The sequence below is a fragment of the Marinomonas phycocola genome, assembly GCF_047525455.1.
In the GTDB taxonomy this organism is placed as follows: Bacteria; Pseudomonadota; Gammaproteobacteria; order Pseudomonadales; family Marinomonadaceae; genus Marinomonas.
Genome location: NZ_JBLIXL010000004.1, coordinates 114,276 through 171,946, shown reverse-complemented (window position 1 = coordinate 171,946; position 57,671 = coordinate 114,276). Strand labels below are relative to the sequence as shown.

The 57,671-nt window shown below is 42.2% G+C and carries 58 protein-coding genes and 1 pseudogene (2 of these 59 cut by a window edge); 37 read left to right on the top strand and 22 right to left on the bottom strand.

The window, feature by feature from the left end; genetic code table 11:
- The 5 genes in view from ACMUMJ_RS05030 to ACMUMJ_RS05010 are tightly spaced (at most 44 nt apart) and all read right to left on the bottom strand, a layout consistent with a single transcriptional unit that may run on beyond the window.
- Positions 1-1,017: the 5' portion of an MDR family MFS transporter gene (locus ACMUMJ_RS05030; protein WP_414677697.1), read on the bottom strand. It extends 228 nt beyond the left edge of the window; the window shows 1,017 of its 1,245 coding nt (coding positions 1-1,017); its start codon is at positions 1,015-1,017; the stop codon falls past the left edge of the window.
- Positions 1,018-1,052: 35 nt separating this feature from the next.
- Positions 1,053-1,490, bottom strand: a complete 438-nt coding sequence (locus ACMUMJ_RS05025; protein ID WP_414677696.1) for a pseudoazurin — start codon at positions 1,488-1,490, stop codon at positions 1,053-1,055.
- Positions 1,483-2,313 carry an ABC transporter ATP-binding protein gene (locus tag ACMUMJ_RS05020; RefSeq protein ID WP_414677695.1) on the bottom strand — a complete coding sequence of 277 codons (831 nt, stop codon included), beginning with the start codon at positions 2,311-2,313 and terminating at the stop codon, positions 1,483-1,485. Before ACMUMJ_RS05020 ends, ACMUMJ_RS05025 begins: the two co-directional genes overlap by 8 nt.
- A gap of 2 nt (positions 2,314-2,315) precedes the next feature.
- Complete coding sequence (locus ACMUMJ_RS05015; protein ID WP_414677694.1) at positions 2,316-3,368, bottom strand: FecCD family ABC transporter permease; 1,053 nt, start codon at positions 3,366-3,368, stop codon at positions 2,316-2,318.
- A gap of 44 nt (positions 3,369-3,412) precedes the next feature.
- Positions 3,413-4,510 carry an ABC transporter substrate-binding protein gene (locus tag ACMUMJ_RS05010; protein ID WP_414677693.1) on the bottom strand — a complete coding sequence of 366 codons (1,098 nt, stop codon included), beginning with the start codon at positions 4,508-4,510 and terminating at the stop codon, positions 3,413-3,415.
- 286 nt (positions 4,511-4,796) lie between these two features.
- Here ACMUMJ_RS05010 and ACMUMJ_RS05005 point away from each other — a divergent pair.
- Positions 4,797-5,567 (top strand): annotated as a pseudogene (locus ACMUMJ_RS05005) (PAS domain-containing protein); the annotation flags it as partial.
- The gene (locus ACMUMJ_RS05000) at positions 5,565-6,095 is read left to right on the top strand and encodes a methyl-accepting chemotaxis protein (RefSeq protein ID WP_414677717.1); all 531 of its coding nucleotides are present in this window, start codon (positions 5,565-5,567) and stop codon (positions 6,093-6,095) included. The pseudogene ACMUMJ_RS05005 and the gene ACMUMJ_RS05000, both read left to right, overlap by 3 nt.
- An 869-nt stretch (positions 6,096-6,964) precedes the next feature.
- Here the strand turns inward: ACMUMJ_RS05000 and ACMUMJ_RS04995 are convergent.
- The gene (locus ACMUMJ_RS04995; protein WP_414677692.1) at positions 6,965-8,317 is read right to left on the bottom strand and encodes an MATE family efflux transporter; all 1,353 of its coding nucleotides are present in this window, start codon (positions 8,315-8,317) and stop codon (positions 6,965-6,967) included.
- 311 nt (positions 8,318-8,628) lie between these two features.
- Between ACMUMJ_RS04995 and ACMUMJ_RS04990 the strand changes: the two genes are divergently transcribed.
- Both ACMUMJ_RS04990 and ACMUMJ_RS04985 read left to right on the top strand, forming a co-directional pair.
- Positions 8,629-8,799, top strand: a complete 171-nt coding sequence (locus ACMUMJ_RS04990; protein ID WP_414677691.1) for a hypothetical protein — start codon at positions 8,629-8,631, stop codon at positions 8,797-8,799.
- A 40-nt stretch (positions 8,800-8,839) separates the two neighbouring features.
- Complete coding sequence (locus tag ACMUMJ_RS04985; protein WP_414677690.1) at positions 8,840-9,283, top strand: group II truncated hemoglobin; 444 nt, start codon at positions 8,840-8,842, stop codon at positions 9,281-9,283.
- 81 nt (positions 9,284-9,364) lie between these two features.
- Here ACMUMJ_RS04985 and ACMUMJ_RS04980 read toward each other — a convergent pair whose 3' ends face one another.
- The 6 genes from ACMUMJ_RS04980 to cysQ all read right to left on the bottom strand — a co-directional run bounded on the left by ACMUMJ_RS04980 (position 9,365) and on the right by cysQ (position 15,183).
- Positions 9,365-10,240, bottom strand: coding sequence for a DMT family transporter (locus ACMUMJ_RS04980; protein ID WP_414677689.1), 876 nt, complete (start codon positions 10,238-10,240; stop codon positions 9,365-9,367).
- Between the two features lie 100 nt (positions 10,241-10,340).
- Positions 10,341-11,495 carry a GNAT family N-acetyltransferase gene (locus ACMUMJ_RS04975; protein WP_414677688.1) on the bottom strand — a complete coding sequence of 385 codons (1,155 nt, stop codon included), beginning with the start codon at positions 11,493-11,495 and terminating at the stop codon, positions 10,341-10,343.
- A 53-nt stretch (positions 11,496-11,548) separates the two neighbouring features.
- A complete protein-coding gene (gene aroE, locus ACMUMJ_RS04970) occupies positions 11,549-12,388 on the bottom strand; it encodes a shikimate dehydrogenase (protein ID WP_414677687.1) in 840 nt (279 codons plus the stop codon).
- 1 nt (position 12,389) lies between these two features.
- Entirely contained in the window at positions 12,390-13,337 is a 948-nt protein-coding gene (gene hemF / locus ACMUMJ_RS04965) for an oxygen-dependent coproporphyrinogen oxidase (protein WP_414677686.1), read from the bottom strand.
- A 290-nt stretch (positions 13,338-13,627) separates the two neighbouring features.
- Positions 13,628-14,242 carry a glutathione S-transferase family protein gene (locus ACMUMJ_RS04960; protein ID WP_414677685.1) on the bottom strand — a complete coding sequence of 205 codons (615 nt, stop codon included), beginning with the start codon at positions 14,240-14,242 and terminating at the stop codon, positions 13,628-13,630.
- Positions 14,243-14,325: 83 nt separating this feature from the next.
- Positions 14,326-15,183 (bottom strand): 3'(2'),5'-bisphosphate nucleotidase CysQ, encoded by an 858-nt coding sequence (cysQ, locus tag ACMUMJ_RS04955; RefSeq protein WP_414677684.1) that lies wholly within the window; start codon positions 15,181-15,183, stop codon positions 14,326-14,328.
- 64 nt (positions 15,184-15,247) lie between these two features.
- Between cysQ and hslR the strand changes: the two genes are divergently transcribed.
- Positions 15,248-15,661 (top strand): ribosome-associated heat shock protein Hsp15, encoded by a 414-nt coding sequence (gene hslR, locus ACMUMJ_RS04950; RefSeq protein ID WP_414677683.1) that lies wholly within the window; start codon positions 15,248-15,250, stop codon positions 15,659-15,661.
- 93 nt (positions 15,662-15,754) lie between these two features.
- Here the strand turns inward: hslR and dprA are convergent, their stop codons facing one another.
- Positions 15,755-17,131 (bottom strand): DNA-processing protein DprA, encoded by a 1,377-nt coding sequence (gene dprA, locus ACMUMJ_RS04945; protein WP_414677682.1) that lies wholly within the window; start codon positions 17,129-17,131, stop codon positions 15,755-15,757.
- 299 nt (positions 17,132-17,430) lie between these two features.
- Between dprA and def the strand changes: the two genes are divergently transcribed.
- From def to ybaK, 6 genes are all read left to right on the top strand, one after another.
- Positions 17,431-17,946: a peptide deformylase gene (gene def, locus ACMUMJ_RS04940; protein ID WP_414677681.1), complete on the top strand. Its 516-nt coding sequence runs from the start codon at positions 17,431-17,433 to the stop codon at positions 17,944-17,946.
- Between the two features lie 130 nt (positions 17,947-18,076).
- Positions 18,077-19,090 (top strand): methionyl-tRNA formyltransferase, encoded by a 1,014-nt coding sequence (fmt, locus tag ACMUMJ_RS04935; RefSeq protein WP_414677680.1) that lies wholly within the window; start codon positions 18,077-18,079, stop codon positions 19,088-19,090.
- Positions 19,080-20,423, top strand: coding sequence for a 16S rRNA (cytosine(967)-C(5))-methyltransferase RsmB (gene rsmB / locus ACMUMJ_RS04930; protein WP_414677679.1), 1,344 nt, complete (start codon positions 19,080-19,082; stop codon positions 20,421-20,423). The genes fmt and rsmB overlap by 11 nt, the downstream gene beginning before the upstream one ends.
- Before the next feature lie 226 nt (positions 20,424-20,649).
- Positions 20,650-22,023 (top strand): Trk system potassium transporter TrkA, encoded by a 1,374-nt coding sequence (gene trkA / locus ACMUMJ_RS04925; protein ID WP_414677678.1) that lies wholly within the window; start codon positions 20,650-20,652, stop codon positions 22,021-22,023.
- 63 nt (positions 22,024-22,086) lie between these two features.
- Positions 22,087-23,535 carry a TrkH family potassium uptake protein gene (locus tag ACMUMJ_RS04920; RefSeq protein WP_414677677.1) on the top strand — a complete coding sequence of 483 codons (1,449 nt, stop codon included), beginning with the start codon at positions 22,087-22,089 and terminating at the stop codon, positions 23,533-23,535.
- Positions 23,536-23,586: 51 nt separating this feature from the next.
- Entirely contained in the window at positions 23,587-24,057 is a 471-nt protein-coding gene (ybaK, locus tag ACMUMJ_RS04915; protein WP_414677676.1) for a Cys-tRNA(Pro) deacylase, read from the top strand.
- A 25-nt stretch (positions 24,058-24,082) separates the two neighbouring features.
- Here ybaK and ACMUMJ_RS04910 read toward each other — a convergent pair whose 3' ends face one another.
- Positions 24,083-24,976 (bottom strand): lysophospholipid acyltransferase family protein, encoded by an 894-nt coding sequence (locus tag ACMUMJ_RS04910; RefSeq protein ID WP_414677675.1) that lies wholly within the window; start codon positions 24,974-24,976, stop codon positions 24,083-24,085.
- A 114-nt stretch (positions 24,977-25,090) separates the two neighbouring features.
- Between ACMUMJ_RS04910 and gmhB the strand changes: the two genes are divergently transcribed.
- Positions 25,091-25,648, top strand: a complete 558-nt coding sequence (gene gmhB / locus ACMUMJ_RS04905; protein WP_414677674.1) for a D-glycero-beta-D-manno-heptose 1,7-bisphosphate 7-phosphatase — start codon at positions 25,091-25,093, stop codon at positions 25,646-25,648.
- A gap of 105 nt (positions 25,649-25,753) precedes the next feature.
- On the opposite strand, the gene ACMUMJ_RS04900 is transcribed toward gmhB, so the two are convergent.
- Positions 25,754-26,890: an MFS transporter gene (locus tag ACMUMJ_RS04900; protein ID WP_414677673.1), complete on the bottom strand. Its 1,137-nt coding sequence runs from the start codon at positions 26,888-26,890 to the stop codon at positions 25,754-25,756.
- Between the two features lie 363 nt (positions 26,891-27,253).
- Here ACMUMJ_RS04900 and ACMUMJ_RS04895 point away from each other — a divergent pair, with 363 nt between their 5' ends.
- A complete protein-coding gene (locus tag ACMUMJ_RS04895; protein ID WP_414677672.1) occupies positions 27,254-27,415 on the top strand; it encodes a hypothetical protein in 162 nt (53 codons plus the stop codon).
- Positions 27,416-27,755: 340 nt separating this feature from the next.
- Here the strand turns inward: ACMUMJ_RS04895 and polA are convergent, their stop codons facing one another.
- Positions 27,756-30,515 (bottom strand): DNA polymerase I, encoded by a 2,760-nt coding sequence (gene polA / locus ACMUMJ_RS04890; RefSeq protein ID WP_414677671.1) that lies wholly within the window; start codon positions 30,513-30,515, stop codon positions 27,756-27,758.
- Between the two features lie 66 nt (positions 30,516-30,581).
- Here polA and ACMUMJ_RS04885 point away from each other — a divergent pair, with 66 nt between their 5' ends.
- The 7 genes from ACMUMJ_RS04885 to znuB all read left to right on the top strand — a co-directional run bounded on the left by ACMUMJ_RS04885 (position 30,582) and on the right by znuB (position 36,350).
- Positions 30,582-31,643: a homoserine kinase gene (locus ACMUMJ_RS04885; protein ID WP_414677670.1), complete on the top strand. Its 1,062-nt coding sequence runs from the start codon at positions 30,582-30,584 to the stop codon at positions 31,641-31,643.
- Between the two features lie 71 nt (positions 31,644-31,714).
- Positions 31,715-32,281 (top strand): DUF1007 family protein, encoded by a 567-nt coding sequence (locus tag ACMUMJ_RS04880; RefSeq protein WP_414677669.1) that lies wholly within the window; start codon positions 31,715-31,717, stop codon positions 32,279-32,281.
- Positions 32,282-32,318: 37 nt separating this feature from the next.
- The gene (locus ACMUMJ_RS04875; RefSeq protein WP_414677668.1) at positions 32,319-32,966 is read left to right on the top strand and encodes a LysE family translocator; all 648 of its coding nucleotides are present in this window, start codon (positions 32,319-32,321) and stop codon (positions 32,964-32,966) included.
- A 322-nt stretch (positions 32,967-33,288) separates the two neighbouring features.
- The gene (locus ACMUMJ_RS04870; RefSeq protein WP_414677667.1) at positions 33,289-34,215 is read left to right on the top strand and encodes a nickel/cobalt transporter; all 927 of its coding nucleotides are present in this window, start codon (positions 33,289-33,291) and stop codon (positions 34,213-34,215) included.
- A complete protein-coding gene (locus ACMUMJ_RS04865; RefSeq protein WP_414677666.1) occupies positions 34,215-34,730 on the top strand; it encodes a Fur family transcriptional regulator in 516 nt (171 codons plus the stop codon). Before ACMUMJ_RS04870 ends, ACMUMJ_RS04865 begins: the two co-directional genes overlap by 1 nt.
- Positions 34,727-35,500, top strand: a complete 774-nt coding sequence (znuC, locus tag ACMUMJ_RS04860; RefSeq protein WP_414677665.1) for a zinc ABC transporter ATP-binding protein ZnuC — start codon at positions 34,727-34,729, stop codon at positions 35,498-35,500. Before ACMUMJ_RS04865 ends, znuC begins: the two co-directional genes overlap by 4 nt.
- A gap of 58 nt (positions 35,501-35,558) precedes the next feature.
- Positions 35,559-36,350, top strand: coding sequence for a zinc ABC transporter permease subunit ZnuB (gene znuB, locus ACMUMJ_RS04855; RefSeq protein ID WP_414677664.1), 792 nt, complete (start codon positions 35,559-35,561; stop codon positions 36,348-36,350).
- Between the two features lie 84 nt (positions 36,351-36,434).
- Here znuB and ACMUMJ_RS04850 read toward each other — a convergent pair whose 3' ends face one another.
- A complete protein-coding gene (locus ACMUMJ_RS04850; protein ID WP_414677663.1) occupies positions 36,435-36,977 on the bottom strand; it encodes a gamma carbonic anhydrase family protein in 543 nt (180 codons plus the stop codon).
- Between the two features lie 110 nt (positions 36,978-37,087).
- Between ACMUMJ_RS04850 and prlC the strand changes: the two genes are divergently transcribed.
- Positions 37,088-39,121 (top strand): oligopeptidase A, encoded by a 2,034-nt coding sequence (gene prlC / locus ACMUMJ_RS04845; protein WP_414677662.1) that lies wholly within the window; start codon positions 37,088-37,090, stop codon positions 39,119-39,121.
- A 112-nt stretch (positions 39,122-39,233) separates the two neighbouring features.
- Complete coding sequence (locus tag ACMUMJ_RS04840; protein WP_414677661.1) at positions 39,234-39,491, top strand: YheV family putative zinc ribbon protein; 258 nt, start codon at positions 39,234-39,236, stop codon at positions 39,489-39,491.
- 113 nt (positions 39,492-39,604) lie between these two features.
- On the opposite strand, the gene ACMUMJ_RS04835 is transcribed toward ACMUMJ_RS04840, so the two are convergent.
- On the bottom strand, positions 39,605-40,672 hold the full coding sequence (locus ACMUMJ_RS04835; RefSeq protein WP_414677660.1) for a hypothetical protein: 1,068 nt from the start codon (positions 40,670-40,672) through the stop codon (positions 39,605-39,607).
- A gap of 289 nt (positions 40,673-40,961) precedes the next feature.
- Here ACMUMJ_RS04835 and ACMUMJ_RS04830 point away from each other — a divergent pair, with 289 nt between their 5' ends.
- The 3 genes from ACMUMJ_RS04830 (at position 40,962) to ACMUMJ_RS04820 (ending at position 43,230) form a co-directional block, all read left to right on the top strand.
- Positions 40,962-41,234, top strand: a complete 273-nt coding sequence (locus ACMUMJ_RS04830; protein ID WP_414677659.1) for a hypothetical protein — start codon at positions 40,962-40,964, stop codon at positions 41,232-41,234.
- Between the two features lie 152 nt (positions 41,235-41,386).
- Positions 41,387-41,932: a TRAP transporter small permease gene (locus ACMUMJ_RS04825; RefSeq protein ID WP_414677658.1), complete on the top strand. Its 546-nt coding sequence runs from the start codon at positions 41,387-41,389 to the stop codon at positions 41,930-41,932.
- Between the two features lie 14 nt (positions 41,933-41,946).
- Positions 41,947-43,230, top strand: coding sequence for a TRAP transporter large permease (locus tag ACMUMJ_RS04820; RefSeq protein WP_414677657.1), 1,284 nt, complete (start codon positions 41,947-41,949; stop codon positions 43,228-43,230).
- Between the two features lie 132 nt (positions 43,231-43,362).
- Here ACMUMJ_RS04820 and ACMUMJ_RS04815 read toward each other — a convergent pair whose 3' ends face one another.
- Entirely contained in the window at positions 43,363-44,097 is a 735-nt protein-coding gene (locus tag ACMUMJ_RS04815) for a GntR family transcriptional regulator (protein ID WP_414677656.1), read from the bottom strand.
- Between the two features lie 415 nt (positions 44,098-44,512).
- Here ACMUMJ_RS04815 and ACMUMJ_RS04810 point away from each other — a divergent pair, with 415 nt between their 5' ends.
- Complete coding sequence (locus ACMUMJ_RS04810; RefSeq protein WP_414677655.1) at positions 44,513-45,586, top strand: TRAP transporter substrate-binding protein; 1,074 nt, start codon at positions 44,513-44,515, stop codon at positions 45,584-45,586.
- Between the two features lie 90 nt (positions 45,587-45,676).
- On the opposite strand, the gene ACMUMJ_RS04805 is transcribed toward ACMUMJ_RS04810, so the two are convergent.
- Positions 45,677-46,573 (bottom strand): LysR family transcriptional regulator, encoded by an 897-nt coding sequence (locus ACMUMJ_RS04805; RefSeq protein ID WP_414677654.1) that lies wholly within the window; start codon positions 46,571-46,573, stop codon positions 45,677-45,679.
- 125 nt (positions 46,574-46,698) lie between these two features.
- Between ACMUMJ_RS04805 and ACMUMJ_RS04800 the strand changes: the two genes are divergently transcribed.
- The gene (locus ACMUMJ_RS04800) at positions 46,699-47,910 is read left to right on the top strand and encodes a Gfo/Idh/MocA family protein (RefSeq protein WP_414677653.1); all 1,212 of its coding nucleotides are present in this window, start codon (positions 46,699-46,701) and stop codon (positions 47,908-47,910) included.
- Positions 47,911-47,976: 66 nt separating this feature from the next.
- Here the strand turns inward: ACMUMJ_RS04800 and ACMUMJ_RS04795 are convergent, their stop codons facing one another.
- Positions 47,977-48,816, bottom strand: a complete 840-nt coding sequence (locus ACMUMJ_RS04795; protein ID WP_414677652.1) for a 2OG-Fe(II) oxygenase family protein — start codon at positions 48,814-48,816, stop codon at positions 47,977-47,979.
- Positions 48,817-48,914: 98 nt separating this feature from the next.
- Positions 48,915-49,070 carry a hypothetical protein gene (locus ACMUMJ_RS04790; RefSeq protein WP_414677651.1) on the bottom strand — a complete coding sequence of 52 codons (156 nt, stop codon included), beginning with the start codon at positions 49,068-49,070 and terminating at the stop codon, positions 48,915-48,917.
- 387 nt (positions 49,071-49,457) lie between these two features.
- Between ACMUMJ_RS04790 and ACMUMJ_RS04785 the strand changes: the two genes are divergently transcribed.
- From ACMUMJ_RS04785 to coaD, 10 genes are all read left to right on the top strand, one after another.
- Positions 49,458-50,024 carry a YqgE/AlgH family protein gene (locus ACMUMJ_RS04785; protein WP_414677650.1) on the top strand — a complete coding sequence of 189 codons (567 nt, stop codon included), beginning with the start codon at positions 49,458-49,460 and terminating at the stop codon, positions 50,022-50,024.
- A complete protein-coding gene (gene ruvX / locus ACMUMJ_RS04780) occupies positions 50,024-50,488 on the top strand; it encodes a Holliday junction resolvase RuvX (protein WP_414677649.1) in 465 nt (154 codons plus the stop codon). The genes ACMUMJ_RS04785 and ruvX overlap by 1 nt, the downstream gene beginning before the upstream one ends.
- Positions 50,489-50,565: 77 nt before the next feature.
- Positions 50,566-51,066: a bifunctional pyr operon transcriptional regulator/uracil phosphoribosyltransferase PyrR gene (gene pyrR, locus ACMUMJ_RS04775; protein WP_414677648.1), complete on the top strand. Its 501-nt coding sequence runs from the start codon at positions 50,566-50,568 to the stop codon at positions 51,064-51,066.
- 225 nt (positions 51,067-51,291) lie between these two features.
- Positions 51,292-52,317, top strand: a complete 1,026-nt coding sequence (locus ACMUMJ_RS04770; protein WP_414677647.1) for an aspartate carbamoyltransferase catalytic subunit — start codon at positions 51,292-51,294, stop codon at positions 52,315-52,317.
- A 1-nt stretch (position 52,318) separates the two neighbouring features.
- On the top strand, positions 52,319-53,587 hold the full coding sequence (locus ACMUMJ_RS04765; protein WP_414677646.1) for a dihydroorotase: 1,269 nt from the start codon (positions 52,319-52,321) through the stop codon (positions 53,585-53,587).
- A gap of 145 nt (positions 53,588-53,732) precedes the next feature.
- A complete protein-coding gene (locus ACMUMJ_RS04760; protein ID WP_414677645.1) occupies positions 53,733-54,857 on the top strand; it encodes a GGDEF domain-containing protein in 1,125 nt (374 codons plus the stop codon).
- 104 nt (positions 54,858-54,961) lie between these two features.
- A complete protein-coding gene (locus ACMUMJ_RS04755) occupies positions 54,962-55,642 on the top strand; it encodes a YggS family pyridoxal phosphate-dependent enzyme (protein ID WP_414677644.1) in 681 nt (226 codons plus the stop codon).
- 26 nt (positions 55,643-55,668) lie between these two features.
- Positions 55,669-56,517, top strand: coding sequence for a pyrroline-5-carboxylate reductase (proC, locus tag ACMUMJ_RS04750; protein WP_414677643.1), 849 nt, complete (start codon positions 55,669-55,671; stop codon positions 56,515-56,517).
- Between the two features lie 12 nt (positions 56,518-56,529).
- The gene (locus ACMUMJ_RS04745) at positions 56,530-57,072 is read left to right on the top strand and encodes a YggT family protein (RefSeq protein ID WP_414677642.1); all 543 of its coding nucleotides are present in this window, start codon (positions 56,530-56,532) and stop codon (positions 57,070-57,072) included.
- A gap of 219 nt (positions 57,073-57,291) precedes the next feature.
- On the top strand, positions 57,292-57,671 hold the 5' portion of the coding sequence (gene coaD / locus ACMUMJ_RS04740) for a pantetheine-phosphate adenylyltransferase (protein WP_414677641.1). It continues 112 nt past the right edge of the window; only the first 380 of its 492 coding nucleotides appear in the window; its start codon is at positions 57,292-57,294; its stop codon lies beyond the right edge, outside the window.

The following is a 57,671-nucleotide window of genomic DNA, read 5'->3' as shown; positions in this document are numbered from 1 at the left end:
GACATAAGCCCCTAGCAAAGGAAAAACTAACATGGAACCCATACTAAAAAATACCGCGCAGATCAAAAATGGCAGTGCAGGAAACCACAAAATAGGCAAGCTCAACCAAAGGTAACTGCTGCCCATTAAACTCATGCCCAGCCCCATGCCAAGCGCTGTACCCAATACTTTTTCGACAAAACGACTGATGGGAATTTGCAATAAAACCCCCATAATGGAGGAGGTGGCAAATACCCATGTGATAATCCTAACATCGTCTGTTAACGTGCGGATTTCGCTCGGTATTGCCATATACAATTGATGAAAAAGCAATGGATAAACCGAAGCAAAGCCAACAAAGTACATAAAAGGCTTATTGTGAATCATCGAGCGCCATTGCACCCAAAAAGGTGATGTATCATGCGCTGTATCGCAATCAACATTGGCTGACTGGCTATTCGGCAAGTAATACCATTGAACCACCAGTAAAAGGCTAAAGAAGCCCGCAGAAAGCAGCCCAATCCATGAAAAAGACAACATTAATAAGCTAAGTCCGACTAGTGGCCCCAGAAGCATCCCGGCTTCACTGGTGACATTTTGCAAAGCAAAAATACGATCGCGTTCTTGCTGTTTTGGATACTCTGAAGCCAAATACGCTTGGCTACTTGGGGTAAACAAAGCCCCTGCAAAACCCGATAAAAAAGCGCCTACAACCAACACAGCAAACTCATCGCCAACTCCTAGAAAGGCAAAACCAACTACTCGAACAGCACAACCGACCAAAATCGTGTGTTTATAACCAAAGTAATCGCCTAACGTACCGCCAACCAGAAACAGCCCTTGTTGGCTTAACACTCTAAGACCAATAATAAACCCCACATACCAACCGCTTAGTCCCAAGTCTTGTTCTAAATGGTCCGCCAAATAGGGCAGCATCATGTAAAAGCCTAAGTTAAAGGTAAAACCGTTTAATACTAAGACACGACCGGCTGAAGACAGGCTTTTCCAATCTTCTAAAAAACCTCTAAAAAGCATCATTATTCACATCAACTTGTTGGTTCTTTATCTGGCGCTTATTGAATAATTTGAGACAAGACATCGTCTACACGTTGTGGCTTTAAGACCACTTTAGATCGCAGTTTAGGGGATTTCGTAAGGACTGTTTCTAAGTTTTTAGCTTGCCCAACCTGTATCATTCCGACCATGCCCATCATCAAGTGGGGAGGGCAATAGTACAAATGCAAACCTTCTGTTTGAAGTGATATCGTAAACGATTCACCAACAGGGGTTTTCCATGATGTGTCTCCTGTTGGCACAATATAAGAACGCGCATTATGACCGCTATTCGTTGGCACAAACGTCACCGTATCGCCTACCGCCGCATGCACAAAATCGGGTTCAAAGATCATGCCGCCTTTTTCACCATAGTTCAGCATTTTTACCGACCAGTCTGCCGAAAATACCGTATTAATACAGAGAATAAATAGACACGAAATCAATACTTTAAACACTTAACTCTTCCTCTTTTTTTACTGTTTTATGCTCGTATACATGTGATGCAGAGCGATCCTTTTTTCGAACCGTACGGACAAAAGGCGTCCCTGATGAATCATGTAAAATCTCAGCATCGATGTTATACACCGCTTGTATCATGCTGGATGTCAAAACATCGTTAGGGGGTCCTTGATCGACCACGTTCCCATCTTTTAACACCAACAGGTTATCGGCATACTGAGCTGAGAGATTCAAATCATGCAGTACTAATAAAGAAATCCAATTTTCTTTTTTAGTCCGTTCCGCCAAATGCTCTAGCAACACATGTTGAAAATGTAAGTCCAACGCACTTACAGGTTCATCAAGCATGACTATCTTAGGTTTTCTCATTAAGGCCTGAGCGAATAACACCATTTGGCATTGGCCTCCACTCAAGGTGCTCACATCTCGATTAGCAAGATGCACAAGACCGATGTCATCTAACGCCATCAAAGCGTCTTGGATCATTTGCTCTTCTAACCGAAAACTCAAAGCATCGAGTTGCCCTAATAGCACCACTTCTAATACACTCAAACCTGCATCTAATCGAGTGTCTTGTGGCATATAGCCAAATTGCTGTCTCCAAGAGGCCATTTTTTTATCGTCCAACAGTAATCCCTGACAAGAAACTGCACCAGACTGACGTTTCACTTCACCAAATAAGGTTTTTAATAATGTACTTTTCCCTGTGCCATTCGGTCCAATAATAACGTGGACTTTCCCAGCCTCTAACTCAAAGGACATGTCCTCAGCCAAAACCAACTTGTCCAGCATAACCCTAAGATGTTCAATTTTTAGCATTATTATTTCCTCTTGCTTATAATCAACCAAAAGAAGAAAGGCACGCCAATAATGGCGGTCACAATACCAATAGGAAACAAGGCTCCAGGGACAATAACTTTTGATAATACAGAAGCACTCGACAACAAGAATGCCCCTAAAATAAACGACAACGGTAAGAAATAACGTTGATCTTCACCCACAATCATACGGGCCATATTGGGTGCAACAATACCGACAAAACCAATAATACCAACAAAACTTGTGACTGTTGCCGTCATCACAGCCACTAAAAACAACGTTTTAAGACGCAGGCGTGCCACATCCACCCCCAAACTCTTTGCTCTTGCTTCACCCAACCTCAACGCAGTTAATTTCCACGCGTCGCGCATAAGAAAGAACAAACAAATTGCGGTAACGAGACAAACCAAAGCAACGCTGTTCCAATTGGATTTTGATAAGCTTCCAAACAGCCAAAATAAAATTTGCTGACTCAATTCAGGTGAAGAAACAAATTGAACTAAAGACAATAACGATTGGAATAAAAAGAGCAAAGCAATCCCAGCAAGCACGAGTTGTCCTGAATTGATTCGTCTCATCATCGCCAAGGAGAATAAAAACAAAGCTGCCAACATACAGAATAAAAATGCACTAATAGGCACAACAATGCTGGGACTAAAGCCAAAGGTATCAAAGAATAACGCAGCGGCAGCACCAAATCCTGCGGCGGCTGCAAGCCCTAATGTATAAGGGCTCGCCATAGGGTTATTGAGCAGCGTTTGCATTTCAGCACCGCCGACACCCAAGACACCACCGACTAGCACCGCCATAATCGCAATGGGTAAACGTAACTTCTGGACAATCACTTGCGTTGTTGGATCAACCTCGATAGGAACCCCGGCTAAATGCAGTAAGGCATCCAGCACACTTTGAACATTTAATAATGCAGGGCCCGTTGCGATGTCTAAGATAAAAGAAAAGAACAAAACAAAAAGCAGTATGGCAATAATAGAAAAACGGCGCTGTTCCGTGCGCCGTTGTTCTGCTATTGCATTATGAAAAACATCAGAATGCATAAACACTGTACCTAAAGAGGATTAATCTATCGTAAACACAAAAATCACTCAGTAATGCGAGTAGCAAATGTGCCTGTAGGTGTAACAGGTAAGTATTTTTTATAGAAATCCAAATACGCTTGTTCAGGGTCTATGTCTGCAAACAAGCTCGGGTATTGTGCTTTTGCCATGTATTGCGCCATGGATGAATCTAAGATAGAACGAGACGCACCGTGATAAATTCCATAAACACGATTTTGCTTCACAGCAGGGAATGAAGACCAACCATCACGGTTAGCAAAGCCTTTTAATCGCTCAACAGATAACGCTCTATCAATACCTTGCCCCATTGGCATAGAGTTTCCTTTTACACCAGATTCAGTCCCAGTAATAAAGACTACTTCAGGTTGAGACGCTATCACTTGTTCTGGGTTCATTGGCCCCCACCACTCGACGTACGGTGCCGCAACGTTATCGCCACCCATACCTGTCGACATAGCGCCCCACATGTTCTTCCCATAGGTAAAGCTGTATTCGCTTGGTCCTTTATTACCAAATTCAATATAGGTGCGTGGCTTAGGCAAACCCGCGTCTTCAATGATTTTTTGAGTCGAGGTAATCACGGTTTCGTATTCATTCGCAATGGTTTTCGCACGTGCTTCTTGGCCCGTCAACTGACCAATAATAGCCGTACTTTTCAGGTGGCGTTCCAGTGTTTGAGCATTATAATCTACGACAACAACCGCAATGCCTTCCTCTTCCAAGAGATCCATATCCATACCCAGTCCTTTATATTGCCAGTCGGCAAGCAAGACCACATCAGGTTTTAAACTCAATACTTTTTCAATCGAGAAAGTTTGAGACTCCACATCTCCCACATCAGAGATGTCTTTTAAAGAAGGTCGATAATTGGTGTACAAAGACCAACTTGCTGGACGCCAGATCTCCCAAGTATCACGAGAAATGCCTACAACATGATCAAACGCTTTTTCAGAACCAATGGCCATATAGTCTTCTGCATAGAAACCTAAAACAACCCGTTTGGCAGGGATATCCACCTCTACTTGTCTACCTAAAACATCTTCTATTGTTGTCATGTCCGCATACGCTATTTCAGCCGCCAACAAAGAACCTACCAACGCACCCACTACACTTAATTTCATCGTAACCTTCTTAAATACAAACGAGAACTATTGTTAAATGCAAGAATCCCACAAACGATAACCAATATCAAATGGTATTAGGAACTATTTTTATTTATGGTTTTTAGCCTTTTACGCCACGCTCTCTAAACAGAGGAATGATGATCCTCCTATGTAAGATATATATTACAAAAAAACACACGATGACTATGAGCTATAACCCAAGATCTATCTTACAATTTAATGATAACGTTTCAATAAACACATATTACAACTCAACTTAAACCCAATAAGTTAGGTGTCTTCTATGTCTTTTTTCAGTGCATTTTCAATAAAAAACCGTTCATCAGGTGAGGAGTCCACCTCTCAAGACGAACCCTTTATCAACAGTCTAAATCAACATATGCCAACTATATCGTTTAACCCTGATGGCACTATTATTGAGGCAAGTGAGTTGTTTCTCACGACTGTTGGCTACTCACTTGAAGAGATAAAGGGACAGCATCACCGCATGTTTTGTGATTCAAACTACACAAAAACAAAAGAATACAGTCAATTTTGGAAAGACCTTAATGCAGCGCGAAAATTATCGGGGACATTTCAACGAAAAAATAAAAACAATGACGTTCTTTGGCTAGAAGCCACGTATTTTCCTATTATGGTTAATGGAAAAGTCGATCGGATTTTTAAAATCGCCAGCAATGTAACGGCTTCCAAAATTGATCTAGACAATCAAAACGCCATTCAAACGGCCATCGATCGCTCTTTAGGTGTAATCGAGTTTACCCCTGATGGGCACATTCTCAATGCTAACGAGAATTTTCTATCTGTAGTTCAATACGATTTATCTGAAATTCAAGGTAAGCACCATAAAATGTTCTGTACCGACGAGTTCTATAAAGATCATCCTTCGTTCTGGGCAGACCTAGCAAAAGGTAAAGTGAAATCAGGGCAATTCAAACGACTTAATAAGAAAAAAGAAACCGTTTGGTTAGAAGCCACTTACAATCCCATTTTTGATTCGAATAATACCGTTATAAAAGTCATCAAATTTGCGTCTGAAATAACAGAGCGAGTGAATCAGCAACTAGCCATTCAAAAAGCAACAGAAATAGCTCATTCCACTTCACTAGAAACCGCTCAAGTAGCAGAGCAAGGTGCGAATGTATTAAAAAATACCGTGGCCATCACGTCTCAAATCAATCTCGACATAGAAGCGTCATCGAATTTAATCGAAAAACTCAATACGCAGTCCGATGAGATTTTCAAAATTGTGAATACTATCAGCAGCATTGCGGACCAGACTAACTTATTGGCTCTTAATGCTGCGATAGAAGCCGCTAGGGCAGGTGAGAATGGCCGAGGATTTGCTGTCGTTGCCGATGAAGTACGCTCCCTCGCCTCCAGAACCAGCACCTCTACCGTTGAAATCGAAAACATGGTGAAACAAAACAGCGCTCTTGTACGTGAAGCCCGTGAAGGCATGTCACACGTTCAAACTCAATCAGTACAAAGTGCCGAACTGACTAACAGTGCTTTTGATATTATTGATGAGATTCAAAAAGGGGCAGAAAACGTGTCTAAAACCGTCTCTAAATTGGTTTAATACGCGCCAATATACGCCGTGAGTTAAAAATATAGACATCGTTAAGAAAACTCCTTGTGCTTTAGAAAACTATATTTTCAATATTCAGCTCCATGGTTGTAGATCCAGAAAAGCCGATAAGCCATTTTAAATAAGGGTCACTCTCTGCCTTTACTGAAAATCCAAAAAGAACAACATGTGGCAACTCGATAGGCAAGCAACAAGCGCCTCCTCAGAGTCAATATTGTCTGCAATAGACATCGGAATCGGAGCAATGTGCGGCGAATGAGGAGGCCGGTACAATCACCCCGCCTGCAAAATGCCATTCATGGACACGGCTGTATTTCCGCCCCAAAAATCATCGACACCCAAAGATCACTTCACCGTTGCAACGTATTCCGACATACCTACTTCCTCAATTAAGTTTTACTCAGGTAAGCTCACTCCATATTAAGTATGACTATGAGGCCATCAGAAGCTATTTAATACGTATTCAAGTAAAACAAAATCAACTTAGGTCCTTGTGTGTGATAGACGATTTTTACCAATATATTTTTTAGGAAATCCTAAGACAGCATCTTATCCTGTGAAGCACGCTTTGATGGGGGGAGCAGAATATCCATTCCCCTGATGATGTCAGAGTAGGGAGTGTGGATCATAAATTGCCCTCAGAAATACCCAGAAAAATGGGCTAATTACCACTCCTTTACAATAGTTAGGAATAACTGGGATATACACCCGCTCCCCGTCGATAAAAACAATTCAGGCCGCACCTAACAACGGGCTGATTGGAAGCATCAAACTGTCGCCAAAATACACGATATGTACAGAGAAGAGATCGAACGGTTTGAGTTTAAAGCACCAAACTTTTGATTAATAAACATTCTTACTTAATTAAACCACACATTATTCTTCATATTCTGCTGATAGCACCAATACAATGTTAACCCTCTCGCGACAAATAAAGCGCTGAAGCTTAACCAAAGCCCATGATTCCCAATAGATTGAGTGCAGTACCATATCGGGAAAAAGGCACATAGCACGCTGATTACCATGGTGTTTTGCATTTGTTTGACTGAGGTGACGCCTATAAAAACCCCATCTAACATAAACGACCAGATACCGAGTAATGGCAGACAAATAAGCCAAGGCAGGTACAGTGCGGCTTCTGATTTGACTGAGGGTACACTGGTTAAAATGCTGATAATGGTATTGCCAAACAACCAAAAGACAATGGTTAAACCCAATGCGGTGATCAGCGCCCAGAAGCAAGACAATAAGACGGTTTTCTTGAATTTTTGGAGGTTGTTTGCGCCTTTTGCTTCACCGCACAGGGCTTCTACTGCAAATGCGAATCCATCCAGTGCATTTGAAATAATCAATACAAAGGTTAATAAGACAGAGTTGGCAGCTAAAATGGCGTCACTTTGTTGGGCGCTTTGCGCGGTGAAAAACGTCATCGCGATGAGTAATAAAATGGTTCTAACGAACAAATAGCGATTTACTTGCACCAACTCAATATAGGCTCGCCATTTCAATAATCCTAATAAGGGGACAGAGCCTGACATCAGTCGTAATTGACGTATCGCTAAAATAATAGCAAAGGTAACGCCGATATAATGTGCCCAAACGGTCGCCCATGCGACGCCATCACTGGCCATATCAAGGTAATATACCGCGTAATAATCCAATCCCATATTGGCAATGTTGATGACTAACAGCACCCATAAAGGGCCTTTTGAATACTGAATGCCAAAAAACCAGCCTAGAATCGCAAATCCCGCTAATACAGCAGGAGCACTCATAATTCTGGCTTCAAAATACACTCTGGCCCATGGCTCTATCTCTTCACTGGGTGACATCACATACATCGAAAATTCTAAAATAGGGCCTTTAAATGCAATGAGCAGCAGGCCAATCAATACGCCCATTAAAATGGATTGCAGTAACAGCTCTTGAACGCGATAAAAATCTTTTTTGCCTAACGCTTGCGCAGTCAGACCTGTTGACCCCATCCGTAAAAAGCCAAACGCCCAAAAGATAAAGCTGAATACGCTGGCCCCGATCGCCACAGCGCCTAAATGAGTGGCCGTACCAAGGTGACCCACCACCATGGTATCCACCAGCCCGAGCAACGGCGTCGTGATATTGGCCAACATCGGAGGCCAAGACATGTGCCAAATACGGTTGTGGGTCGCACTGTCTTTACGAAAAGATATCAACAGAGACTGAAAAGAAAGCACGAAATAGTTTTCCTTTTTATGGATAAGTACTCAAAAAAGTTATACACAGAGAATATCAAACAACCCAACTGTGAGTAGTTTCATGCGTTATACAGTTTTTTTTTGAAAAAATGGGGACAAAAGAGCCAACAAAGCATTTTATAGACACAAATATTACTTTATTAATTTATCCACAAAAGTGAACCCCGATGATAAACACCCTACTTGTGAAAAGAAATAGCATAAAAGTCATTTATCAAATAACAAATGCAGCAATTTGACTGAGATTTTATTAAACTGATGTTCTTGCTGTATCCGTTAGGAGTTGTTTTATGAAAAAGAAGTTAAAGCCTGTCGTAGAAGGTTTAGCCGTTGGTATTGTTTTCTTCAGCATCACTTTGCTTTTTGAAATCCCTTTCTTTATGAGTATTATCATTGGTGCTTTAGCGTCAGTCGGTGGCTATCGTAATTCAATCAAAATGGATAAAGAAGGCGATAAGTAACCATTCAGCCTGAACAATAAACATAAGAAGGAATAGGCAGATGATGACAGAAAAACCGCAAGCAATACGTTATGGACAAGGTGATAGCACTCTTCAAGCCGTCGGCGGAACCAAAGGCCTGCACAAACTTGTGGAGGACTTTTACCTAACCATGAGCACTAACAATGACTTTAAAAAGCTCAAAGACATGCACCCAAGCGATTTAAGGTTATCCATCGATAAACTGTTTTGCTTTTTATCTGGATGGATGGGAGGAGAGCGTTTATACAGCCAAAAATACGGTTCCATCAGCATTCCTCAAGCCCATTCACATATTGACGTCGGCTACGAAGACAAACAAATGTGGCTCGATTGCATGGAAATCGCCTTAGATATGCAAGGTTATCCAGACGAATTAAAATCCTATTTATTGATTCAGTTAGAAGTCCCTGCTGAACGCATCCGCCAAGTGAGTGCCTCAAGACAATCCATGCAAAAGGGTTAATCTTTTTACAAACCTATGCCCAAAAGCCAATCGTTATGCTTATTTCTATTGGCTTTTTGACCTTTTTGAATCTTAAACAACTTATTTGGCCAACGCGGCTTTAAAAGAAAATCCAGTGGTTTTCATTGTGCCCAATACAACCAAAACACCACCTACAAACGTATGAATACCGACATTTTCATCAAGGAATAAAGCACCCCATAACACTCCAAAAATAGGGATCAAAAAGGTCACCGTTAGAATAGACGGGCCGCCAATATCGTCAATCAATTTAAAGAAAATCAAATAGGCAACCCCTGTACACAAGACACCTAAAGCGACAACCGCCAAAGATTCTGTCACCGTTGGCGTGCTATTTGGTGTGAAGAAAAGCGCAATGGGCAATAAAGCCAAAGCCCCCATCATCATAGAACCTTGGGCATTAGCAAAAGGATTAACGGAAGGCGCAACCTGCGTATAAGTCGTTGCAATGCCGTAACATAGAGGGGCACCCAACACGACAAATACCGCAAACCACGCTTGATCTTTCAATAAGTCAGGGTCAAAACCCACAATAACAGTAACCCCCAACACACCCAGCGTTAGCCCAATCACAGTATTTCTCGATAGGGGTTTACGGAAATACAACGCAGCGATAACGGTACCGAAAACAGGGGTTAATGCATTAATAATAGACATCATTGATGCTGTTAAATACTGTGCCGCATAGCCATAACATAAAAAGGGCAAAGCGCTACTCAGAATTCCCATTACCGCATAATGCCTCCAATTTTCTTTAAAGTTCAGCTTCTTATGAACAAATAAGGCGACAATGCATAAAAAGATCGCTGCGAATCCTATTCGGGCTTCAATCAACCAAACAGGCCCAAACGACGGAGCACCAATTCTCATAAATAAAAACGACGCTCCCCAGATAGACGCTAACAATAATAGATACAGAGCACTTTTAACGCCCATAACACTTCCTTAGATTGGTTTGGTTTGGTTTAATTGACGCATTAATTTGGTCGACGCATTGGTCACATTGTATTCGGATGAGACCACAAGAATAACGTAATTAATTCTCTTTGAAAGGTAACAGATTGGCCGTTTCTTTATAATACAGAATGACCGATTCCGCTTCTTCGCGACAAAATGCACCAATGGCTTCACGAAAGCCTTCATTCTCAATGTAATGCAAACTGTGAGAAAACACCGGTTCAAAGCCACGGGCGATTTTGTGCTCACCCTGAGTACCGGGGTCAAAGTGCTGCAATCCTTTTTCTAAACAGAATTCGATGCCTTGGTAGTAACAGGCTTCAAAGTGCAAACAATCTACTTCTTCTATGCATCCCCAGTAGCGCCCATACAAAGAGTGATCATCAAAAAAACACCAAGAGGCCGCGATAGGAGACGCTTCACGATACGCTAAAACCAATACAATTTGATCTCCCATACTGTCAATCAAGTGTTCAAAAAAGGCCAGTGTTAAATACCCTCTCTGCCCACGTTTTGCGTAGGTTGACTGATAGCAGATATAGAAGAACTCAACGTCTGTTTGAGACAGTGTATTGCCCAATTTACGTTCTAAATGAATACCTTGCTGAACAATTTTCTGGCGTTCTTTACGAGCACTCTTACGTTTTCGGCTCGAAAAGTGGGACAAGTAATGTTCCATGTCTCGATAGTGTTTATTGAACCAATGAAATTGACAAGAAACACGCGCAAGCACGGGTTCGTCTTCAAACGCAGCGCGTATGTGCTCTTTTGTAAACAAGAGATGCCAGCTCGACGTTTTCTGCTGCTGCGTTCGCTGAGTCAATAAGTCCCCAACCACGGCATATAAGCCTAGCATTTCGTCTGACTTCCCATCAGGGTCGAGCGTGGTAAAAATTCTTGGCCCTGTTACGGGAGAGAAGGGTACAGCCCACACGCGTTTCGGAAAATAGTTATAGCCGTAACGCTGATACGCATCCGCCCATGACCAATCAAACACAAACTCACCTTGTGAATGGGTTTTCAAATAGGTCGGTACAATGCCTATTGGTGTCTCGTCATCCTCCATTAACAGTATGTACTCAGGATACCAGCCTGTTTTCCCGCCGACACTGCCACTGTCTTCCAGCGCAGCATGGAAAGCATATTGTGCGAATGGATACCCCGTATCACCAATGGCTTGCTGCCATTTTTCTTCACCAATTTGATGTACTTCATTAAACCATTGGGCTTTCATTCAGGAACCTTCACAGCATCATTCTTAATGTTTATTCGGAACATCTGCTTTTATTAAGACAGATCATTGCGCATCTTGGCAATGAGTGAACCAGTAATTGGACGCTGCATTCGCCAGATAAAGAAGGCTTCCGCCGCTTGTTCAACCAACATGCCCAAGCCATCCGCGCCTTTGGCACCTAATGTTGATGCCCATTTTAAAAACACCGTCGGTTCTTTGCTATACATCATATCGTAGCACCAGGTTTGCGTACCGATGATCGAATCCGATAAGGGCGGTAAATCGCCACCAAGGCTTGCTGACGTGCCGTTAATGATTACATCAAACACACCGTCCACATCTTCAAAGTTCTTAGCAATCACTGCCACAGTTTCGCGATTAAAATGCTCCGCCAAGTGCTGTGCTTTGGATAGAGTTCGATTGGCAATCACCACTTCTGTTGGTGATTCATTAAGCAAAGGCTCTAAGATACCTCGAACAGCACCGCCCGCACCCAGTACCAAAACACGTTTGTCTGTTAACGTTTGCCCATGGTTTTCACAAATGTCTCGAACCATGCCTACCCCATCGGTATTGTCTCCGTACAGTTCGCCATTTTTCCCAAGAGCTAGAGTATTTACCGCACCCGCTTGTTGTGCACGTGGACTAAGCAAATCACACAGTGCAAAAGCACGCTCTTTAAAGGGCACAGTAACATTCAGACCTTTACCGCCTTGTTTAAAAAACGCACCGACTTGGGCTTCAAACTGATCTAAATCCCCTAAGAATTTCCCATAGCTTAAGGCTTGGTTCGTATCGTCGGCAAAGAAAGCATGAATGCTAGGCGATTTACTGTGTTCAATGGGGTTCCCAAAAACACCATACTGATCTAACTCTACTGGTTTTGTTGTCATTTTATTGTCCTCTATTTAACCAATCTTTGTTTGTTAAAAAGTGCGTTAGCAAATGCGCTTCTTGCGTGCCATCTTCAGGCTTATAGTCATAACCCCATTTCACTTCAGGGGGCAAAGACATTAAGATTGATTCTGTTCGTCCAGCACCACTTTGCAAACCAAAATGCGTACCTCTATCAAAGACTAAGTTAAATTCAACATAGCGCCCTCGACGATTCAATTGGAAATCGCGTTCACGTTCACCATAAGGGGTTTCCAAACGTTTAGCGACTATAGGTTGATATGCGTTAATAAAGGCATTGCCCACTGACTGCATAAACTCAAAGCTGCCTTCAAAGCCCAGTTCAGAAAAATCATCAAAGAACAAACCGCCTATTCCACGCGGCTCACCTCGGTGTTTTAAGTAGAAATACTCATCGCACCATTTTTTAAAGCGATCGTAATACGCATCACCAAAAGGCTCGCAGGCTGCAAGAGCGGTCTGATGCCAGTGGGTGCAGTCTTCATCGAATCCATAATAAGGCGTCAGATCAAAGCCGCCACCAAACCACCATACGGATTCCATGCCTTCTTTATGGACAACAAACAAGCGTACATTGGCGTGTGATGTTGGGATGTAAGGGTTATTTGGGTGCATCACGAGAGACACGCCCATGGCTTCAAAACGACCGCCAGCCAATTCAGGTCTGTCCGCCGTCGCCGAAGGGGGTAACTTGTCTCCCATAACATGGGAAAAGTTGACGCCACCTTTTTCAAAAACATCGCCTTCAGCAATCACACGAGTGCGGCCACCGCCACCATTCGGGCGGTCCCAAGCATCTTCGTGAAAGCGTGCGCTTGGTTCAAACATTTCGAGTGACGCACAGATATGGTCTTGCAGGCCCATTAAATAAGATTTCACCGCAAGGATATTGGCTTGGGTAATTGCAGATTGATGTGTATTAGACATATAAAACGACTCTTAAAACAGTAATTGCGTCTAGTTTATCATTCAATAACAAAGACGGGACAAAAGAAGTAAAAAGAGTAGGATGTTATTGATTCAAGTTGGAATGGCCATTCATTCTATAAGCCAGTATTCTTTGTTGAGTATCTCGAAAATAGGACAGCTATTCACATTCGATACTCGCCTCGAATAGCCGGCTTTTATCCGCATGCTGAGATAAGAGGACTTATTCGCACCTTCCCTAGGTCAAAAGAGCAGACCACTTTCATGACCTGCTGGTTTTTATACGATGTTTAAGAAATGGATTTATTGACACTCGGACGTTCAAGAACCCGCTGCAAGTACGCCTTTAATGCAGGCCGTGCTTCAAATATATCAACGGCATGGGGAAGGACGCTCACATAATGCACCATAGGAACGAGTAAGCAATCACTTACGGTAAAATTCCCTCCACTAATATATCTGTTCTCTGTGAGCATGGTATTCAGAAAATCCATGGCTTTATACAAACGTGGTAATACTTGTTCTACTTTATCCATCCTGACCTGACCATTCTCGCCTTTAGGGAAGGCGAACTCTAAAGCGTATAAACGAATGATTGCTTGATCTATATAGGTTGAAATGGCGCTGTTATTTTGCTGCATAAGAGCCAACGATTGCACATTATTTGGTGTTAATGCCGCTGGAGGAAAACACCCATCCAAATAGGAAATAATCGCTGCTGTTTCATAGAGTATGAAGTCTCCATGTTTAATCCATGGAAACTTACCAAACGGATGATGCTGATAATGCTCAGCGCTTTTCATATCAAAGCGCTTCAAAATGTAAGGGATGCCTTTTTCCTCACAGGCGATTATGATGGAACGAACAAAGTTACTAAAACTGGGGCCATATATTTCTACTGTCATTTCACCTCCAAACGCGTTCATACGCTTAAGTTGAGTCACTCGTTACTCTCGTATTTGAATAAAGAGTTTGTTCTAAACTAATGCTATTTTTTGGATGAATGTTTTTGTTCGGATTTATACCAATCCAAGATAACCGGAGCCAGCGCAGGCGTTGCCACAAAAAAATGACCGTTTAACAGGGTCTCTCGTTTGTTATAAGCAAAAGGAACTCCGTTAAAATCCATCAATACACCACCAGCGCCTTCAACAATCGCTTGTGTTGCTGCCGTATCCCACTCACTGGTAGGACCACGGCGAAGGTGAACATCGGCAACACCTTCAGCAATACGGCATGCTTTAATTGAACTGCCTTTTGGAATTTCTTGAATGTGGGAGAAATCGTTTGAAAGCTGAGCTTTTAACGTATCTGGTAAACTAGGTCCATGGCTGCGGCTGGTCATAGCAATCAAAGTCGCTTCAGGAGCACGCGCTTTAATTACTTTAAAATCCGTTTCTGTCCATTTAAGCGCACCTTTTGGTAAGTCTTCTATATCGCCAGTGACACCGAAGAAACCTTCTTTGGTAACAGGTAAGTAAACCATGCCCAATATAGGTACGTGGTTTTCTACCAACGCAATGTTAACGCTAAATTCACCGTTGCGTTTGATGAACTCTTTCGTGCCGTCTAATGGGTCTACAACCCACAAAAAGGGCCATTTAACCCTTTCCTCAAAAGGAAACACCGCTTCTTCTGATAACACCGGAATATGAGGCGTCAGCTTTTTCAAGCCATCAACAATAATATGATGCGCGGCTAAGTCCGCTGCCGTAACAGGGCTATCGTCTGATTTCTGCTGTATATGCAAATCATGATGTTGATAAATTTCCATGATTGCATCGGCGGCATTGTGTATTATCTGTTGTAACTCGATAAAAAACGGGTGGCAATTGACATCCTTCATAGTAATGTACGCCTCAATATAGCACTCAAAAAATTACAAATTAAATAGGTAAATACAATCTCTTATGAGTAAAGCAGAAAAACAGTCCGTTTCACAAGCAATACGTTTAGACAAATGGCTTTGGGCCGCTCGTTTTTACAAAACACGCTCACTTTGTAAAGACGCAATTGACGGTGGCAAGGTGTCGTACAACGGTTCAAAGGGCAAAGCGAGCCGTACCGTAGAAGTCGGCGCAACAATTACACTGAAGTTAGGGTTTGATGAAAAAACCATTTTAATCTTAGCATTAAGTGAACAAAGACGTGGCGCACCTGAAGCACAGTTACTCTATGAAGAGACCGCCGAGTCCATTGAAAAACGTGAGAAGAGGGCGTTGCAACACAAGACACTTGGCGGTCGTATTATGGCGGATCACAAACCAAACAAGAAAGAACGCCGTGACATTAAGCAACTTAAGAACGATATTTTCGGAATGTAAGTGGCTATCTCTAAAACAAACCGAAATCCGCAATGGGGTATCACTGAAGTATAAGGCTGAGTTATCCCTGCTTATTCTCTTTTTTTGATTCTTTCATACTGTATAGCATCGTCTGTATCCCGTTGCATGAGGTTCGATGCATTCAAACATTTCTAACTCAATCAGCGCTTGTATCAGGCCGCTGGTGCCGCAAGCAATCACATCCATCAGGTGAGTAAATTCCAGCACATCGTTTTTTTCAACTTGATCAAAACAGCGTAATACTGCTTGGGCCACAGCAGTTAATGTCTCAAGAGGCACTTCCACAGGCTTTAACAATAAAGGACTTTCTTGATCGCTCTTATTCTCTGACGGCTGCTTATTATCCGCCATGCCTGTTCGAGAGGAGGGGTTGGCTTTCTCAGTGGAGACCAAATCAGTAGAGACCAAATCAGTAGAGACCAAAGAAGTGGAGGAGGTTGTATCCGCATTTGTCGCTTTCTTGATGTTCTGTAATGCTGTCAGCTCAGATAAAATGTCTTCAACATCCATTACTAGCACTGCGCCTTGCTGTATTAATTTATGACACCCACGGGTATTGTCCTCGTTAATCCTTCCAGGAACAGCAAAGACATCACGATTATGTTGCAAGGCGTAGCTGGCGCTGATTAGTGATCCACTTTTCTCCGTCGCTTCGACTACTAAAACGCCTTCACTTAACCCACTAATAATTCGATTACGGGGTGGAAATAGATTAGGGCGCCCAACCGTCATTAGCGGGTACTCACTAACTAATGCGCCGCCTTGATTTAAAATCTGCTCAAAGAGAGCCAAGTTGGCTTTCGGATACAACTTTTCTAATCCTGTTCCCATCACGGCAATATTCGGTGATGAAGTAGAATTCGCCCCTTCATGAGCAGCACGATCAATACCTGCTGCACCGCCACTGACTACTGTTACTCCCGATTGGCTTAATTGCTTGGCAAATTGAAAACCTAATTGCCGTCCATAAATGCTGCAACGTCGAGCACCGACAATGCCTAAACAGATGTTAGACAAACAAGAAAGATTACCTTTTACGTATAGAAGAATGGGAGGCACTGGAATTTCACCCAACTTTTGCGGGTATTCCATTTCTCCTCTTAGAATGAGGTGATGAGACGTACTTTGTAGCCATGTTAACGTGTGTACGAGTTTTGCTTGGACCTGTGGCTCCAGCTTACCTTGCACGCAGTAGGCACTGGCTTGATGGGCTGTTTCTTTGGGCCACTTCAATCGAAGAAATAACTCTCTGTCCAAGTTTGAACAAAAGCAGGATTCATAATCGCCTTCTGCTTCAAGGGCAGCCACATAATGCCAAAGCCGATCCAAGCGAGTTGGCCCAGCACCTTTCATTAAACTCAGACAGAGCCAATCTTGGCGGTTTAACGGGCGGTGATGATCATGCAGTTGATCATCAAATGAGGATTCCAGAGAGAGCTGTGTAGACATGGGCCTTCCTTAGCGTTCATTTAGGTGCCGTAGCATGAATGGATCCGATTATAACCATTCATCAGTGACAGTCGTTTTGCTGATAATTTATCTTTACTCATCCTGAGCAATGCATCTGGATATTCAAGCATAATTGTTGAATTCACACCACAGAAACGCTGATCAATCTTCCAACATACGTTACAATATGCTTATTAAAAAATTACGACTGTTTGTTCATGACTCTGATTGAATAATACGTTATTCAAAATTGTTTTTCAGAGTGGAACGACTTAGATATTGAACTTTGGACGATTTTTATGGCTGTTTTACCGATTTTAGAATTCCCTGATCCACGCTTGCGTACAGTCGCAAAACCGATCACTGAGTTTACCCCTAAATTACAAACCATGATCGACGACATGCTCGATACCATGTACGACGAAAATGGATTGGGATTAGCGGCAACACAAGTTAATTACCACCATCGTTTGGTTGTGATGGACTTCTCTGAAGAGAAAAACGACCCTATTGTTTTTATCAACCCAGAGTTTGAAGTATTAGACGATGCACCCAATGAGCAACAGGAAGGCTGTTTATCTGTTCCGGGATTTTATGAACACATTTATCGTGCTGCAAAAGTACGGGTGAGTGCATTAGACCGCAACGGAAAAGAATTCAAAATGGATGTAGATGAATTGTTGGCCGTTTGTGTGCAGCATGAAATAGACCACTTAGATGGCAAATTAATGGTGGATTACCTCTCTCCATTAAAACGCAATCGTATTAAGACAAAACTGCTAAAACTGCTAAAACAGCAAAAAGCAAAAGCTTAGCCACACGTCTAGCCGCCCTTGGTTTGCAATACGTTGCTAATAAACCATTGAGTTATTTTAAAGATCAGGCTGCGGCCTGATTTTTTGTTATCGATACGCATTTTCATTTTTGATTTCGGGGCCCATTTCCATGTCAGAATCCAATACCGTCAGACAGTTAGAGACACAATCTTTACGCATTATTTTTGCTGGCACTCCAGAATTTGCTGCATCCAGCTTGCAAGCATTATTGGATAATGCCGCAAGTCGTAACTATGACATTGTAGCAACTTACACTCAACCTGATCGACCTTCAGGCCGAGGCCAGAAATTAGTCGCCAGCCCGGTAAAAGCGCTAGCCCAAAATCACAACATTCCAGTCTACCAACCTGTTAACTTTAAGTCGGAAGAAGATCGAAACGCGTTAGCCGAACTCAATGCAGATTTAATGATTGTTGCCGCATACGGTTTAATCTTACCCAAAGCCGTATTAGAGACACCAAGATTAGGATGCATCAATGTCCACGCTTCCTTATTACCACGATGGCGTGGGGCCGCTCCCATCCACAGAGCTGTGATTGAAGGCGATGCAGAAACAGGTATTACCATCATGCAAATGGATGTTGGTTTGGACACAGGCGATATGTTGTTTAAAGCTCGTTGCTCTATTGCAGAGAGTCAAACCTCTGGTGAACTTCATGATCAATTGGCCGTTTTAGGTGGCGAATCTTTAATTAATGCATTAGATCAATTAGATGCAGGTCAATTATCAGGAGAAAAACAAGATGATGCCGACGCGTGTTACGCATCAAAGCTTGTTAAACAAGAAGGTCAAATGGATTGGTCTTTTGATGCAAACACCTTGGCTCGAAAAGTCCTTGGTTTATCGCCTTGGCCAGTTGCTTACACTGAAACCAGCAAAGGAACGATGAGAATTCACAGCGCACATTGCGTCGATGGCGTTTCATCCTCTCCTGAAGGGGAAATTATTGCAGTCACCAACGATGCAATTCATGTTTCGACTGGAAAGGGCATTTTGGCTCTGACGGTAATTCAATTTTCTGGCGGCAAACGTTTAACCGTAAAAGACGCGTTAAATGGAAAATACAGTGACTTACTGCAAGTCGGTCAAACAATCAGTAAAGGTCTATCCCATGACGGATAAAAACGTGTCTTTCTCTGAGTCATCTGTCCTTTATTTGAAGGCTCGTACTGTTGCAATTACCGTAATTAGCGGCATTTTACAGAACCACGGCTCCCTTAGCACTCAACTGAGCAAACACGTCGGGCGTGTGAGTAACGATCATCAACCAAAGCTCAAAGAAATGTGCTTTGGTGTGTGTCGTTGGTTTCCAAAGCTCAACAGCATTGCGCTAAGCATGTTACAACAGCCGTTTGAAGAAGACGATTACGATTTGTATGCCGCCTTATTAATCGGCTTATATCAAATAGAGTACATGGATACTCCCGATCATGCGGCTGTAAACGAAGCTGTTGAAGCGACAAAAGAATTAAATAAAGATTGGGCTGGCAAGCTAATTAATGCCGTCCTACGTCGTTATTTGCGTGAATGTGATGACATTGTTGCTTCAATAGAATCCATGCCTTCTGTTGAGTATGTTCACCCTAAATGGTTAGTGAAACGCATTAAGAAACATTGGCCAGCACATTTAGAGACCATTGTAGACGCAAATAACAGCCATCCTCCTATGTGCATACGAGTAAATCAACGACACGTTTCACGTGAAACAGCAATAGACATATTAACTGAGCAAGGAATAGACACAGAAAAGGGCGACTTTTCCCCTGTGTCTTTGTACCTTAAAAAACCTGTTAGAGTAAATCAACTGCCTAATTTCGATTTTGGTTACTTCAGTGTTCAAGATGAGTCCGCTCAGTTGGCCGCTTTCCTTCTAGACTTAAGCAATGGGGAAAAAGTGCTTGATGCCTGTGCCGCTCCCGGAGGCAAAACGGGACACCTACTGGAAAGAAAAGACATTGCACTCACTGCAGTGGAACTGGAGTCTTGGCGTTTAGATAAAATCAACGAGAATCTCGAACGTTTAGATTTAACCGCTGATGTCATTTGTGCAGATGTCTGTGATTTGGATTCGTGGTGGGATGGTCAATTCTTCGATAAAATTCTTTTAGATGCACCTTGCTCCGCTACAGGTGTGATTCGCCGAAACCCCGATATTAAGATAAACCGTAAACCAAATGATGTGGTTGAATTAACCGTCATTCAAAAGAACATCTTGGAAACGGTTTGGAAAACACTCGCTCCAGGAGGTCAGTTACTTTACGCCACCTGTTCTATCTTAGAAGAAGAAAATACCTTACAAATAGAGCACTTCTTAGAAAACCATGTGGATGCGATAGAGAAAGAATTATCACTGCCAGATGACTGCGGTATCAAGGTTGCCCATGGTAGACAGCTTCTGCCTCAGCAGCAGAGCCATGATGGCTTTTACTATTGTTTGTTAGAGAAGTCTGTTTAGATTAACAGTTCCGTGTAAAAAGAACCCATTGCATATGCTTTTTTTATATCAAAAAAGAATATACAGTTATTTTTGTATTATTTATCAAACAACGTTAATTAATTTCTCCAATGGGTTTAAAATTAATCCTGTGCAATAGAACACACTGTTTTATATTTAATTGAGAGCTTATAGACTGACTGAATTTATCCTCCTTTATTTGGATAGCGGTCAATTAGGACACAATATGAAAATTATCATCATTGGTGCAGGACAAGTCGGGGCGACGCTCGCTGAGAATTTAGTGAACGAAGATAATGACATTACTGTAATAGACACCGATGGAAAGCTCCTAAGGGAGTTGCAAGATAGATTAGACATTCAAACAGTTAAAGGCAGCGGGGCTCATCCAGAAGTACTTGAAAGAGCAGGTTGTGATGATGCTGATATGTTAATTGCCGTAAGTAACCACGACGAAACCAATATGGTTGCTTGCCAAGTGGCCTACACCTTGTTTAAGACTCCAACCAAAATAGGTCGAGTTCGCTCCAGTGCTTATTCAAAGTACCCTCAGTTATTTGATGACAGTGCCTTACCAATTGATGTCCGAATCAGTCCAGAGAAAGCCGTTACCAAGCACATAAAACGTCTTATTCGATATCCCGGTGCATTGCAGGTTATGGAATTTGCTCACGGCAAAGTCCAGCTCGTTGTGGTGAAAGCCGAAAAGGGCGGCCCTTTGACGGATCAGCCTATTAGTTTCTTAAAAGAACACATGCCATCCATCCAAACTCGCATTGCCGCTATCTACAGAGACGGTCAGTCTATTACGCCAGATGGGAATACCCGAATACATGCCCATGATGAAGTCTTCTTTTTGACCGCCCAAAGAGATGTATTGGATGTCATGAGTGAACTAAGGCCGCTGGATACACCTTATCGCAGAATCATCATTGCAGGCGGCGGTAACATTGGGGAGCGACTGGCAAAAACCTTAGAAAAAGAATATCGCGTTAAAATTATTGAACGTGAGCTATCTCGCTGTCGTTATCTTTCTGAGGAGTTAGACGACACCATTGTGCTGCATGGTGATGCCTCTAAACAAGAACTGTTGCTTGAAGAGAATATTGAATCAGCCGATGTGTTTTGCGCTCTTACCAACAATGACGAAGCCAACATTATGTCTTCCATGTTAGCCAAGCGCCTTGGTGCCAGAACAGTTATGACTATTATCAATAATCCAGCGTACGTTGACATTGTACAAGAAGGTATGATTGATATTGCAATCTCACCGCAACAAACCACCATCAGCTCGTTGTTGTCTTTCATTCGTCGCGGTGATGTAGTGAATGTCCACTCACTGCGTAAAGGCGCTGCCGAAGCGTTAGAAGCCGTTGCCCATGGTGATTACCGCTCGTCTAAAGTAGTGGGTCGAAGTATTGCGAATATCAACCTTCCTGAAGGCTCAACCATTGGAGCCGTAGTAAGAGAAGATGAAGTTCTCATCGCAACGGGGGACCTGATGATTCAGGCGGAAGATCACATTATTATTTTTGTTTCAAACAAAAAACAAATCCCTGCTGTTGAACAATTATTCCAAGTGGGTTTAACCTTCTTTTAAATTCAGTTCAGTTCAACGTAGAACACAATTTTATTGACCCCTTCTAGCAAGCAAGGATAAGACATGCACATTCAGGTTATTATGCGCGTTATTGGGTTACTGGTTATGGTATTCAGCTTAACCTTAATTCCACCTATGCTCGTCGCATTAATTTATAACGATGGTGCCATCAATGCCTTTTTATACGCTTTAGGCATTAACCTGATTGGGGGGTTGTGTTTGTGGCTTCCTTTCAGACATCAAAAACACGACCTCAGTATTCGAGACGGATTTATCATTACGGTACTCTTTTGGTCGGTTCTTGGACTATTCGGTTCTGTGCCTTTTATGTTGACCGATTCAGCCGCGTTAAGCTTTACTGATGCCTTATTTGAATCCTTGTCTGGCTTAACCACCACAGGGGCCACTATCCTTACCAATATCGATGACTTGCCTAAATCCATCTTATTTTATCGTCAGTTGTTGCAGTGGTTAGGCGGAATGGGGATTGTCGTATTGGCTGTGGCAATTATGCCAATGCTAGGTATTGGTGGGATGCAGTTATATCGTGCGGAAACGCCGGGGCCAGTAAAAGATTCAAAATTAACCCCCCGTATTGCCGAAACAGCCAAAGCACTTTGGTACATCTATGCTACTTTAACCGCACTGTGTTGTCTTGGTTATTGGGCGGCAGGTATGACATTCTTTGACGCCATTTGCCACAGCTTTTCTACCGTAGCGATTGGTGGATTCTCTACTCACGATGCCAGCATTGGTTATTTCGATAACCCTGTTATTGAATTGATTTGTGTCGCCTTCATGGTTATCGCGGCGGTGAATTTTGCCTTACACTTTTTTGCATGGCGTCACCGAAGCGTACTGCACTACTTCCAAGACCCCGAAGTAAAGTTCTTCCTATTTATTCTACTTTGCACCATCGGTATTTCCACGGTTGTGTTGGGGATTACGTCGTCTTACGAGTGGGTCGATGCTTTCCGTTACGCCATTTTTGAAAGTGTCTCTATCGCTACGACAGCAGGTTTTGGTACCGCCGACTTTTCAAGTTGGCCAAACTTCTTACCCTTTTTATTAATCGTTACTTCTTTTGCCGGAGGCTGTGCAAGCTCCACAGGGGGTGGTATGAAGGTCATTCGTATACTCCTTATCCTAAAGCAAGGCTTTCGTGAAATTCAGCGTTTGGTTCATCCTAATGCCATCATTCCAGTAAAGCTTGGTGGTAAAGCATTACCAGAAAATGTAATTTCTGCGGTCTGGGGGTTCTTTTCGGCTTATCTATTAGTCTACGTAATTCTCATGATTGGCTTGATGGCGACAGGGCTAGATCAGATTACCGCTTGGTCGGCGGTGGCGGCCACTTTAAACAACCTTGGCCCAGGGCTTGGGGGGGTGTCAGCAAATTTTGGCAGTATCAATGATCCTGCAAAATGGATGCTGTGCTTTTCTATGCTACTTGGTCGTTTGGAGGTATTTACCTTACTGGTTTTGTTTACCCCCATGTTCTGGCAAAAATAGCACTCGAATAAAAAAGGTCACTAACAGTAATTATTTAATAGAATTTCTCTTATGACACCTGCTTGCAAAACCCTTAAACAACGAAAGATCCCATACGATATTCACGAATACGATCATGATTCCAGTTGTACCAACTTTGGGAATGAAGCGGCTGAGAAGCTGAAACTGAACCCCAATCAAGTGTTTAAAACATTGTTGGTCACCGATGGTAAAAATACCTTTGTTGCGATTGTACCTGTAACCAGCACCTTGAATCTCAAAAGAGCCGCCGGCGCATTCAATGTTAAGAAGCTGCAAATGGCCGATCCAAAAAATGCGGAACGACTTACAGGGTATTTGGTAGGAGGTATTAGCCCAATAGGACAAAAGAAAGGCTTGTTAACTTGCATTGACGAGAGCGCAAAGGCATTCGATACGGTTTACGTCAGTGGTGGTAAGAGAGGGTTAGACATCAGCCTAACGCCTCAAGATTTATTAGCGGCATGTTATCGTGCGATCTTTGCTAATATCAGAGAAGAGTAACTATCTTATTGAATAAAAAGAACGGCTATTTATAAAGGGACTCTTGACCATCCGGCTGCAATTTAAAACGCTTATATTCCCACTGGTACTGCTCTGGGTGTAAGCGAATCAAAGACTCGATGGTTTGATTTAAGGCCGTAGCGGACTCAATATCGTCTTCACTGTAAAACCCTTCATCCACCGGGACAACTCGTACAGAAAAACCACCGTCTACTTGAAACGCAGCGCTGACAAACACCTTGGCTTTGGTTTTTAACGCCAACTGATGTGCCAAGGTCATGGTGTAAGCAGGAGTATTAAAGAACGGCGCAAAAACGCCACTGCCCTGTTGCGGTACTTGATCAGGTAAAATCCCCACCAGCCCATTCTCGTTCTTCAATGCTTTCAACAACTGCATAACACCTTTTCGATTGGTTGGTGCCAAGTCTGAACCTGTTTGTTGTCTCGCATTTAGAATAAATTGATTAAGTGCCTCATCTTTTTGAGGACGATACATAGCCGTCATTTTACGATATTGAGATACGTAGAAACTGATCACTTCCCAATTTCCTAAATGAGGTGACAAAATAATCACACCGCCTTCGTCATTTAATGCATCAATAAAGTCCTGGTTAGAATCGCTTTCGGATGTGGTAATGTACTTCAAGATATCGGTCGATGGTTTAACCCATAAATGACTCATTTCGGATAAGGTTTGCCCCATGTAACCAAAACGCTGTTGTGTAATTCGTTGCCTTTCCTCTACAGACATTTCAGGAAAACAAAACAGTAGATTTTTAGTAATCGCTGTCTTGGTTCTGCAGTCAAAACGTAAAATACTCTTACCGACAATTTGCCCCATTTTTTGTACTACAGGCAGAGAAAGGTGACTCATTAATTTTATAACTGAAATTAATGCAGAGGTAATAAAAGAAGCCATAGTAATCCAATAAACAAACAACAGAAAAGTAAGCGCTATTGTAGCGTAAAACTTCTGCGGAGTTTGCAGTAAAGTGCTTATAATACGAGGTAATGCATAATAGGAATCCGCACTATGACGAACGAAAAACCCATTATTCTTTTAGATCGAGACGGTGTTATTAATTACGATTCGGATCAATACGTAAAGACCCTCAATGAATGGCAACCTATTCCTGGCAGCATTAAGTCTATAGCCGCGTTATCCAAAGCAGGTTTTCAAGTGTATGTGGTGACGAATCAGTCTGGTATCGCAAGAGGCTACTACACCATAGATACGCTTCATAAAATGCACGAGAAAATGACTCAGTTGGTAGAAGCCGAAGGCGGCAAGATCGCGGGTATTCAATACTGCCCTCATGGTCCCGATGACAACTGTGACTGTCGTAAGCCAAAGTCAGGCATGATTGAAGCCATTGAAAAAGAACTGAGGGTTGATTTCAATCAGACACCCGCCATTATGATTGGTGATTCTAAACGTGATTTGGAAGCAGGCATAGCAAGAGGTTGCAAAGCCGTATTGGTATTAACGGGCAAAGGCCGTGAAACTCAATACAAAGACATGGGTTTTCACTTTAACGTCTTCACTGATTTAGCCGCTTTCACTTTGGATACTCTGTTTAAATATCAATAGACAAGCATTAAGCATCCATCGCACAAACAGTTGTAACACGTGTTATTGGCGTTCAAATATCACAATCTAAACATCACTCGCTCAACATAGCGTCTACTCAGTCAGTCACAATGTCTTTTTACTAAGTCTGAGTAGATTCGCCCAACTCCCACTCAATAAAATAATCATACCCAATAAAATAATGGGGTAAACCGTTGCGCCTAACACGTCGATTAGTGGGCCGGTAATTGCCGGAACGATCATCGCGCCCAATCCACATCCCATAAACACATAACCTGTCAGCTTACCGGTTAAAGGCATGACATTATTCGCGAAGGAAAAGAGAATAGGGAAGAGTGCAGAACAGCCTAAACCTAAAATGAGCGCCACACCAATCATTGAAAGAGACGAAAACAACAGAATTAAAATGCCAATAACACTGATAAACAGTAAGGCAAAAATGGAGTGTGTTAAGGACACCCAACGTAATGCAGGTACAGAAATAAAACGCCCAAGAGAAAGCGAAACAAAAAACCACGTTACCAACATTGCTGCCTGAGTTTGGTCTGTGCCGTTTAAAATCGCATAGGTACTAATCCAACCAGCAATGGTAATTTCTAGGCTTACATACAAAAAGATAGTTAAGACAAAACACAAAAAGAATGCTCTATTAAACAACTTTGGTATATCTTGCTTCGTTGTTGTTGCAAGCTTTGGACTAGGCTGACGCCATAAGAAGAATGGGAAGATCAAGGTATAAAGTGCGATTATCCAATACCCAACTCCGTAACTATCTCCCAACCATCCACCAAAGATCAATACCAGTGGAGAGATCATATTACCTAAGCTATAGCAAAGGTGCAGCAAAGAGACAGCGGAGCCAGCTTTATCTTTATGGAGCCATAAGATCATGAGATTACCGCCAGTATTAACGGATACCTCAGCAAAACCCATAACCGCAAACACCACCATCAGCATCATCAAGGTGGTTGAGAAAGGAGCGATAGACACACAAAGACTACCAAGCAGTAGCATAGCAATCAGATAATAATGGGCTTCTTTCGCTTTGTCATACACACGGCCAGCAATAACCGCACCCAGCATATTACCAACAGAGCGAGCGATAAAAATAATCGAGATTTCTGTCACACTCGCCGACACCAGATTAGACAGATAGATAAGGCTGGGGCCAAGTACACCGCTGATCAAACCGACAGCAATAAACATGAAACAATAGATGGCTGTGCGTGGGACTTCTCTCATTTAAAACCTCATTTACATTCTATTACTCAGCGTTAATGTAACGAAGACGAGCCGTCCCACAAAAGCTGATGTATTTTCAGCGGAAGTAGACCATGTAAAAGTCGGAAAAAATAGAGTAAAAAGCGATAAAATTAAGCTTAATTTTACTTAACGGTTGTTACCCGCTTAAAGACACTAAAGAATGCTATTTGAATTAATGTAAATGCAGTTAATTTTTATAAAATGAGAATCGTTTTTATTTAAAATTGCGTTATTCGATTGATAACACACTGACCATTCTAGGACAGCAGCCATTAGAATTACTCATATAGAAAAGATACCCGAATACAATCATCCAGAAAATAATACCAGGGTTGCACTTGTATGTTAGTACTTACACTCAAAATAAATACTATTAAACAAAGTACTTATACATTAGAGTTGCTGGTTCTCTCTCTGTTTTCTTCAACTTTTGTTGACGCTCAAATAACCATACAAGATAGCCAAGGAGGGGGCTTTAAAATCTACGCATTGCCAGTAACCTAATGGAGTGTCACCCAACAACGTTTAAAACAGTTAAGAAAAATTGACGACGGCAGCGTTCTCTATTTTCAATCCTTTGATGAAGAAGCAAAGCTAAAACAGTCCCGTCTATAGCAAGCCATGTCGTTTATTCAACAACATCAAACCGCATCGATGAATTCAATATGGGCTTATGGTGGATCAATTGGTTGGGAGGCTCAGGCACGACTAAACAGAAAAGTTGGAGAAGTTTTCGGTAGGCATAAAACAGCCCATATCTTTCGATATAGGCTTCTTTATCCTATGTCCGCGGGGAAAAGCTTTCGCTAAACAAGTCCCAAGTCTCGCATTTACTAAGAGTACCTTAATGCGCCTCGTCCCAGTTGTCTCCAGCGCCTGCTTCTACCAACAGTGGCACATTAATCTGGCTACTATTCTGCATAATTTCAACGATTTTCGCTTGGGCGTTTTCTAGGTCTTTTTCGGCGACTTCAAAGATGAGTTCATCGTGCACCTGCATGATCATTGTCACGTCTAGGTCGGTGTCTGTTAGCCAGTCGTGCATTTTGATCATGGCGCGTTTGATGATGTCAGCGGCGGAGCCTTGCATCGGGGCGTTGATGGCGGTGCGTTCAGCGGCTTGGCGCATGATGGCGTTTTTGGCTTTGATATCAGGCAGGTAGAGTCGACGGCCATAAATGGTTTCGACGTAGCCTTGTTCTTTTGCCTGTTCGCGGGTGCTGTCCATGTAGTGTTTTACACCTGGGTAGCGGTCAAAATAAATCTGTATGTATTTTTGAGCTTCAGGACGACTTATACCCAATTGTTTCGCTAAACCGAAGGCGGACATACCGTAGATTAATCCGAAGTTGATGGCTTTGGCACGGCGACGTTGTTCCGTCGTCACTTCGTCTAGGGCCACTTCAAATACTTCCGCGGCGGTGGCTTTATGGATGTCAGCGTCTTTCGAGAAGGCGTCTAATAAGCCCTTGTCTTGAGACAAATGCGCCATGATGCGTAATTCGATTTGCGAGTAATCAGCGGCGATTAACTTATGTCCCGCTGGTGCGATAAACGCTTGGCGAATGCGACGGCCTTCTGCGGTACGAATCGGGATGTTCTGAAGATTTGGATCCGTAGAAGACAAACGCCCCGTGGCGGTGACGGCTTGATGGTAGGAGGTATGAATACGGCCTGTGGATTGAATCATCTCTGGCAGTTTGTCTGTGTAAGTGGATTTTAATTTAGACAGACTGCGGTGTTCCATGATCAAACGCGGCAGTTCGTAGTCTTGTGCCAGTTCTTGTAGTATGGGTTCCGCGGTAGAAGGTTGGCCTTTTGGCGTTTTCTTGATAACAGGTAATTCCAGCTTTTCAAATAAGATCACTTGCAGTTGCTTCGGAGAGCTTAGGTTAAAGCTTTCACCGGCTTCTTCGTGGGCTTTGATTTCCAATTCTTGTAAACGGCTTGCAATTTCAGCGCTTTGCTCGTGCAAACGTTCAGGATCAATCAGGGTGCCAGTTTGCTCCATCGACGCTAATACTGGAATTAAAGGGCATTCAATGTCCGTGAAAACAGAGGCAACCGATGGGTGTTTTTCTACTTGTGGCCAAATGGCGTTGTGCAAACGTAATGTGATGTCGGCGTCTTCGGCGGCGTAGAATGCGGCTTGTTCGAGGTCGATCTCATTAAAGGTTTTTTGCTTTTTGCCTTTGCCTGCCAGTTCTTCAAAGCTTACACAGGTGTGACCAAGGAACTTCTTCGCTAAGCTATCCATGTCATGACGATTACCAACGGAATTCAGAGTATAGGATTCCAACATGGTGTCGTGCTTAATGCCTTGCAGTTTAATGTCGTAATTCGCAAGGACGTTGGCGTCGTATTTGATATGCTGGCCGACTTTGGCTTTATTGGCGTCTTCTAAAATGGGCTTCAGTTGTGCCAGTACCCAGTCTCTATCTAGTTGCTCTGGAGCGTCTTCGTAATCGTGCGCTACGGGAATGTAGCAAGCGGTGCCTTCTTCAATGGAAAAAGACACGCCGATGATTTCCGCTTTCATGTAATTAAGGCTGGTGGTTTCTGTATCAAAGGCGATTAAATCCGCTTGGATGATCTTGTCTAACCACGAGGCGAAAAGTGCTTTGTCTAATACGGTGTCGTAGTGTGTTTCTATAGGCGGGGGCAATAAAACGTTAGCGGCGCCGTTTTCTTCACCAGAGTCTTTCTCGCTTGGTGTGCGTTCTAGGTCTCTTAACCACGTTTTGAATTCCAGCTTTTCGAACCATTCTTTTAGAAGGTCTTTATTAATAGGGCCATTTTTTAGTGTAAGAGGGTCGAAGTCCATCTCAACATCGCATTTGATGGTAGCGAGTGTGTAGGACAATTCGGCCATTTCTTTATGTTCGGCCATTTTCTTCGCAAGGGTTTTTGCACCACGAAAGCTTAATGTGGCAATCTCATCCAGACGCTCGTAGATGCTGGTCAGCCCACCTAATCCTTGTAATAAACCCAGTGCGGTTTTTTCTCCAACACCCGGAACACCCGGAATGTTGTCCACTTTATCGCCCATAAGTGCAAGATAATCGATGATAAGCTCAGCGGGAATGCCAAACTTATCTTTCACACCTTGGATGTCCATAGTGGTATCTGTCATGGTATTGATGAGAGTGACTTTTTCTGTAACCAACTGAGCCATGTCTTTATCGCCTGTGGATACAACGACATCACGGCCTGTTTCACCGACAATCTTAGCGATGGTGCCAATCACATCGTCAGCTTCTACCCCAGTGATGCTGATAAGAGGCAAACCCATTGCGCCGATGATTTTGTGAATTGGCTCAATTTGAAGACGTAAGTCGTCTGGCATGGATGGGCGTTGTGCTTTGTATTCAGGATAAATCTCATCACGGAAGGTTTTTCCTTTGGCATCAAAAATAACCACCATCGGAGAATCAGGATAACGCCCCATCAAGTTGCGGATCATACTGATCACACCACGGATAGCGTTGGTTGGTTGACCGTCACTGGTATTTAACGGTGGAATGGCATGAAAAGCACGATATAAATACGATGACCCGTCCACCAAAATCATTGGTGAAGTGGTGTTTGAGTCGCTAGCCGACATGAAAATACCCTCATTAGCACTGAATTCTAGAATTAATGGCTAGATTATCATATTGAGAGGGCTTTAGTGGGCGGAAATGCATTTTCACCAATTGACCTTTTTCCACTTATTGTGGAGCATAGGCACTTCTTTAAATACGCTTGCGTTGCTGATATTAAAATAGGTGTTAAATTGGCTGTTTATACTTCTCTAGATCAAGATGACATGTTGGCTTTATTAGCTGATTACGACTTAGGTAACTTGGTGTCTTTTCAAGGCATTTCTGGAGGAGTGGAAAATACGAATTACTTCGTAACCACAGATCAAGGTAAGTATGTATTAACCTTATTTGAAGAGTTTGCAGCAGAAGACGTGCCTTACTTTTTGGATGTGGTGGCGCATTTTAAAGCTGAGGGGTTTAACGTCCCATCAGCGATTGATAACAAACATGGCGAACGCATGTTTATTATTAAAGATCGACCAGCGATTATTGTAGATTGTTTTGCGGGTGCATTACTGGATAACACAGATGTTCTAAGCTGTTCTCTGATGGGTACAGAGTTGGCCAAGTTACACAAAGCAGGTCAACGTTTCCCCAAGAAGCGCCCAAGTCACCGTGGTGTTGAATGGTGGAATCGCACCAGTAAAGAGTTGGCGCCCAAACTTCCAGAGGACGATGCGGCTTTGTTGCTGAACCAAGTGTCGGCGTTTGATGACTTTTTGCAAGCCGCTATTGAATTACCGACCGGCACCATTCATGCCGATTTGTTCTTCAATAATACCTTGTTTGTTGGTACGAAGTTGTCCGCGATTATCGACTTCTACAATGCGTGTGACAGTTGGTTAATGTACGATTTGGCCATTGTAGTGAATGATTGGTGCTCTGATTCTGAAACAGGGGAATTGGACATAGAAAAATACAACGCATTGATGTCGGCTTACGCTCAAGAGCGGATATTTACGGATGCCGAAAGAGATGCGTGGCCATTAATGTTACAAACGGCGGCGATGCGTTTTTGGCTATCTCGTTTAGAAGCTTGGTACGCTGCCATCGATGATCCTGAGCGTTTGGCACAACAACATAATCCTGAAGACATTAAACGTATCCTGAAAGCGCGTATCGCATTTAGCCCTGAAATCACAGCGTAACAAGTGTTAAATAGGGGGTTAGTGCGTTGTAAAGTACGTAATAAGTCATTTTCACTTAAGGGGGGAAGCGAATGTATCGTTTTCGCGTATTGATCAGTGTTTGGTTACTCTTGATCGCCAATGCCGTTATGGCACATCCACATGTCTTTATTGAAGCTCAATATCGTATTGACTTGAATAATACCAAGGTCAATGTATTTGAAGCGTCGTGGAAATTCGATGCGTTTACCAGTTTTAGTTTGATATTGGAGCTGGATACGAATTCAGACGGCCAGCTTCAAAGCTCAGAAAAGCGGGTTTTGGATGAAAAGCTGAAAAGCTTTGAACCGTTTAATTACTTTTTAAAGGTGGTGGCTGATGGGCAAGTTGTGCAACCTTCTAATGTTTCTATGGTGGATGCAAAGATAGAGCAAAATCAGATTGTCGTTACTTTTGGAGTGGTCCTTCTTGAAACGATTTCTTTGGATGAGCAATCTTTGTCTTTGTCTTTTGGTGATGATCAATTTTATTTTGCGTTGATGCCGCCTGATAGCGGGCTGCTTAACTTACAAGGGGCATTGGCAGAAACCTGTACACCAGTAGAGCGTGAAGCCGAAGAAATGGCGATTGATTCTTGGGTTGATTTAAGCTGCGATTAATTTCCCTGCATACAATGCATTTTAAAAAGAGAAACTTATGCTAGAGCAATTTCAATGGCTGCCATTCTTGGTCGCCATCAGCCTATTGACCATGAGCCCAGGTGTTGACACGATCTTGGTGATGCGTAATGCCGCCCGTAATGGATGGAAAGACGGTTTTTTAACCAGTCTGGGCATTTGTATGGGATTGTTTGGTCATGCGACGTTATCGGCAGTTGGTTTATCGGTGATTTTGTTAGGCTCGGCTGAATTGTTCTTGGTCTTTAAGCTGATGGGTGCTGGGTACTTAGTTTATTTAGGTTTGCAAAGCCTGCGCAGTGTACTTAACCCTGCTGAGGTGAGCTTCTCAGATAAAGGGAAAGGCGACATTAAAGCGTCCAGTGGATGGATATCGTTTCACCAAGGGTTACTGTCCAATGTGTTAAACCCTAAGCCCATTATTTTTTACATGGCATTTTTACCTCAGTTTATTGACCCAAGTTATTCAGCGCTAAGTCAGTCGCTTTTTATGGCCTCATTGCATTTTACCCTTGCGATGATTTGGCAAACCTTTCTTGCTGTTATGGTATATAAGGCAAGAATTTGGCTCGCGCGACCAAAAGTTGCTCAAGCCTTGGATGGCTTAACAGGTACATTGCTTGTTGGTTTTGGTATTCGGCTTGCGTTATCAAACGCAAGTTCATAGTAGATAGAACAAATGAGTCTTTTGATTTCCACTTGGATTAAGTTCTTTTTCCTTTTTGTGCGCCTTTCTTTGTGTTGTCAATGTTTCTGGCATTGATTCAGGGAGAGCCTACAGCGGTTCGTAAAAAAATAGCCAATAAATCGATTATCGCAGCAGCGATTATTGCGTTGGTGCTATTGTTTTTTGGTGGTAGCTAATGGCTGCCCAAATTTTTATGGGTGGTGTAATGGGTTTCTTTGCTCCAACCTTATAAGAAATGTTGAGTCTGAAATTGTTATAATATAACATTCTCATTGTTAATCCTTAATAATGAGAATGTTTAATGAAGCCCCTCTTAACAGCAGGTTTGCTAGGTTCACTTCTATTGGTTGGGTTCATCTCAACGGATTTTGTTTGGTATCAGTCTTTTATTCAATGGATGATGTCTCAACAATTGGATTTTCATCGTAGTTTGGTTACCTCAATGCGCTTGCTCAGCGAAAATAACAGCGTTGAGCTTTTATGGGGCGGCGTCAGTGTTAGCTTTCTATATGGCGTATTTCATGCTGTTGGCCCTGGGCATGGTAAAGCAGTGATTGCGTCTTATATGCTGGCAAGCCATGCAACGATTAAACAAGGTATTCGTTTAACCGCGCTAAGTTCTCTCGCTCAGGGCCTGACAGCCATTGCTTGTGTGCTTGTACTTGGATATGTATTTGAATTAGCGGGTAAAGCAATGCAAGTCAGCCGCTTCTTTGAAATGGGCAGTTTCGCTCTCATTGGGTTGATTGGGTTATGGATGCTGCTTCGAGTATTGCGAAACAAACCTGCCTGCTGTGATCATCACGACCATCACGACCATCACGACCATCACGACCATCACGACCATCACGACCATCACGACCATCACGACCATCACGACCATCACCCGGATAAAGTGAGCCAAGTGTCGTGGTGGGCCATGATCGGTTCTATAGGCATTCGCCCTTGTTCAGGTGCGGTATTAGTGTTGCTGTTTTCTTTAGGGGCCGATATTTTTCATTGGGGAGTGGTAGCAACATTGTCTATGTCTTTGGGAACAGCGATCACTGTGAGTGTATTGGCTGTATTCAGTGTGTGGTTTCGACAGTCTGTTTATGCTCACAATCATTCTTCTATGTGGCAAGAACGTTTGATGAAGTCTTTTGGGATTTTAGCGTCTGTTTTGTTGATTACCATCAGCTCGTCCATGCTAGTTGAGTATTTTACTTATTCAGGAAGGATGCTGTAATGAATGTACCTCATAACCACGATTCTTGTATTGAATCGGCATTGGCGACGGCTGAGAAATTGTGCCGAGCGAAAAATCAAAAGCTGACCAAAGTAAGGCGTCGCGCCCTAGAGTTGATTTGGCAGAGCCACCGCCCTTTAGGCGCCTATCAATTGCTGGCAAAGTTAGCTGAAGAAGGGTTTAACTCTGCTCCTCCGACAGTATATCGTGCGTTGGATTTCTTAATGTCCACAGGGCTAATTCATAAAGTGGAATCCATGAACGCGTATTTAGGATGTGTTCACGCAGATAAAGTGCATAAAGGCTACTTTCTTATTTGCGACCAATGTCATAACGTCATGGAATTTGATTACCAAGATATCCACAACTCGTTAATCGAAAAAGCGCAGGCTCAAGGCTTTAGTTTACGTTCGGAAACCATTGAACTAATAGGTCTGTGCGAAGGTTGCCAGATCAACAGTGCAGAATCAGTGAAACCCTCGTCTGATGCTATTCCAAAAGAGAGTAAGCCATGACCCCGTTAGTTACCTTTGACAAAATTGGTATTGAATTTGATGGTCGAGTGCTCTTAAACCAAATCAATATGATCATTCACAAAGGAGAAATAGTTACCTTAATAGGCCCCAATGGAAGTGGTAAAAGTACCTTGATTCGTACTCTATTAGGGCTGCAATTGCCTACTTCAGGGTCGGTGGAGCATCACGAAAAAACGCGCGTGGGCTATATGCCCCAAAAACTGCATATTGACCCAACTTTGCCGTTGGATGTCTCTGATTTTCTTGCTTTGGTGCGTAATGTTGATAAAAAAGACATACCGAAAGTATTGGCTAAGGTCGGGATAGAGAAATTGGCGAATAAGCAGGTACATGTGTTATCTGGAGGGGAAATACAGCGTGTGTTGTTGGCTAGAGCACTATTAAACCGACCTACGTTGCTGGTATTGGATGAGCCTGTTCAAGGTGTGGATGTAAATGGGCAAGTGGAGCTTTACAGCTTGATTGCCACCATACGGGATGAGCTGCAATGTGGCGTATTAATGGTATCCCATGATTTACATCTTGTGATGGCAAAAACCGATACAGTGGTGTGCATTAATCAGCATGTTTGTTGTTCGGGTACACCACAACATGTGACTGGACACCCAGCTTATCAGGCCTTATTTGGTATACCGGGAGCAGAAGAATCGATCGCTATTTACGCCCATCATCATGACCATGTACATGACGATCATGGTGATGTAGTGAATGCAAAAACGCATATGCATGATAAAACCTGTAGCCACTAAACTCAGTATACCGAATCAAAGCATCATTGTTTAACGTTAGTAATCAAGGTCATGGAACATGTTAGATTTATTATTTAGGGCGTTACTTGGCGGGTTAGGTGTCGCTGCTGTGGCTGGGCCGTTAGGAGCGTTTGTTGTATGGCGTAGGATGGCCTATTTTGGTGACACCTTAGCGCATTCTGCCTTGTTAGGTGTGGCTCTTGGGTTGTTATTTGATATTAATTTGAACCTTGCAGTGATTGTATTGTGTGTTGGGCTTGCGTTGGTGCTGGTCACGCTTCAAAAGAAGCACTTTATTGCGACGGACACTCTGCTCGGTATTTTAGCTCATTCCTCATTGTCTCTGGGGCTGGTAGCGGTCAGCTTTCTTGATGACATTCGCATTGACTTAATGGCTTATTTATTTGGAGATTTATTGGCGATTAGTTCAGCAGATCTGTACTGGATTTATGCGGGTGGTGCGCTTGTGTTACTGCTTTTAATCGTTTTCTGGAAACCTTTGTTGGCAATGACGGTTAACGAAGAGTTAGCGAAAGTAGAGGGTTATCCAGTGGAAGCGATTCGTTTGCTTCTTATGTTGCTGGTGGCGTTGGTGATTGCGGTAGCGATGAAAATTGTGGGTGTGCTATTGATTACGTCATTGATGATCATCCCGGCAGCGACGGCAAGGCGGCTTGCTAATTCCCCCGTGCAGATGGCAACCATGGCCAGTATTATTGGTTGTGTGTCCGTGTGTGGTGGACTTTGGGTATCGTATCAATGGGATACGCCAGCGGGACCAAGTGTTGTTGTGTGTGCGGCCTTATTGTTCTTATTTATCTACAGTTTGCCAAAATTGAATCGCGTTTAATCTTGCTGTTCATTAAATGGAAGAGCACGCCCTAATCTTCTAAGAAGAGGAGATTAGAGCGAATCGTATAAAAGCTAAACGTCATTATAGCGCTTGTTGTTCGGCAAGGTATTCATCTTTTAGTTTGACGTAATTCAGACCTGCATATTGGAAATAATCGAGTTCGGATTGTTTTAGGGGCCTAACCGCTTTTGCAGGTGAACCCATGTATAAAAATCCAGATTCTAATCGTTTACCAGGTGGAACCAGTGACCCCGCACCAATGACGACTTGGTTTTCAACGATGGCTCCGTCTAATATGGTAGTGCCCATACCAATCAATACTTGGTTGTGTATGGTGCAGCCATGTAGCATTGCCATGTGCCCGACCGTCACATCATCGCCAATAATTAATGGGTAGCCATCTGGGTTGTAATCACTTGCATGGGTGATGTGCAAGCAGGTGTTATCTTGAATGCTAGTGCGTTTGCCGATGCGAATTTTGTGCATATCGCCTCGAATGGAAACCAAAGGCCAAACAGAGCTGTCTTCACCAATCGTGATGTCGCCGATTAAAACTGCGGATTCATCGACCCAAACTCGCTCTCCGAGTACAGGGGTATGACCGCGAAACGATCTTATTGTCATAGTAGGTCTCCATAAATACCCGTTAAGGGTGTTGAAAAGAGAGTCAACCTTACCCATTAATACTATATACAGGCAATGCCCTATTTTATTTTTTTGAAGGATACCATGTTATGCCAACGTCAGTATGGGATGCGACGTCCCTCCCACAATTTTCTGCGATCGATGTAAATAGCATTGAAGAAGACTTAACCGTCATACTTGAAAAAAACCGTAAAACGATGGCGGCGTGTGTTGCGCAAGACGCACCGCTGACATGGGAAAACTTTGTTTTGCCGTTAGATCAAATCAACGATGAATTAGGTGCCTTTTGGTCTCCCATTAGTCACTTAAACTCCGTCAAAAACAACCCTGAACTACGAGATGCGTATAATGCTTGCCTTCCAAAACTGACTCAGTATTACACGGAAATTGGTCAAAACCATGGCCTATATCAAGGCTACAAAACCTTATTAAACAAAGCGGAGAGTGAAGGCTATACACAGGCTCAAACAGAAGCGCTTGTGCAAGAAGTGCGTGGTTTTGAATTATCTGGTGTTGCTCTAGAAGGGACAGCGAAAGAGCGTTACGGTGAAATTAGCCAACGTTTGTCTGAATTGAGCAGCGCTTTTGGTGAGCATGTACTTGATTCGACTCAAGCGTGGAGTAAACTGGTCACTGACGAGTCGGAGCTATCGGGTTTGCCTGAATCCGCGTTGGCGCAAGCGAAGCAAATGGCGCAAGCCAAAGAACAAGAGGGTTGGTTATTCACCCTAGATTTCCCTTCTTATATGCCTGTCTTAAATTATGCAGACAATCAAGCTCTGCGAGAAGAGCTGTACACCGCCTTTGCTACACGTGCATCCGATAATGCACCGACAGGAACAGAATACGATAATGCTCCCTTGATTGATGAAATTCTAGCGCTACGTCATGAAATGGCACAGTTACTTGGTTTCAGCGATTACGCGGCCCTGTCTGTAGCAACCAAAATGGCTGATAATGGCGATCAAGTTATTGAGTTTTTGAATGATTTGGCTGTGAAAGGCAAGCCAGCGGCAGAACAAGATTTAAAACAAATTCAAGAATTTGCACAGGCTGAATTTGGAGTGGGAACATTAAACGCTTGGGATATTGGTTACTATGCTGAAAAGCTACGCGAACACAAATTCTCAATTTCTCAGGAATCATTGCGCCCCTACTTTCCAATTAATAAAGCATTATCTGGGTTATTTCATGTTGCTCAGACGCTATTTGGTATCGATATTCGAGAAGAAACCGAGTTTGATTCATATCATAAAGATTTACAGCTCTTTACCATTAGTAAAGATGGCTCCGACGTATCTCGCTTTTATCTAGACCCTTATGCCCGTGAAGCAAAACGCGGCGGTGCGTGGATGGATGAATGCCGTGTTCGTCGTAGATTACAGAATGGTCAATTGCAACTGCCAGTTGCGTATTTAGTGTGTAACTTTACCCCGCCAATTGGCGATAAACCTGCTTTATTAACACACGATGAGGTCACAACTTTATTCCATGAATTTGGCCATGGTTTGCACCATATGCTAACTCAAGTCGAGGTCGCTGCGGTATCAGGTATTAACGGTGTCGCTTGGGATGCGGTGGAATTACCAAGCCAATTTATGGAGAATTGGTGCTATGAACCAGAAGCGCTGGCCTATATTGCAGGCCATTATGAAACGAAGGCGTCGTTACCACAGGATTTATTGGACAAAATGCTGGCAGCGAAGAATTTTCAAGCTGGAATGCAACTGATGCGTCAGTTAGAATTTTCCTTGTTCGACTTCCGTTTGCATAAAGAATACTCTGCGGGCATCTCTGTACAAGACTTGATTAACGAAGTCCGTCAGGATGTCTCTGTATTTACGCCACCTTCATTTAATCGCTTCCAAAACAGCTTCTCACATATTTTTGCAGGAGGTTATGCTGCGGGTTATTACAGCTATAAATGGGCGGAAGTATTGTCAGCGGATGCGTTTTCACGCTTTGAAGAAGAGGGTATTTTTAATCAAGAAACGGGCGCCTTGTTCCGTGATACCGTTCTGGCGAACGGTGGTTCTCGACCTGCGGCAGAATTGTTTGCTGCGTTTCGTGGACGCGCCCCGTCTACTGATGCATTATTACGCCACAGTGGCATTGCGGCTTAATGTAGATACAGGCATGCCATATCGAGTGCTGAAACGCCACGCAGACAGAGTTATTATTTATAATGGCTTTGTCTGAAAACGAATGTTTGGATACACAAAAAGAGGTCTGTCCATGATAAAGCGCTTTATTGCCGGTGCAATTTGTCCACGCTGTAGTGGCATGGATAAGATTCGTGCTTGGCGTAATGACGACGAAGAGAAACAGTTCCGTGAATGCATTGAATGTGGCTACACAGACGAGCAGTCTACGGTGATTCAAGAGCAACCAGTAGAAGTAGCAACACGTGTGAACCAGCCTCATGTCGCGGCTCCTGATACGGAAGAGAGTGTGATTCAATTTATTCCAAATCCTGGAATGACTAAGCACTGATGTGGATGTTCTTCTTGTCGCAGTAAACTGAATCATCAAAGATGTAAGAAAAAATGCATACGAGTGAATAGCCCGTATGCATTTTTTAGTTAAAGTGCGTGATTTAGCGTGTGTTACAGGTCGTTATTAATCGTAACGCCTTCGGGTAATACACCTTCAAGTAACGGATAATCAGAAAAATTCTGTGAAAGCCGTTGTTTTTGTTTTTCTAAACGAATGATAGGAGCGCGTGTCGCATCAACGGAGCAGTTATGCTCACTGATGAGTTTCTTCCCTTGTTCGTCTAATTGGCTATCATTAATTAAACGGGTATTGATAGAGAAATCACCTATCGCTTGGATACAGTTACGGCGGCTAAAGCGAGGGAAATTGTTGAAGGTGAAATTCTCTTCTACATACTGGTTACTCAGTTCAATCAATGAATCCATGAGTTTGTAAAATAACTCGTTGGTTGTCTCTTGTTTGAGTATCAAAGTGCATTCAACACCATGCAGCTCTGCAAAGTCCGCGGTTTGATGATCCGCCGCACAAGTGAATACAAAGTCGATTAATGTCTGCCCATTGCGTCTTTTGGTGACATCAAGGCATTCAATTTTTGTTTGATCGAAGCGTAATAGATTGAACATCGACTGCACATAGGCAATTGAAAAAGGTTCAAGCGCAATGTCCTGAGCTTCGAATAAATCGTAAGACTGAGCCATTAACGGTAGATCATGATGGCTATTGAAGGGGGTACTGACTTTACCAGACTCAACCGACTTGAGAGTGACTAACTCACGTATCTCATGCTCACGTGCTTTTTGAATAGCAAGAAAGGCGGTTTGGATGACTTCAGAGGTAGGAAGATTTAATTCTACACGCCACTTGCGTCCGTAAACAATCTTACTGGCGCGGTCTAACAGCTTCTTTTGATAGTTCTCACGACCAATAATCCCTATTTGAAGAAATAAACCTTGATCATCCTCGGCACAAAAAATGGGGTAATGTTTTGAGAACTGAATTTTACTTAAAATGGACTCAACACTCTCCAATGTATGGTTATAGCCATAAAAGTGTTGAGGCACACAGGTTTGCCCATTGGGTAAACTGACTGTTGGGGCAGAAATGAGGCAATATTCCCCCAATGCTTCATGAGCGGAAATGTCCCTTTTCGTAAGTAAATTTAAAGCACTTTTTTTCATATTGGCATTACACTCACATGAATAAAATAAACGTCAGGTTATCTATGACAGAGTTTTTTTACAATAGTTTTACTCAGTACGAAAAAAAGCACAAAGTGGATCACAAAAGTCTGTGTGGCTCTTTGAAAAGACATATTTTTGTGGCGATAGGCATATCGACAGTATAACAACTTGTATTTATCTTATGTCTTATATAAGATTTAAAAACCTTGCTGTACATCAATGAAAAAACACGTTACCTATGGTGCGGTGAGAAAAACAATAACAACACTTTAGGATAACGCGCATCATGTCAGGCTACGTTAATGGCACATGGCATCCCCATTGGCTTATGGGCCGTGATGGCTTAATGGTCACTCATGGTCAAAGTCCACTCTATCGATCCGGTCGGATCTGTCTTGCTGTCTTCTTTACTGTTCTGTATCAAAAAACAATGATTATTTGGGTGTGTGAATGCGTCAAAAAGTATGCACTTGCGATGATACCTCAGCATGCTTTATTGAGATTAGAGTCTAATAACTCGGATTTTTCTTTGATGTATATCATAATAGACGGAATTTGAATGAGTTCGTGTACGCGTGTTAAGCGGTTTTGTTTTGTTTTTTTAAAGGTAAACTTAGCCTACGCTAAGTCAATGTTGGGTTTATATCAAAATGATAGGTAAACTGATTACCGTTCGTCATCATTGATATATGAATAAATGAGGATTTGTGAATGCCTTGGATGATAAAAATAATATCAGGGTTAAGTGCATTTAATAAAGCCATTATTTGGCTGTTTAAATATTTAGCTTTGTCTGCGGTTGCCATAATGACATTTGTGATTTTATTACAGGTGTTTTTTCGTTATGTGCTCAATAACTCTTTTCCATGGTCGGAAGAGTTGGCCCGATACTTAATGGTGTGGATGACATTTTTAACTTTGCCTGTGGTTTCTCGAATGAGCCAACATGCGGCTTTAGAAATTATTTTAGGCAGTTTACCAAGACGCTTAAATACGTTGTTACAGTTGATCATATATGGGTTAATCGGAATCGTGCTTTTCATTGCGTTTGATAAGAGTTATGACTTTGCTATCAAAGGTAACCGTATCTTAGCAACCGCATTACCGGTAACAAAAGCGTGGTCTTACACCGCCATGCCTATTGGGTTTGGTGCGATGATGCTGATTTATCTTGAACTGTTTCTCGTTAATTTAGTTGACTTATTTTCTCCAGAAAATGCATCCGAGTCTTTAGTGGAATCATCAGCGAATAAATAATAAGGATCACCACCATGGGTATTTCATTTTTTTGGATTCTTTTATCCGTTATGTTTTTAGGTATGCCAGTTGCGTTTGCGTTATTGTTCGCACCTGGATTGAGTTTGTTTCTAGAAGGTAAAGAGGCTTTTTATTTACTGTTAACTCAACGTTTGTACAATGGTATTGATAGCTTTCCTTTGATGGCCATCCCGTTTTTCATGTTAGCTGGGGAAGTAATGAATCGAAGTGGAATTACACTTTCACTGGTTCAAGTCAGCCAAGCGTTTATTGGTCACTTTAGAGGTGGTCTTGCACAAATTAATATTCTTTCTTCTATGTTATTTGCTGGTTTGAGTGGCTCAGCGGTCGCGGATTGTTCTGCATTGGGTAAAATGTTGATTCCTGCAATGGAAAAAAACGGTTACTCCCGTCGATTTGCGGCAGCGGTAACGGCCGCATCTTCCATTATCGGCCCAATCATCCCTCCTAGTGGTATTATGATTTTGTACGCATTTGTTATGAATGTGTCGGTAGGTGGTTTGTTTGCCGCAGGCATATTGCCAGGTATCTTAGTTGGCTCCAGTTTAATGGTGATGACATGGTTTTTATCTAAAAAGCGTGGTTACGCAGTCGCTGCAGAGAGAGCAACTTACAGCGAAAAGGGAAGAGCGGTTAAGAAAGCCTTTTGGCCTTTGATGACTCCAGTTATTTTATTAGGCGGCATTCTTTCTGGTGTCTTTACACCAACGGAAGCCGCAGCGGTTGCCGCAGCTTATGCATTGGTGATCAGTTTTATGACAAAGACAATGACCTTTCAGTCATTACCAGATTTGTTTTATGAAACAGCGAAATCGTCAGCAGTAATCTTGTTTTTAGTGGGCAGTGCTGTGGCATTTTCTGCTGTGATCAGTTTGTCTGGCGCGCCGCAAAAAGTGGCTGAGTTTATGGTGTCATTAACATCGGATCCATTGATGTTGCTACTGTTAATCAATGTTTTGCTGCTTATTGTTGGGATGTTCTTGGATGCAGGTCCTGCGATTCTAATTCTTGGTCCAATTCTTGGCCCTATCGTGACTCAGTTCGGTATTGATCCACTGCATTTTGCGATCGTAATGTGTGTTAACTTAACCGTTGGTTTGGCTACGCCACCTATGGGATTGGTGCTCTTTGTCGCCGCCAGTGTGAGTGGAGAAAAAGTAGAGCGTATTAGTCGAGAGATGCTGCCGTATTTAGCAATGCATTTGTTGGTTATCGTGCTGATTACTTATATTCCTGCTATTACGATGACTTTGCCTCGTATGCTTGGATTTGCATAGTCTTTTGATTTATAAAGCTATTGGCTGGCTAAAACGAAAAAGGGAAGTGTTGATACACTTCCCTTTTTTATGGGCAACATTTGAGTAACGATAAGTTTGAATAACTCTTGAATCCAAGGCTATATCAGTCTGTTAAGTGATTTTAACTTCGTAGTGCATATTGGCGCTGTGTGCTCGGCTGATGCTGTACTCAACTCGCCTACCATCCAAAGCTGTTGCAATCCGAGCTACTTCAAGTAAAGGTTGGTTTTCTTCGACTTCTAGTAATTCAGCGTCGATAGCGTTGCTTAGGACGGCTTTAATGGAGTCTACGGCATTACGAATGGAAATATTAAAGGTGTTTTGATAAAAGTTGTAGAGCGCGTGTGGCAAGGTACTTTCTAAGTGCAAGTCACCGAAATAATGATACGGTAAATAAATAAGCTCTCTAATACAGGGCTCATCATTAATGATTCGGACTCGGTGAAGTTGAATAACACGAGTGTCTTTCTTTAACTCTAATGCATTAGCAATGGTAGGCGTGGCGTCAAGTAATTGTATGTCGATTAGGTTGGCGGTTGGAAGCTCACTGCCTTCGCCGCAGTCGTGCTTGAAACGGAAAAAGTGGAAAAGCATTTCTTGTAAGGTGTGGTTTGATACAAAGGTTCCTACACCTTGACGTCGAAAGACAATATTTTCTTCTGTTAATGTATTCAATGCTTTTCGAACGGTGCCTTGACTGACCTCTAGCATATCGGCTAACTGGAATTCGCTGGGCAAGACTTCTCCAGGCTTCCAGATGCCGCCAACAATACGCTCAATAATGAGCTCTTTTACCTGCTCGTAAAGCGGTTTAAATTGTGGAGACAGTCGATTTTTTTGAGTCATACCAAGCCTTTTAAAAAAGAGAAACGATCTGCGATTTAGAATACCGAAAATGCAGTCATAATTCTGCAATTTTATTTACGCTACGATAATGAGGCCTTTACCATTCAAACTTTGCCTTATTAATACGATGTGATACAAGGTTTGATATGGGGGTACACGCATTGAGAATCCATTCGTTTTTTAAGATCATTTTTCCGATAACCAGGTGTAAGTGTAAAAAACTGAAAAAAAATGTGACTCTTTGGTTGTGTTTCAGGTCTTATGTAAGATATAAAATAGCATGTGATCATCATACGATTTAGCTAATCCGTATGACTCTATGAATAGAGAAGATGATTCAACGCCTATATTCAGACTTTCTGATGTTTGAATAAAGCTAGATTAGCTTTAAAAATAATAACGGAGCTTCATAATAATGAAAAAAAATAATCTCTTGAAAACCACGCTAACGACGTTGGCACCGACTCTGTTGGCTGCTGGTATTGCGGCTGCTTCTCTACCTGCAATGGCAGCTGACTTCAATATTAATGTTGTTCATTTATCTAACACCAACGATGAAGATTACGATGGCGCGTTGGTTCTAAAGGATTATGTTGAAGCTCAATCGAATGGTCGTATTGCAGTGACTATCTATTCTGGTGGCCAATTATGCGGTAACGGTACTGAGTGTATCGAAGCGTTGCAAGCGAACTTAATTCAAGTATTTAATACGACCACAGGCGGCCTTTCTAGCGTATTCCCAGAAATTCAAGCGCTTGACATTCCTTATATGTTCCCAAGTGACCGTATTGCGGAATGTGCATTAGACAGCGAAATGCTTGCAGGTTCTATCCGTAAGGAATTATTAGAACGTACAGGTTCTATGCGTCTAATGACAATTGGCAATACAGGTGGTTGGCGTAATTTTGCAACAACGGATCGTCAAATTAAAACGCCAGCAGATGTAAAAGGCGCAAAAATCCGTACGATTAACTCCCCGATTCAAATGGAACTTGTACGCTCTATGGGTGGCAGCCCAACAGCAGTACCATGGCCAGAAGTATACACATCTCTAGCAACAGGTTTGGTTGCAGGTACGAAGAACGGTATTACTGACATCATGGGTATGAAGTTTAATGAGCATATTAAATACATGACATTAGACGGCCATGCTTACATGGGTTCTATGTGGTGGATGAACAACGATGCGTTCAGTGAAATGCCAGATGATTTACAACAAATTATGTCTGATGGGTTTGACTCTCTAAGAATGGTAACAACGGTATTACCTAAGCGTCGTCAGATCGAAGCATATAATGCCTTTAAAGAAGGTGGTGGTAGCATCTATGCACCAACCGCAGACGAGAAGAAAATGTTCCAAGAAGCGGCACTACCAGTACGTGATTGGTTCAAAAATGAGTATGGCGCTAAATGGATGGACATTACTCAAAATGCAGTAGATGCGTGTGAAACGTCTCTAAATGAAAAATACACAGCTGCAAAATACTAAGTAATCTTGCTATGTAGTGTATCTGCTGCATATAAAATGACTGCCAACGCCCACTTACTTTATGAGTAAGTGGGCGTTTTTAATGGTGGCCTATTGAAGTTCTTTTACATGCTTTAACATGTGTTCCATGAAACGTGTCATTAATGCCGTTTCTCTTTCTGCCTTCCATACCATATGAATTTCAAGGTCTGGCAGCTTCCCTGAAATGGGGCGGTAAATTAATCCCTCTCGTTGATCGTATTTTGTGGACTCAGGAACAATAGCGATGCCTACTCCAGCGGCGACTAACGTTCGTGATGTCTGTGTCACCTTTGCAATTTGCACTATGTTGGGCTGCACATCGGCATCATGCAAGTGATTCATTATCTGATCGTATAATGAAGGATGAGAGGAGCGGGCAAACATAACAAAGGACTCCCCTTTCAAATCCGTTAAAGAAACCACGTCTTTATTTGCAAGAGGATGATGTTCATGTAGGGCGAGAAGGTTGTCTTGATGTTCATAATGGCAATTTTTGAAGCGAGATACATCCACACTTGGGTTGAGAAAGACAAAAGCCAAATCAATTTTGTCTAATGTTAGTGCCTGCAGTGCATCCACTGTTGTCATACTCTCTAGATTTAATGTGGCTTTAGAGAATTTTTTCTTAAAGTCTCCAATGCCTTTTGAAAAGTGCGGTGTTCCTGTTGCCCAAATGAATCCAACAGAGAGGTTGCCGTCTTCGCCTTTAGAGATGGCTTTTACTTGTTGTTGAGTATTCTCCCACATTTGTAACAAACTTTTTGCTTGTGGTAGTAGCGCTTCTCCAGCGGCGGTTAATGTAACTCTTTGACTGGTTCGTTCAAAGAGAGTGGCTTCTAATTCATCTTCTAAGCTTTTGATTTGCTGGGATAAAGGTGGTTGAGAGATGTGCAGCCTTTGTGCTGCGCGGCCAAAATGCAATTCTTCAGCCACGGTGACAAAGTAATAGAGTTTTCTAAATCGCATGTTTACAACTTCAATATGTTTTCTGTATTAAGCTATGTTGAAAGATATATTAGACTTAATGAAAGAGTTTTTCTATTGTTAGCGCATTAATATGACCCCCTATACTAGTCTAATCAGGAAACATCATGAGCAGAGAAAAAATTAACGGCCAATTATTCAGTTATTCAGGCCCTGCCTTTCATTATTTAAATGAAGAAGAGCGTCACTTTTTTGCGAAAGAGCCAGCTGAATTTCGTGTGAGCTTAATTGGATGTGGCATGATTGGTATGGAACACATGCGTGTTGCTACTTTAGTGGGGCGTACAGCAATACACGGTGTATTTGATACAAACGAACGCAGTGTTAAGGTGGCAAAAGAGGAATTTGCCAAAGTCACCGATGATGACTTTATGGTTTACGACAGCCTAGAAGCGGCATGTAATGACCCTACTATTGATGGGATTATGATCTGTACTCCGAACTACACGCATTTAGATATTTTAAAAGTTGCTATAAAATCAGGTAAGCCTATTTTTATGGAAAAACCGATGGCGACTAAGCTTGAAGACGCGTATGAAATTACGAAGATGGCTCAAGACTACGACTCTGTCTTGCAAATTGGTTTGCAGTACCGCTATAAGTCTATTTATTCTGAAGCGATTCATGAAGTATTAGAACGTCGCGCGGTTGGCGATGTGAAGATGATTAATATCATGGAGCACCGTATTCCGTTTTTGGATAAAGTGCAGCAATGGAATAAATTTTCTAAATACTCTGGTGGAACATTAGTTGAAAAATGCTGCCATTATTTTGATTTACTGAATTTATTTGCTGGATCGCGTCCGGTAAGGGTTCATGCGACAGGTTCACAATCGACTAACTTCATTGATTTTGAATTTAAAGGTGAAACGTCCGATATTCTAGACAGTGCATTTGTTACAGTGGAATATGAAAATGGCATTCGTGCAGGGTTTAATCTATGTATGTTTGCGCCGATGTTTCACGAAGAGATTGTTATTTGTGGCGATGAAGGTCGTGTTAAAGCGGCTGAAATGGAAGATTTTGGTGAAAGTGCCCGTTTGAGAACGGAAATGGAAGTATTTTGCGGTCAGTATCGACCGTCTAAAACCTCTCAACCTAGCTACCCTAAATTAATTGAAGATTCTGGACACAATGGCGCAACTTGGTTTGAACATGTTGCTTTTGCTGATCAAATGGCAGGTAAGCAAACCAACAGCGCAACGGTCGAAGAAGGTTTTTGGTCGATCGTGGTTGGCAGTGCCGCAGAAGCGTCAGTGAATACTGGCAAGACAATTGAAATAAATGACTTCTTAAAAGAACATGGCATCGATTTATAAATCACATCAATGCAAATCTAAAAAAGGGCCTAATGGCCCTTTTTTAGACTCTGAACGTGTTGTTGGCTAGATAACGCCAAGCTCAACCAAACGCTCATGTAAGTATGTACCAGCCGTGTGGCGTTCTGAAAGCACCACTTCTGGCTTCGGGTGTAAAAATAGCGGTAAAGAAATTCGAGATTTTGTTTTATCCGCACCATCAGGGTTGATTACACGATGGGATGTGGACGGGAAATACCCCCCTGATGCTTCTTGTAGCATGTCTCCAATGTTGACAATTAAGGTGCCAAAATCACATGGCACGTCCATCCAACTGCCGTCTTTTGCTTTGACTTGTAACCCTGGCTCATTGGCTGAAGGTAGAATGGTTAATAGGTTAATGTCTTCGTGAGCACCTGCTCGTATTGCGCCAAGTTCTTCATCACCGTTTAGAGGAGGATAGTGCAATACTCTTAATAAGGTTTGGTCTGAATGATCAATCATGCTAGACAATGGTTGAGAGTACAGAGATGCCACGTTTTCTGGAGTACATTGTTCAACCCAAGAAAGCAATTCGGACGCCAGCTTATTGGATTCTTGATAATATTGAGCGAGTAAGGCTTTGTGTTGTGTTGGACATTGGCCCCAAGGATAGTAGTGGTAATATTCTTTAATGTCTCGTTTTGTACTGCCTTTTGCCGTCTCAGAGACACTTGGTGGGAAGTAGCCATCTTGAGTATCTTTATTGTATTGGAAACGATGTTTTTCTGTAGAGTCGAAAAATGTTTGCCAATCTGTGTAGATATTGTTCACAAGGTTTTTTGAAATAGGGTGATTTTTTAGAACGCCGAACCCTGTTTCATGTAGGGAACGAATAAAATCTTCTTTAGCGGTTGCAGATGTGTAGTCAACGGCAGTCAATATCATAATAATTACGCTTTTAAAAATGGTGGATAGGATTGCCAAATACTTATGTGATGCATCACACAAGTTTGCATTGGTAACGCAGAGATAATTTTTAAAAACTAAGAGGACCAACCGTGATGGAAGAAATAGCGAAGATCAACGGTTTCTGCAATGTAATGTCGTTGCCACTGAGACAAGCATAAGCGACCAATAAGATTGGCAGCTTGAAATGCTTGTTGCATTTCATATTGGATTAATTGCAGTGACGCGACCATTTTACTTCCAATTATGAAAAAAGAATGTTGAGTTGATAGTATGATCTCAAAATGGAGACGATAGCTTAAATGCAAATTGTATCGCTTGAAATCATTGTTTTAAAGCCACTAATTGAGTAATTTTGATTTTTACTAGTTAAATAGTAAACCTTATCTATACTGATAGCTCTGGTGGGTATTTATAGACATTATAGAGATTTTAATGCCAGTGTGATCCACTGTTTTCCTATCTCTTTCTGTCTGATCCAAGCTCTCACCACATTACCATCATATTTATTATGAGTATAAAGATTTTCAGCACAGCTCATCTATTTTGCGATTAAAGCTTCTATCTTTTTGGCCCAGTACGACGCGGCTTATTGTTTTTTTAAAAGAGGGTACTAGTCTATGAAAACTGCATTCGGGTCTCTAAAAAACCATTTCCTTATCTCAATGCCTCAATTGAGTGATCCAGCCTTTCAACAAACGATAGTGTATTTGTGTGAGCATACCCCTGAAGGGGCGTTTGGACTGATCATTAATCGACCTTCTGATATTGTCTTTACGGACTTGGCAACACATTTAGGTATTAATGTTTTAGATCGTCGTATGGCGGATGTGCCTATTTTTCTAGGTGGCCCTGTCGAGTCAGAACGAGGGTTTATTTTGCATTCTAGAGAAAAGTCATTCATTAATGAGCTTCCCATTACAGAAGAAATTTCGTTGTCTGCGTCTTTTGCTGTTATTGAAGAAATCGCGAGAGGCGAAGCCCCGGAATCCTTTTTGATTTCATTGGGGTGCTCTGGCTGGGATGCGGGTCAACTGGAAGATGAAATTAGTCAGAATCAATGGCTAGTATGTGAGGCGGATTTAGACGTATTATTTAATACTTCGAGCGATCTACAATTCTCAGCAGCAACTAAGGTGTTAGGGTTTGATATGAGTCGCTTATCACCTGATGTAGGACATTGTTAATGGTTGATTCAGAAACCACGGATACATCGGCTTCGGTTGTTTCTAAAACACTCTTAGGCTTTGATTTCGGGACGACTCGGATTGGTGTTGCGGTAGGGCAAACATTCCTCGGAAGCGCAACACCTTTAGACCCTATTAAGGCTCGTGAAGGCATTCCAAATTGGGAAGTGATTGAAGCGCTTGTAAATGAATGGCAACCCGATGGGTTTGTTGTTGGGCTGCCGTTGAACATGGATGGAAGTGAAAATGAAATGTGCCAACGAGCCAAAAAATTTGCCAATCGTTTACAAGGCCGATTCGGTAAGCCACGTTATCTAATGGATGAGCGTTTGTCCTCGTATGAAGCCAAGGGCAGAGTGATAGAGACGGGTGGGTCGCGTAATTTTAAAGAGAATTCAGTCGATGGCATCGCTGCTCAAATGATTTTAACCTCTTGGTTCGAAAGCCTGGAAAGCACGAATTGAATGAATAGTTGATGCTAAGTAGCAACATAAAAACGAATCTGCATTTTATCTGACTAAAACGAGAGGTAAACCAGTAAATGAATTTGGATATTGATTCCACTTTGCAAAAGATGGCGAATGAGTTGGCTGAATATTGCCAAAAAAAAGCAATTATTGATCCTGTTGTTGTTGGTATTCACAGTGGCGGTGTTTGGGTTGCTGAAAGGATATTGGCGAACTTACAAACGAAAGAATCTTTGGCAACATTAGACATTACATTTTATCGTGATGATTTTTCGCGTATGGGACTGCATCCGAAGGTTAAACAAACTGTATTGCCATCAACGGAAGGTAGGCATGTTATTTTGGTGGATGATGTGCTTATGTCTGGTCGTACCATTCGTGCGGCAATGAACGAAGTTTTTGATTTTGGTCGTCCTGCAAGTATTACCTTGGCTATCTTGTACGATCTAGATCAAGCCGAATTACCAATTAAAGCGGATGTCACTGGTGAAACGGTACATTTAAAAGAAAAACAACGTCTTAAGTTATCAGGGCCTTTGCCTTTAACTGTGAGCCTGTTGGGTGGCAATTTGTAAACTTCAATCTTGACTAAAAAGTCAAAAAATAAAAGCATTTCAAAGAGTTACTTTATTTTTTCTATGACAAGTACGACAATGGAGCATGGAATACCATAAAGTGATTGAGGTTAGAGCTTCTATTGCTATTAAGAGGTGTCTAGAGCCGTATTGAGGCTCTAGACAGTTTCCTATCTTACATAAACAAGGCGCGGATCACGTCTTACTGTTTGAGGAAAATAAACAATGATGCAATCCGAACCACGAGCATTGCAATTGAATGAAAATGGCCAATTGAAGCACTTTTTATCTTTGGAAGGCTTAGATAAGGCGATTCTTACTGAAATTCTCGACATGGCGGAATCTTTTTTAAGCATGGGGGAACAATCAGTAAAAAAAGTACCTCTTCTACGTGGTAAAACGGTTGTAAATCTCTTCTTTGAAAACTCTACGAGAACACGAACCACTTTCGAATTAGCGGCCAAGCGCCTTTCTGCGGATGTTATCAACCTTGATATTGCAACCTCAGCTACCTCCAAAGGCGAATCTTTACTGGACACCTTACAAAACTTAGAAGCCATGCAAAGCGATATGTTTGTGGTGCGTCATGGTGACAGCGGTGCGGCACATTTTATTGCACAACATTGCACGCCAAATGTTGCCATCATTAATGCGGGCGATGGCAGGCATGCACACCCAACTCAAGCAATGTTAGACATGCTGACAATTCGTCGTCATAAAGGGCATTTTGAGGGGTTAAAAGTTGCGATTGTGGGCGATATTCTGCATTCACGCGTAGCTCGTTCACAAATACATGCATTAACGACATTGGGTGTGGAAGAGATTCGTTTAGTCGGACCTAAGACTCTAGTACCTAATTATTTCAGTGAAACGGGTGCGATTGTTTGCCATGAATTGCAAGCAGGTCTTCAAGATGTGGATGTTATCGTGATGCTACGGTTGCAGAAAGAGAGAATGCAAGGTGCGCTACTGCCCAGTGAAAGCGAATTTTATCGACTGTATGGTCTCACTATGGAAAGCATGTCATGGGCGAAACCGAATGTGATTGTTATGCACCCTGGCCCGATCAACCGAGGAGTAGAAATTGCATCGGAAGTGGCTGATGGTGAGCATTCTGTCATTTTAAATCAGGTGACAAACGGTATTGCTGTAAGAATGGCAGTGATGTCTATGGCAATGAGTGGTCAATTACAGAGCCAAGAAAATGCCACCAACTTTGTTTCTGAGACCATGGTAGGAGAAGGGATCTAAGATGAAACTATGTATTAAGAATGGCCGAGTAATTGATCCTAGCCAAGATCTAGATGCGGTTATTGATGTATTTATCGAAGATGAAAGAATTGTGGCTCTTGGTGAATCCCCTCAAGGGTTTATTGCGGATGAAAGTGTCGATGCGAGAGGGCTGTGGGTTCTGCCAGGGTTAGTGGATTTAGGTGTTTCTTTGAGAGAACCTGGATATTCTCAAAAAGGGTCAATCGCATCAGAAACCCGTGCGGCGGCATCTGGTGGTGTGACGACAGTTGTTTGTTCTCCTGAAACCAAACCAATCGTAGACACTCCTGCTGTTGCTGCTTTAATTCAAGATAAAGCAGCGGAAGCAGGTCAAGCAAATGTTTTTCCTTTAGGGGCGCTGACACAGGGCTTAGAAGGTAAAGCGCTTAGTAACATGGTTGCTTTAACGGATGCGGGTTGTGTCGCTCTGTCGAACCAACGACATTCAATGGAAAGTACCAAGGTTTTGTCACGCTCATTAGACTATGCAGCAACGCATGACTTATTGGTGGTATTTCATTCGAATGATGAAAGTTTATCTGATGGTGGTTGTGCTCATGAAGGGGTCATGTCTATGACTCATGGGTTAGGCGGTATTCCAGATATAGCAGAAACCGTCGCGTTAGCAAGAGATCTAATTTTAGTAGAGCGTACTGGAGTTAAAGCGCACTTTGCTCGACTATCAAGCGCAAAATCGGTCGAAATGATTGCCAACGCACGTTTCTCTGGATTGGATGTGACAGCAGACATTGCATTACACAATTTATTGCTGACAGATCAAGTCTTGACTGAGTTTAATGGACACTATCATGTCTTGCCACCTTTACGTTCAGAGGATGATCGCCTAACATTGATAGAGGGTATTAAAAGTGGTGCGATTACGGCCATTTGCTCTGACCACCAACCTCATGAAAAGATGGCCAAAGTCGCACCGTTCTCAGCGACCGAACCTGGTATGGCAAATATCGAAGTTTTGCTTCCTTTAGCTATGAAACTGGTGGATGAAGGAGCACTTGATCTTAAAACACTGCTAACGTGTCTTACTATTGGGCCTGCTAGCTGTTTTGGTATTGATGCTGGTTCGTTAAGAACAGGCAGCTTTGCAGATTTTTGTTTGTTCGATAGTCGCTGCCGTTGGACCTGGGCTTTAGATGATAAAAAAACGAAAGGACACAACTCCCCCTACTTAGGCCATGAGATAATAGGCAAAGTGAAAGCAACGTATCTTTCCGGGAAAAAGGTATATTAATTTAACTAATGTGTTTTTTTCTGGTGCTTATGTGTCAATTGTATCTATTGGTAAGCGGTTTTTGTATCTGGGTTACGTTTGTTATCTTTACTTTTTGTCGCATAAAGCTAACTTAGCTTATGTATATAATGTGAATACATAAACCATGATAAAAAACAGTACATTGGAAAGATTACAAGACAGAATTTCAACTTTAGAGAATGAAGTTACGACTTTAAAAAGTCAAAAAAGGGATTTTGATGAAATTCAAAACAGTTGTAAACAAATTATGTTGCAGCTGACGCAGGGTGCTACCCAAATTAGCTTATTAAATGAAATGGTTAAGGTGTTTCAAAATAATGATTTGCCATTTCATTTATGTTTTGTCTCATGCGATCAAGAGGGAGGAAATTGGAGAATTAATACTGGAAGCTGTTTAGTCAATGAGTTGATAACACCTTCTGGAATGATGCTAAGTGTTCCTGCTCAGTTGTGCTATATGCAATTCCAGCCCAATGAGGGCATCCATGAAGTGGATTTATCAACACCGGAGTTGTGGGAAATCTGGCAACCTTGGGTTTGTCAAAGTGGTGTTGATCGTTGTTTAGTGAAATCCATATGTAATACAGAGGGTCTAGTTGTTGGGTTTGTACTGGTATTTACTAATGTTAGGTATTTAAAGTCAGCCAGCCACACGTTAAACTTCATGATCGACTCTATTAGTAATTTGGTTTACCTGTCGTTTGTTCGTGATAAAACAGAAGAGGCGTTACTGAATTCAACATATGAAGACGAACTTACAGGTCTGATGCAACCTAAGCGTTTTTGTTCTAGTTTCTCTATGATGATGAAAGATGCCCGACGTCAATTCCTGCGAATTGCCTTGATCTCTGTTCATATACACAATGGTAAAGTAAATTGGAAAAATGCGGATATTGATGATACTGACATTATTGCGCTCGCGAAAATTATGCGCAGTAGTGTTCGTTCTAACGATCTTATTGGACGCTTTTCTCAAAACGAATTTTTAATGGGCGTCAAAATTCGCAATTTGGAAGATGCTGAAACGATTGCTTTAAAATTATTGAAAAAAATAGATTTGAATGAATTTCAATTATCTGAAACCACTCGAGTTGCATTAGGTGTTAGTTTCTACCCTGAACACTCTACGTACGATGCTTTATTTTCCGCTGCTACCAATGCCGCAAAAAATAATGGTACTGAAAATGGATTGAGAATTGAATATCATGGTCGTTTTTGCCATTCCAGCGCAGACTTATACGACTTTTAACTTTAGTGGTATCATATCTTCTTTAAACAAAGCCTAGGATTTTTCTAGGCTTTGTTTTATACAGAACTCACTCAATTTTATTGATTAATACGGAGTTACTCCAAATGGGTATTGCTGCCAATCTAGAGCAGGTTCGTAAACAAGTAAATGACTTGGTTTTACAAAATCAAAGAAAAAGCGGTGCTGTAAGTCTGCTGGCAGTAAGCAAAACCAAACCGCTAGATGACATTATCGTTGCGTATGAAGCTGGACAGCGTCTTTTTGGTGAAAATTACGTTCAAGAAGTTGTGGATAAACACCGTTCTTTATCTCATTTGAAAGATATTGAATGGCATTTTATTGGACCAATACAATCAAATAAATCTCGTTTAGTCGCTCAACATGTTGATTGGGTTCATACTGTAGATAGAGAAAAAATAGCAGTGAGACTGAGTGAGCAGCGACCAACAGAGTTTTCACCATTAAATGTGTGCATTCAGGTAAATATTAGCGGAGAATTAACTAAGTCGGGGATAAGTTTAGCGGATTTGCCTGCACTGGCTGATTTTGTCGCTAATTTGCCTCATTTAGAGTTGAGAGGGTTGATGGCGATTCCTGCACCACAAGAATCATTTCAGGAACAAATGAAGGTGTATGAACCTTTATTGTCGGCTTATAATGAGTTGCAAACACGTTTCTCCAACATAGATACCCTGTCTATTGGTATGTCGGGAGACATGGCCGCTGCAGTGGGTTCAGGCAGTACCATGGTGCGAATTGGAACGGCTATTTTTGGTTCACGTTAGTGACGATTTTAACACAGGAATACTTCATGCAAGCAAATCTAGATTCAGCCATTAAAATTGCATTTATTGGCATGGGAAATATGGCCAGTGCAATTATGCAAGGGCTCATTAATAGTGGTGTTCCCGCAACAAATATCATAGGAACGGCTCGGACCGAATCGAAGCTCGACCATTACTCTAGTGTATTTGGCATTCAAATGACGGCGGATAATAATGCTGCAGTACAAGTCGCAGATGTTGTTGTGTTGTGCGTTAAGCCTATTCAAATGCAAGATGTAATAAAGGGATTTTCAGGCAATATTCAGTCGCATCAATTATTTATTTCTGTTGCTGCAGGGGTTGAACTCCCTAGCTTACAAGCATGGTTAGGGGAGGTGGGCATTGTTCGAAGTATGCCAAATACACCCTCTCAATTAGGTGCCGGAATATCGGGTTTGATTGGCAATGAATGTGTTTCTGATCAGCAAAGACAGTGGGCTGATATTTTATTCTCTAGCGTAGGCTCTTCTCTTTGGGTAAAAGAAGAAGATCATATGCATACTGTTACTGCATTAGCAGGCAGTTCTCCCGCTTACTTTTTTCGTTTTATTGAGTCAATGATTCGTCATGGTGTGCAACAGGGTTTAAGTGCTGAAGAGAGTCGTATTCTTGCAACTCAATCTATGCTCGGAGCCGCTAAAATGGCGACGGAATTGACGGATGTGAGCGTTGAGCAAATGCGTATTGATATTACGTCTCCAAAAGGCGCAACAGAGCAGGCTTTGTTGTCATTTGAAGCAAACGATATAGAGAAAATGATGGACGAAGCGATGACGGCTTGTGCAGATCGATCTCGAGAGTTTGCGTCCCAATTTTCTGTTAAAGACAACGATTAAAGGAACGAGATAATGAGTTCGGATCCAGTTATTTTTCTATTGAAAACCCTAGCTAATTTTTACTTGTTTATTGTTTTGCTGCGTTTGGTTTTGCAACTGACAAAAGCAGATTTTTATAACCCAATTAGCCAAGGTGTAGTCAAAGCGACGAATCCATTGTTGTTACCAATACGAAGGATTATTCCTTCTATCGGACGTTTAGATACGGCATCTGTCATTCTTGCTTTAATTGTACAGCTGGCGACGATTGCACTAGTACTGGCTCTAAAAGGCTATCAGCTAAACGCTATGCAATACGCCGTGTTTACGCTTGCTGGGACGCTGTATCATTTGCTTGATTTGTATTTCTGGACCATGCTTATATCGGTAATTTTAAGCTGGGTTGCTCCTGGAGCAAGCCATCCTGGTGCGATGTTAGTTCATCAAGTGACAGAGCCTTTATACAGCCAGATGCGGAAAGTGATTCCTAATTTAGGTGGACTTGATCTGTCTCCTATCTTTATCTTTTTAGGAATCAGTGTCTTGAAGCAGTTTTTAGCGCCTTTTGTGGTTTAACAGATGGCTCATGTCTACAACGCTGATATGTTAAGTCATACCTTGTGCTCTGTGTGGATAAGAATACGACCTTGTTATTTATAAAACAGACAAGGTGTATGAGAGTTAATTGAGAAGATGGGCGCTATTCGTTATGATGCGTGCTCTTGTTAGGAATTAGAGTTAGAAGCAGAGAAACTGCTTTTGTAACCTCCTTTAATTACAGTTCGGATGAGAGCTATGAGTATAATCGCGGTTTATCCAGGTACATTTGATCCTATAACAAATGGACATACGGATTTAGTGGAACGTGCTGCTAAGTTGTTTAGTAAAGTGGTTGTTGCTGTTGCTACAAGCCCTAAAAAACGACCAGTATTGTCTCATGACATTCGAATTTCTTTGGCCCAACAGGTACTAAGCCATTTATCTAATGTCGAAGTAGTTGGTTTTAATAACTTATTGACTGAATTTACACGCTCTGTGAATGGTAAAGTGGTTGTTCGTGGCTTAAGAGCCGTATCTGATTTTGAATACGAGTTCCAACTGGCTAATATGAATCGTGTCATTGCACCCGATGTTGAAAGTTTGTTCTTAACGCCTTCAGAAAAACATTCTTACAT

Bases quoted from the DNA above. Each gene is read 5' to 3' on its own strand.
- ACMUMJ_RS05010 (WP_414677693.1), bottom strand. From the start codon at position 4,510: ATGAAATTAAGTGTAGTGGGTGCGTTGGTAGGTTCTTTGTTGGCGGCT.
- ACMUMJ_RS04895 (WP_414677672.1), top strand. From the start codon at position 27,254: ATGTTAGTACTTACACTCAAAATAAATACTATTAAACAAAGTACTTAT.
- ACMUMJ_RS04790 (WP_414677651.1), bottom strand. From the start codon at position 49,070: ATGGTCGCGTCACTGCAATTAATCCAATATGAAATGCAACAAGCATTT.
- ACMUMJ_RS04975 (WP_414677688.1), bottom strand. From the start codon at position 11,495: ATGAAAGCCCAATGGTTTAATGAAGTACATCAAATTGGTGAAGAAAAA.
- ACMUMJ_RS04810 (WP_414677655.1), top strand. From the start codon at position 44,513: ATGAAAAAAAATAATCTCTTGAAAACCACGCTAACGACGTTGGCACCG.
- polA (WP_414677671.1), bottom strand. From the start codon at position 30,515: ATGTCGGCTAGCGACTCAAACACCACTTCACCAATGATTTTGGTGGAC.
- ACMUMJ_RS04755 (WP_414677644.1), top strand. From the start codon at position 54,962: ATGGGTATTGCTGCCAATCTAGAGCAGGTTCGTAAACAAGTAAATGAC.
- ACMUMJ_RS04840 (WP_414677661.1), top strand. From the start codon at position 39,234: ATGATAAAGCGCTTTATTGCCGGTGCAATTTGTCCACGCTGTAGTGGC.
- ACMUMJ_RS04980 (WP_414677689.1), bottom strand. From the start codon at position 10,240: ATGGGCGTTAAAAGTGCTCTGTATCTATTATTGTTAGCGTCTATCTGG.
- ACMUMJ_RS04875 (WP_414677668.1), top strand. From the start codon at position 32,319: ATGCTAGAGCAATTTCAATGGCTGCCATTCTTGGTCGCCATCAGCCTA.
- ACMUMJ_RS04825 (WP_414677658.1), top strand. From the start codon at position 41,387: ATGCCTTGGATGATAAAAATAATATCAGGGTTAAGTGCATTTAATAAA.
- def (WP_414677681.1), top strand. From the start codon at position 17,431: ATGGCTGTTTTACCGATTTTAGAATTCCCTGATCCACGCTTGCGTACA.
- ACMUMJ_RS04850 (WP_414677663.1), bottom strand. From the start codon at position 36,977: ATGACAATAAGATCGTTTCGCGGTCATACCCCTGTACTCGGAGAGCGA.
- ACMUMJ_RS04760 (WP_414677645.1), top strand. From the start codon at position 53,733: ATGATAAAAAACAGTACATTGGAAAGATTACAAGACAGAATTTCAACT.
- ACMUMJ_RS04900 (WP_414677673.1), bottom strand. From the start codon at position 26,890: ATGAGAGAAGTCCCACGCACAGCCATCTATTGTTTCATGTTTATTGCT.
- fmt (WP_414677680.1), top strand. From the start codon at position 18,077: ATGTCAGAATCCAATACCGTCAGACAGTTAGAGACACAATCTTTACGC.
- trkA (WP_414677678.1), top strand. From the start codon at position 20,650: ATGAAAATTATCATCATTGGTGCAGGACAAGTCGGGGCGACGCTCGCT.
- ACMUMJ_RS04785 (WP_414677650.1), top strand. From the start codon at position 49,458: ATGAAAACTGCATTCGGGTCTCTAAAAAACCATTTCCTTATCTCAATG.
- pyrR (WP_414677648.1), top strand. From the start codon at position 50,566: ATGAATTTGGATATTGATTCCACTTTGCAAAAGATGGCGAATGAGTTG.
- prlC (WP_414677662.1), top strand. From the start codon at position 37,088: ATGCCAACGTCAGTATGGGATGCGACGTCCCTCCCACAATTTTCTGCG.
- ACMUMJ_RS04770 (WP_414677647.1), top strand. From the start codon at position 51,292: ATGATGCAATCCGAACCACGAGCATTGCAATTGAATGAAAATGGCCAA.
- ACMUMJ_RS04880 (WP_414677669.1), top strand. From the start codon at position 31,715: ATGTATCGTTTTCGCGTATTGATCAGTGTTTGGTTACTCTTGATCGCC.
- ACMUMJ_RS05020 (WP_414677695.1), bottom strand. From the start codon at position 2,313: ATGCTAAAAATTGAACATCTTAGGGTTATGCTGGACAAGTTGGTTTTG.
- ACMUMJ_RS04815 (WP_414677656.1), bottom strand. From the start codon at position 44,097: ATGACTCAAAAAAATCGACTGTCTCCACAATTTAAACCGCTTTACGAG.
- hslR (WP_414677683.1), top strand. From the start codon at position 15,248: ATGAGTAAAGCAGAAAAACAGTCCGTTTCACAAGCAATACGTTTAGAC.
- ACMUMJ_RS04985 (WP_414677690.1), top strand. From the start codon at position 8,840: ATGATGACAGAAAAACCGCAAGCAATACGTTATGGACAAGGTGATAGC.
- aroE (WP_414677687.1), bottom strand. From the start codon at position 12,388: ATGACAACAAAACCAGTAGAGTTAGATCAGTATGGTGTTTTTGGGAAC.
- znuC (WP_414677665.1), top strand. From the start codon at position 34,727: ATGACCCCGTTAGTTACCTTTGACAAAATTGGTATTGAATTTGATGGT.
- ACMUMJ_RS04920 (WP_414677677.1), top strand. From the start codon at position 22,087: ATGCACATTCAGGTTATTATGCGCGTTATTGGGTTACTGGTTATGGTA.
- ACMUMJ_RS04800 (WP_414677653.1), top strand. From the start codon at position 46,699: ATGAGCAGAGAAAAAATTAACGGCCAATTATTCAGTTATTCAGGCCCT.
- rsmB (WP_414677679.1), top strand. From the start codon at position 19,080: ATGACGGATAAAAACGTGTCTTTCTCTGAGTCATCTGTCCTTTATTTG.
- ruvX (WP_414677649.1), top strand. From the start codon at position 50,024: ATGGTTGATTCAGAAACCACGGATACATCGGCTTCGGTTGTTTCTAAA.
- ACMUMJ_RS04865 (WP_414677666.1), top strand. From the start codon at position 34,215: ATGAATGTACCTCATAACCACGATTCTTGTATTGAATCGGCATTGGCG.
- ACMUMJ_RS04870 (WP_414677667.1), top strand. From the start codon at position 33,289: ATGAAGCCCCTCTTAACAGCAGGTTTGCTAGGTTCACTTCTATTGGTT.
- ACMUMJ_RS04960 (WP_414677685.1), bottom strand. From the start codon at position 14,242: ATGACAGTAGAAATATATGGCCCCAGTTTTAGTAACTTTGTTCGTTCC.
- ACMUMJ_RS04830 (WP_414677659.1), top strand. From the start codon at position 40,962: ATGTCAGGCTACGTTAATGGCACATGGCATCCCCATTGGCTTATGGGC.
- ACMUMJ_RS04805 (WP_414677654.1), bottom strand. From the start codon at position 46,573: ATGCGATTTAGAAAACTCTATTACTTTGTCACCGTGGCTGAAGAATTG.
- hemF (WP_414677686.1), bottom strand. From the start codon at position 13,337: ATGTCTAATACACATCAATCTGCAATTACCCAAGCCAATATCCTTGCG.
- gmhB (WP_414677674.1), top strand. From the start codon at position 25,091: ATGACGAACGAAAAACCCATTATTCTTTTAGATCGAGACGGTGTTATT.
- dprA (WP_414677682.1), bottom strand. From the start codon at position 17,131: ATGTCTACACAGCTCTCTCTGGAATCCTCATTTGATGATCAACTGCAT.
- proC (WP_414677643.1), top strand. From the start codon at position 55,669: ATGCAAGCAAATCTAGATTCAGCCATTAAAATTGCATTTATTGGCATG.
- znuB (WP_414677664.1), top strand. From the start codon at position 35,559: ATGTTAGATTTATTATTTAGGGCGTTACTTGGCGGGTTAGGTGTCGCT.
- ACMUMJ_RS04820 (WP_414677657.1), top strand. From the start codon at position 41,947: ATGGGTATTTCATTTTTTTGGATTCTTTTATCCGTTATGTTTTTAGGT.
- ACMUMJ_RS04795 (WP_414677652.1), bottom strand. From the start codon at position 48,816: ATGATATTGACTGCCGTTGACTACACATCTGCAACCGCTAAAGAAGAT.
- cysQ (WP_414677684.1), bottom strand. From the start codon at position 15,183: ATGAAGGATGTCAATTGCCACCCGTTTTTTATCGAGTTACAACAGATA.
- ybaK (WP_414677676.1), top strand. From the start codon at position 23,587: ATGACACCTGCTTGCAAAACCCTTAAACAACGAAAGATCCCATACGAT.
- ACMUMJ_RS04835 (WP_414677660.1), bottom strand. From the start codon at position 40,672: ATGAAAAAAAGTGCTTTAAATTTACTTACGAAAAGGGACATTTCCGCT.
- ACMUMJ_RS04765 (WP_414677646.1), top strand. From the start codon at position 52,319: ATGAAACTATGTATTAAGAATGGCCGAGTAATTGATCCTAGCCAAGAT.
- ACMUMJ_RS04990 (WP_414677691.1), top strand. From the start codon at position 8,629: ATGAAAAAGAAGTTAAAGCCTGTCGTAGAAGGTTTAGCCGTTGGTATT.
- ACMUMJ_RS04745 (WP_414677642.1), top strand. From the start codon at position 56,530: ATGAGTTCGGATCCAGTTATTTTTCTATTGAAAACCCTAGCTAATTTT.
- ACMUMJ_RS04910 (WP_414677675.1), bottom strand. From the start codon at position 24,976: ATGGCTTCTTTTATTACCTCTGCATTAATTTCAGTTATAAAATTAATG.
- ACMUMJ_RS05015 (WP_414677694.1), bottom strand. From the start codon at position 3,368: ATGCATTCTGATGTTTTTCATAATGCAATAGCAGAACAACGGCGCACG.